At 57.7% G+C, this 55039-nt stretch carries 60 protein-coding genes and 4 pseudogenes (1 of these 64 cut by a window edge); 32 read left to right on the top strand and 32 right to left on the bottom strand.

The features are described from left to right. Positions 1-407, top strand: partial view of a DEAD/DEAH box helicase gene (locus AC1DIJ_RS28405; protein ID WP_477831720.1) — the end only. 2881 nt of this gene lie to the left of the window's left edge; 407 of the gene's 3288 nt are visible here — the last part of the coding sequence; its start codon lies beyond the left edge, outside the window; its stop codon occupies positions 405-407. Positions 408-562: 155 nt separating this feature from the next. On the opposite strand, the gene AC1DIJ_RS28400 is transcribed toward AC1DIJ_RS28405, so the two are convergent. Then, positions 563-1330 carry an SDR family NAD(P)-dependent oxidoreductase gene (locus AC1DIJ_RS28400; RefSeq protein WP_112446097.1) on the bottom strand — a complete coding sequence of 256 codons (768 nt, stop codon included), beginning with the start codon at positions 1328-1330 and terminating at the stop codon, positions 563-565. Positions 1331-1541: 211 nt separating this feature from the next. Here AC1DIJ_RS28400 and AC1DIJ_RS28395 point away from each other — a divergent pair, with 211 nt between their 5' ends. Next, positions 1542-1763 carry a hypothetical protein gene (locus AC1DIJ_RS28395; RefSeq protein WP_112446096.1) on the top strand — a complete coding sequence of 74 codons (222 nt, stop codon included), beginning with the start codon at positions 1542-1544 and terminating at the stop codon, positions 1761-1763. Between the two features lie 447 nt (positions 1764-2210). After that, entirely contained in the window at positions 2211-2360 is a 150-nt protein-coding gene (locus AC1DIJ_RS28390; RefSeq protein WP_162705931.1) for a hypothetical protein, read from the top strand. A 55-nt stretch (positions 2361-2415) separates the two neighbouring features. Here AC1DIJ_RS28390 and AC1DIJ_RS28385 read toward each other — a convergent pair whose 3' ends face one another. The 3 genes from AC1DIJ_RS28385 to AC1DIJ_RS28375 all read right to left on the bottom strand — a co-directional run bounded on the left by AC1DIJ_RS28385 (position 2416) and on the right by AC1DIJ_RS28375 (position 4321). Then, positions 2416-2724 carry a hypothetical protein gene (locus AC1DIJ_RS28385; protein ID WP_112386543.1) on the bottom strand — a complete coding sequence of 103 codons (309 nt, stop codon included), beginning with the start codon at positions 2722-2724 and terminating at the stop codon, positions 2416-2418. Positions 2725-3057: 333 nt separating this feature from the next. After that, positions 3058-3240, bottom strand: coding sequence for a hypothetical protein (locus AC1DIJ_RS28380; protein ID WP_112517581.1), 183 nt, complete (start codon positions 3238-3240; stop codon positions 3058-3060). A 103-nt stretch (positions 3241-3343) separates the two neighbouring features. Next, entirely contained in the window at positions 3344-4321 is a 978-nt protein-coding gene (locus tag AC1DIJ_RS28375; protein ID WP_112386544.1) for a 3'-5' exonuclease, read from the bottom strand. A 285-nt stretch (positions 4322-4606) separates the two neighbouring features. Here AC1DIJ_RS28375 and AC1DIJ_RS28370 point away from each other — a divergent pair, with 285 nt between their 5' ends. From AC1DIJ_RS28370 to AC1DIJ_RS28360, 3 genes are read left to right on the top strand one after another with little or no spacing between them, the layout of a single operon-like run. Then, positions 4607-4969 carry a hypothetical protein gene (locus tag AC1DIJ_RS28370; protein ID WP_112517580.1) on the top strand — a complete coding sequence of 121 codons (363 nt, stop codon included), beginning with the start codon at positions 4607-4609 and terminating at the stop codon, positions 4967-4969. Further along, positions 4969-5181 carry a hypothetical protein gene (locus AC1DIJ_RS28365; RefSeq protein ID WP_112386546.1) on the top strand — a complete coding sequence of 71 codons (213 nt, stop codon included), beginning with the start codon at positions 4969-4971 and terminating at the stop codon, positions 5179-5181. The genes AC1DIJ_RS28370 and AC1DIJ_RS28365 overlap by 1 nt, the downstream gene beginning before the upstream one ends. A 1-nt stretch (position 5182) precedes the next feature. Beyond that, positions 5183-5497, top strand: a complete 315-nt coding sequence (locus AC1DIJ_RS28360; protein WP_112386547.1) for a hypothetical protein — start codon at positions 5183-5185, stop codon at positions 5495-5497. A gap of 553 nt (positions 5498-6050) precedes the next feature. Here the strand turns inward: AC1DIJ_RS28360 and AC1DIJ_RS28355 are convergent. The 5 genes and pseudogenes from AC1DIJ_RS28355 to AC1DIJ_RS28335 form a co-directional block, all read right to left on the bottom strand. Next, positions 6051-6299: pseudogene (locus tag AC1DIJ_RS28355) on the bottom strand (aminoglycoside phosphotransferase); the annotation flags it as partial. A 76-nt stretch (positions 6300-6375) separates the two neighbouring features. Next, positions 6376-9639 carry an error-prone DNA polymerase gene (locus tag AC1DIJ_RS28350; protein WP_112386548.1) on the bottom strand — a complete coding sequence of 1088 codons (3264 nt, stop codon included), beginning with the start codon at positions 9637-9639 and terminating at the stop codon, positions 6376-6378. Continuing rightward, positions 9636-11147 carry a Y-family DNA polymerase gene (locus AC1DIJ_RS28345; protein WP_112386549.1) on the bottom strand — a complete coding sequence of 504 codons (1512 nt, stop codon included), beginning with the start codon at positions 11145-11147 and terminating at the stop codon, positions 9636-9638. Before AC1DIJ_RS28345 ends, AC1DIJ_RS28350 begins: the two co-directional genes overlap by 4 nt. Then, on the bottom strand, positions 11068-11823 hold the full coding sequence (locus AC1DIJ_RS28340; protein WP_112386550.1) for an ImuA family protein: 756 nt from the start codon (positions 11821-11823) through the stop codon (positions 11068-11070). The genes AC1DIJ_RS28345 and AC1DIJ_RS28340 overlap by 80 nt, the downstream gene beginning before the upstream one ends. 144 nt (positions 11824-11967) lie before the next feature. Continuing rightward, a complete protein-coding gene (locus AC1DIJ_RS28335; RefSeq protein WP_112386551.1) occupies positions 11968-12153 on the bottom strand; it encodes a hypothetical protein in 186 nt (61 codons plus the stop codon). Between the two features lie 169 nt (positions 12154-12322). Here AC1DIJ_RS28335 and dinB point away from each other — a divergent pair, with 169 nt between their 5' ends. Then, a complete protein-coding gene (dinB, locus tag AC1DIJ_RS28330) occupies positions 12323-13423 on the top strand; it encodes a DNA polymerase IV (RefSeq protein WP_112386552.1) in 1101 nt (366 codons plus the stop codon). A 157-nt stretch (positions 13424-13580) separates the two neighbouring features. Continuing rightward, on the top strand, positions 13581-14354 hold the full coding sequence (locus AC1DIJ_RS28325) for an SOS response-associated peptidase (protein WP_112386553.1): 774 nt from the start codon (positions 13581-13583) through the stop codon (positions 14352-14354). A 93-nt stretch (positions 14355-14447) separates the two neighbouring features. Here the strand turns inward: AC1DIJ_RS28325 and AC1DIJ_RS28320 are convergent, their stop codons facing one another. Further along, positions 14448-15185 (bottom strand): metallophosphoesterase, encoded by a 738-nt coding sequence (locus tag AC1DIJ_RS28320; RefSeq protein ID WP_477831719.1) that lies wholly within the window; start codon positions 15183-15185, stop codon positions 14448-14450. A 342-nt stretch (positions 15186-15527) separates the two neighbouring features. Beyond that, positions 15528-16727: an FAD-dependent oxidoreductase gene (locus AC1DIJ_RS28315; RefSeq protein ID WP_112386554.1), complete on the bottom strand. Its 1200-nt coding sequence runs from the start codon at positions 16725-16727 to the stop codon at positions 15528-15530. 17 nt (positions 16728-16744) lie between these two features. Between AC1DIJ_RS28315 and AC1DIJ_RS28310 the strand changes: the two genes are divergently transcribed. Both AC1DIJ_RS28310 and AC1DIJ_RS28305 read left to right on the top strand, forming a co-directional pair. Continuing rightward, positions 16745-17440, top strand: a complete 696-nt coding sequence (locus tag AC1DIJ_RS28310; protein WP_112386555.1) for a helix-turn-helix domain-containing protein — start codon at positions 16745-16747, stop codon at positions 17438-17440. Positions 17441-17543: 103 nt separating this feature from the next. Then, the gene (locus AC1DIJ_RS28305; RefSeq protein WP_112386556.1) at positions 17544-18002 is read left to right on the top strand and encodes a hypothetical protein; all 459 of its coding nucleotides are present in this window, start codon (positions 17544-17546) and stop codon (positions 18000-18002) included. Positions 18003-18026: 24 nt separating this feature from the next. Here the strand turns inward: AC1DIJ_RS28305 and AC1DIJ_RS28300 are convergent, their stop codons facing one another. The 5 genes from AC1DIJ_RS28300 to AC1DIJ_RS28280 form a co-directional block, all read right to left on the bottom strand. Beyond that, the gene (locus AC1DIJ_RS28300; protein ID WP_112386557.1) at positions 18027-18341 is read right to left on the bottom strand and encodes a chaperone modulator CbpM; all 315 of its coding nucleotides are present in this window, start codon (positions 18339-18341) and stop codon (positions 18027-18029) included. A 9-nt stretch (positions 18342-18350) separates the two neighbouring features. Next, positions 18351-19253 (bottom strand): DnaJ C-terminal domain-containing protein, encoded by a 903-nt coding sequence (locus AC1DIJ_RS28295; RefSeq protein ID WP_112386558.1) that lies wholly within the window; start codon positions 19251-19253, stop codon positions 18351-18353. 263 nt (positions 19254-19516) lie between these two features. Continuing rightward, entirely contained in the window at positions 19517-19873 is a 357-nt protein-coding gene (locus AC1DIJ_RS28290) for a VOC family protein (RefSeq protein WP_112386559.1), read from the bottom strand. Positions 19874-19967: 94 nt separating this feature from the next. Then, positions 19968-20603 (bottom strand): outer membrane protein assembly factor BamB family protein, encoded by a 636-nt coding sequence (locus AC1DIJ_RS28285; RefSeq protein WP_112386560.1) that lies wholly within the window; start codon positions 20601-20603, stop codon positions 19968-19970. 30 nt (positions 20604-20633) lie between these two features. Further along, a complete protein-coding gene (locus AC1DIJ_RS28280) occupies positions 20634-21854 on the bottom strand; it encodes an HTH domain-containing protein (RefSeq protein WP_112446092.1) in 1221 nt (406 codons plus the stop codon). A 110-nt stretch (positions 21855-21964) separates the two neighbouring features. Here AC1DIJ_RS28280 and AC1DIJ_RS28275 point away from each other — a divergent pair, with 110 nt between their 5' ends. Both AC1DIJ_RS28275 and AC1DIJ_RS28270 read left to right on the top strand, forming a co-directional pair. Further along, positions 21965-22756 (top strand): DUF899 domain-containing protein, encoded by a 792-nt coding sequence (locus tag AC1DIJ_RS28275; RefSeq protein ID WP_112386562.1) that lies wholly within the window; start codon positions 21965-21967, stop codon positions 22754-22756. A 4-nt stretch (positions 22757-22760) separates the two neighbouring features. Further along, the gene (locus AC1DIJ_RS28270; protein ID WP_310295864.1) at positions 22761-23033 is read left to right on the top strand and encodes a hypothetical protein; all 273 of its coding nucleotides are present in this window, start codon (positions 22761-22763) and stop codon (positions 23031-23033) included. Here the strand turns inward: AC1DIJ_RS28270 and AC1DIJ_RS28265 are convergent, their stop codons facing one another. Next, positions 23034-23744: a helix-turn-helix transcriptional regulator gene (locus AC1DIJ_RS28265; RefSeq protein ID WP_112386564.1), complete on the bottom strand. Its 711-nt coding sequence runs from the start codon at positions 23742-23744 to the stop codon at positions 23034-23036. It lies immediately after the preceding gene. 88 nt (positions 23745-23832) lie between these two features. On the opposite strand from AC1DIJ_RS28265, the gene AC1DIJ_RS28260 reads away from it, so the two are divergent. From AC1DIJ_RS28260 to AC1DIJ_RS28245, 4 genes are all read left to right on the top strand, one after another. Next, entirely contained in the window at positions 23833-24231 is a 399-nt protein-coding gene (locus tag AC1DIJ_RS28260; RefSeq protein ID WP_112386565.1) for a VOC family protein, read from the top strand. 350 nt (positions 24232-24581) lie between these two features. Continuing rightward, a complete protein-coding gene (locus tag AC1DIJ_RS28255) occupies positions 24582-26102 on the top strand; it encodes a mechanosensitive ion channel domain-containing protein (protein ID WP_477831718.1) in 1521 nt (506 codons plus the stop codon). Between the two features lie 155 nt (positions 26103-26257). Continuing rightward, positions 26258-27304: a catalase family peroxidase gene (locus AC1DIJ_RS28250; protein WP_112386567.1), complete on the top strand. Its 1047-nt coding sequence runs from the start codon at positions 26258-26260 to the stop codon at positions 27302-27304. After that, positions 27301-27837 (top strand): cytochrome b, encoded by a 537-nt coding sequence (locus AC1DIJ_RS28245; protein ID WP_112386568.1) that lies wholly within the window; start codon positions 27301-27303, stop codon positions 27835-27837. The genes AC1DIJ_RS28250 and AC1DIJ_RS28245 overlap by 4 nt, the downstream gene beginning before the upstream one ends. 136 nt (positions 27838-27973) lie before the next feature. Here the strand turns inward: AC1DIJ_RS28245 and AC1DIJ_RS28240 are convergent, their stop codons facing one another. Then, positions 27974-28276, bottom strand: a complete 303-nt coding sequence (locus tag AC1DIJ_RS28240; protein ID WP_477831722.1) for a BA14K family protein — start codon at positions 28274-28276, stop codon at positions 27974-27976. Positions 28277-28748: 472 nt separating this feature from the next. Between AC1DIJ_RS28240 and AC1DIJ_RS28235 the strand changes: the two are divergent. Continuing rightward, a pseudogene (locus tag AC1DIJ_RS28235) lies at positions 28749-29001 on the top strand (PRC-barrel domain containing protein); the annotation flags it as partial. Between the two features lie 353 nt (positions 29002-29354). Continuing rightward, complete coding sequence (locus AC1DIJ_RS28230) at positions 29355-29753, top strand: ACT domain-containing protein (RefSeq protein WP_112386599.1); 399 nt, start codon at positions 29355-29357, stop codon at positions 29751-29753. A gap of 79 nt (positions 29754-29832) precedes the next feature. Here the strand turns inward: AC1DIJ_RS28230 and AC1DIJ_RS28225 are convergent, their stop codons facing one another. After that, positions 29833-30810 carry a magnesium transporter CorA family protein gene (locus AC1DIJ_RS28225; protein ID WP_477831717.1) on the bottom strand — a complete coding sequence of 326 codons (978 nt, stop codon included), beginning with the start codon at positions 30808-30810 and terminating at the stop codon, positions 29833-29835. Between the two features lie 81 nt (positions 30811-30891). After that, positions 30892-31341: a hypothetical protein gene (locus tag AC1DIJ_RS28220; RefSeq protein WP_477831716.1), complete on the bottom strand. Its 450-nt coding sequence runs from the start codon at positions 31339-31341 to the stop codon at positions 30892-30894. A 483-nt stretch (positions 31342-31824) separates the two neighbouring features. On the opposite strand from AC1DIJ_RS28220, the gene AC1DIJ_RS28215 reads away from it, so the two are divergent. Next, entirely contained in the window at positions 31825-32202 is a 378-nt protein-coding gene (locus AC1DIJ_RS28215) for a hypothetical protein (protein WP_112386569.1), read from the top strand. Between the two features lie 196 nt (positions 32203-32398). Here AC1DIJ_RS28215 and AC1DIJ_RS28210 read toward each other — a convergent pair whose 3' ends face one another. After that, a complete protein-coding gene (locus tag AC1DIJ_RS28210) occupies positions 32399-32794 on the bottom strand; it encodes a nuclear transport factor 2 family protein (protein ID WP_477831715.1) in 396 nt (131 codons plus the stop codon). Positions 32795-32820: 26 nt separating this feature from the next. Continuing rightward, positions 32821-33570: an SDR family NAD(P)-dependent oxidoreductase gene (locus AC1DIJ_RS28205; RefSeq protein ID WP_112386573.1), complete on the bottom strand. Its 750-nt coding sequence runs from the start codon at positions 33568-33570 to the stop codon at positions 32821-32823. A 107-nt stretch (positions 33571-33677) separates the two neighbouring features. Between AC1DIJ_RS28205 and AC1DIJ_RS28200 the strand changes: the two are divergent. The 6 genes and pseudogenes from AC1DIJ_RS28200 to AC1DIJ_RS28175 all read left to right on the top strand — a co-directional run. Further along, positions 33678-34576: pseudogene (locus AC1DIJ_RS28200) on the top strand (LysR family transcriptional regulator). A 719-nt stretch (positions 34577-35295) separates the two neighbouring features. Beyond that, positions 35296-35586 carry a hypothetical protein gene (locus AC1DIJ_RS28195; RefSeq protein ID WP_112386574.1) on the top strand — a complete coding sequence of 97 codons (291 nt, stop codon included), beginning with the start codon at positions 35296-35298 and terminating at the stop codon, positions 35584-35586. A 98-nt stretch (positions 35587-35684) separates the two neighbouring features. Further along, positions 35685-35933: a DUF1488 family protein gene (locus AC1DIJ_RS28190; RefSeq protein WP_112386601.1), complete on the top strand. Its 249-nt coding sequence runs from the start codon at positions 35685-35687 to the stop codon at positions 35931-35933. Between the two features lie 64 nt (positions 35934-35997). Then, a complete protein-coding gene (locus tag AC1DIJ_RS28185) occupies positions 35998-36174 on the top strand; it encodes a hypothetical protein (protein ID WP_162705932.1) in 177 nt (58 codons plus the stop codon). A gap of 606 nt (positions 36175-36780) precedes the next feature. Then, positions 36781-37506: a Crp/Fnr family transcriptional regulator gene (locus AC1DIJ_RS28180; protein WP_112386575.1), complete on the top strand. Its 726-nt coding sequence runs from the start codon at positions 36781-36783 to the stop codon at positions 37504-37506. Positions 37507-38211: 705 nt separating this feature from the next. Further along, positions 38212-38617 (top strand): annotated as a pseudogene (locus AC1DIJ_RS28175) (alpha/beta fold hydrolase); the annotation flags it as partial. An 82-nt stretch (positions 38618-38699) separates the two neighbouring features. On the opposite strand, the gene AC1DIJ_RS28170 reads toward AC1DIJ_RS28175, so the two are convergent. Then, the gene (locus AC1DIJ_RS28170) at positions 38700-39695 is read right to left on the bottom strand and encodes an extracellular catalytic domain type 1 short-chain-length polyhydroxyalkanoate depolymerase (RefSeq protein WP_112386577.1); all 996 of its coding nucleotides are present in this window, start codon (positions 39693-39695) and stop codon (positions 38700-38702) included. Further along, the gene (locus AC1DIJ_RS28165; RefSeq protein ID WP_112386579.1) at positions 39692-40144 is read right to left on the bottom strand and encodes an NUDIX hydrolase; all 453 of its coding nucleotides are present in this window, start codon (positions 40142-40144) and stop codon (positions 39692-39694) included. Before AC1DIJ_RS28165 ends, AC1DIJ_RS28170 begins: the two co-directional genes overlap by 4 nt. A gap of 103 nt (positions 40145-40247) precedes the next feature. Here AC1DIJ_RS28165 and AC1DIJ_RS28160 point away from each other — a divergent pair, with 103 nt between their 5' ends. The 4 genes from AC1DIJ_RS28160 (at position 40248) to AC1DIJ_RS28145 (ending at position 43623) form a co-directional block, all read left to right on the top strand. Beyond that, positions 40248-41699 (top strand): CYTH and CHAD domain-containing protein, encoded by a 1452-nt coding sequence (locus AC1DIJ_RS28160; protein ID WP_477831714.1) that lies wholly within the window; start codon positions 40248-40250, stop codon positions 41697-41699. 556 nt (positions 41700-42255) lie between these two features. Further along, positions 42256-42555, top strand: coding sequence for a hypothetical protein (locus tag AC1DIJ_RS28155; protein WP_148194372.1), 300 nt, complete (start codon positions 42256-42258; stop codon positions 42553-42555). A gap of 101 nt (positions 42556-42656) precedes the next feature. Beyond that, a complete protein-coding gene (locus tag AC1DIJ_RS28150) occupies positions 42657-42956 on the top strand; it encodes a hypothetical protein (RefSeq protein ID WP_112386582.1) in 300 nt (99 codons plus the stop codon). 439 nt (positions 42957-43395) lie between these two features. Further along, entirely contained in the window at positions 43396-43623 is a 228-nt protein-coding gene (locus tag AC1DIJ_RS28145; protein WP_112386583.1) for a hypothetical protein, read from the top strand. Positions 43624-43780: 157 nt separating this feature from the next. Here AC1DIJ_RS28145 and AC1DIJ_RS28140 read toward each other — a convergent pair whose 3' ends face one another. Beyond that, entirely contained in the window at positions 43781-44017 is a 237-nt protein-coding gene (locus tag AC1DIJ_RS28140) for a DUF2934 domain-containing protein (protein ID WP_112386584.1), read from the bottom strand. 479 nt (positions 44018-44496) lie between these two features. Further along, the gene (locus AC1DIJ_RS28135; protein WP_112386586.1) at positions 44497-46185 is read right to left on the bottom strand and encodes an FAD/NAD(P)-binding protein; all 1689 of its coding nucleotides are present in this window, start codon (positions 46183-46185) and stop codon (positions 44497-44499) included. Positions 46186-46457: 272 nt separating this feature from the next. Between AC1DIJ_RS28135 and AC1DIJ_RS28130 the strand changes: the two genes are divergently transcribed. Further along, positions 46458-47006, top strand: coding sequence for a response regulator (locus tag AC1DIJ_RS28130; protein WP_112386587.1), 549 nt, complete (start codon positions 46458-46460; stop codon positions 47004-47006). A 443-nt stretch (positions 47007-47449) separates the two neighbouring features. Here AC1DIJ_RS28130 and AC1DIJ_RS28125 read toward each other — a convergent pair whose 3' ends face one another. Both AC1DIJ_RS28125 and AC1DIJ_RS28120 read right to left on the bottom strand, forming a co-directional pair. After that, a complete protein-coding gene (locus tag AC1DIJ_RS28125; RefSeq protein WP_112386588.1) occupies positions 47450-48061 on the bottom strand; it encodes a general stress protein in 612 nt (203 codons plus the stop codon). A gap of 20 nt (positions 48062-48081) precedes the next feature. Next, the gene (locus AC1DIJ_RS28120; protein ID WP_112386589.1) at positions 48082-48393 is read right to left on the bottom strand and encodes a PepSY domain-containing protein; all 312 of its coding nucleotides are present in this window, start codon (positions 48391-48393) and stop codon (positions 48082-48084) included. Positions 48394-49194: 801 nt separating this feature from the next. On the opposite strand from AC1DIJ_RS28120, the gene AC1DIJ_RS28115 reads away from it, so the two are divergent. After that, positions 49195-49386 carry a CsbD family protein gene (locus AC1DIJ_RS28115; protein WP_112386590.1) on the top strand — a complete coding sequence of 64 codons (192 nt, stop codon included), beginning with the start codon at positions 49195-49197 and terminating at the stop codon, positions 49384-49386. 158 nt (positions 49387-49544) lie between these two features. Here the strand turns inward: AC1DIJ_RS28115 and ligD are convergent, their stop codons facing one another. The 3 genes from ligD to AC1DIJ_RS28100 form a co-directional block, all read right to left on the bottom strand. Beyond that, entirely contained in the window at positions 49545-52199 is a 2655-nt protein-coding gene (gene ligD, locus AC1DIJ_RS28110) for a DNA ligase D (RefSeq protein ID WP_112386591.1), read from the bottom strand. A 754-nt stretch (positions 52200-52953) separates the two neighbouring features. Then, on the bottom strand, positions 52954-53337 hold the full coding sequence (locus AC1DIJ_RS28105; RefSeq protein ID WP_112386592.1) for a response regulator: 384 nt from the start codon (positions 53335-53337) through the stop codon (positions 52954-52956). A gap of 17 nt (positions 53338-53354) precedes the next feature. Continuing rightward, positions 53355-53588 (bottom strand): hypothetical protein, encoded by a 234-nt coding sequence (locus AC1DIJ_RS28100; RefSeq protein WP_112386593.1) that lies wholly within the window; start codon positions 53586-53588, stop codon positions 53355-53357. A 320-nt stretch (positions 53589-53908) separates the two neighbouring features. On the opposite strand from AC1DIJ_RS28100, the gene AC1DIJ_RS28095 reads away from it, so the two are divergent. Further along, positions 53909-54433 carry a sigma-70 family RNA polymerase sigma factor gene (locus AC1DIJ_RS28095; RefSeq protein WP_112386594.1) on the top strand — a complete coding sequence of 175 codons (525 nt, stop codon included), beginning with the start codon at positions 53909-53911 and terminating at the stop codon, positions 54431-54433. 21 nt (positions 54434-54454) lie between these two features. Here AC1DIJ_RS28095 and AC1DIJ_RS28090 read toward each other — a convergent pair. Further along, the coding region (locus AC1DIJ_RS28090) for a Crp/Fnr family transcriptional regulator (protein WP_477831713.1) at positions 54455-55039 on the bottom strand (585 nt) is incomplete at its 5' end.

The following is a 55039-nucleotide window of genomic DNA, read 5'->3' as shown; positions in this document are numbered from 1 at the left end:
TCAACCTAGGAAACGTCGGGACAATCCCGTCGGACTATGTGTCGGATCCAGCAGTCAGACTTAACCTCTACGCCAAACTGCTGCGGGCATCCGCGGTCAGTGAATTGAACGATCTCGCAGACGAATTCGAAGATAGGTTTGGCCAACCGCCGCACGACGTACTGCTTCTCTTGAGGACGGCAAGACTGCAGCTTATCGCGGGACGGTTGGGTGTTGCCAAGCTTGAGGCCGGGCCAAAAGCGCTTGCAATGACCTTGACAGAGAAGACGTCGGCGAAGCTTGTGGCAGCGTCGACGAAAGCCGGGGCGGTTCGGCGACAGGAGCGGCTGATATTCGACGCCTCAAGCCTGGCCGGCGAGGACCCCTCCCATTTCTTCGACCGGGTTCTATCGGCAGTAACAGGATAGGGGTTGCAAGAAACATCGAAACAGAAAGACTCAGAAGAGCGGACCGCTCTTGACGGGAGGCGAACCGGCCGCCCCGCTATCAAGCTACTTTTGCGCGCGCGGTGGAGGCCATTCGTCCTCGCCTCTAAGCAAATATCGTGCGTAGTCAGCGCTCGTCAGCCAAGACTGACACCAGTGATCTCGGCAAGCCTCATTATCAGGCGATCTTGATAACCGACGTCGCCAACGGCGGCCGAGGGCGGTTGCAGTTGGCGATGGTACCAATATTGACCGCTCACCTTGGCCCTTGCGTCGTCGCTGACGGACAGCCATACCTGCGTGCGATGGCCGTCCTCGAGATCGCCAGGCGCGCCTGCTCCGCCCATCTTCGTCGGAACCCAGCCTGGATCAACCGCGCTGCTGACGACGCCAGGCTGATATCTCGCGACTGCTGCAGCGAGGGTTGCAACATGAAGCTTGCTCTCGGAATAAGCGGTGACTGGGCTCCATGCGCGCCTCTTCCAATCGATATCGTCCAGCGAGGTCCCGGCGTTTCTGTGCATGCCGCTGCTAAGGTAGATCAGCCGCGTAGGGCGGCCGATCAGTGCTGTCAGGATGTACGGCGCAAGTACGTTGACTGCGAGCATCGTCGGGTGGCCTTCGGAAGTCGGATTGCGGCTCGCTTGGTGATAGACGCCCGCATTGTGAATCACCGCATCAGCACCGCCGATAGCATTGACCTGATCGGCGATTGAACGGGTCTGGCCAGCGCTCGAAAGGTCACCAATGACGATGTCCGCCAAGTTTCCAGTTATTGAGGCCAATACGGCCGCGCGTTCTTTCGAGCGGGCATGCAGGATTACGCGGTGCCCGGCGTCCATCAAGGTTTCAGCTGCGGCACGCCCCAGCCCATCAGTGGATCCGGTGACAAAAATGCAACTCATACGGTTTCCATGTTTACGTCATCCTAGTCGGCCGACCGGGTGTCTGAAGCCATTGGACAGCGCTTTCGAGTTGCGATGTCAAGCAGTCGTGACATCCCAGCCAGAAGCACAACGGCAAAGCAGCAATATGCGCCTGGGGATGATGCTAAGCGAGGGATACTCATTTTTGAAAATCCTGATATGATCCGGGGCAGTTGTGGGAGTAGGTGGTATGAAGAGTCTAGTACCTGAGGCTTTCTATTGGGCTCGTTCCGACAGGCACACCGATGGCAAGACGACCATCGTTCAAGTGTCCTCGGTCTTCGGCGAGGATCCGGATTATTGGACCATCGCAGTTCCGGGTTCCGACCAACATTGCATGATAAGCGACTTTGAGATCATCGCTCTTGTCGAACCGTTGGACGGTTATCCACTTCAACATGCGGCTGAATAATTCCGCTCTTGAAGGGCGAAAAAAGGCACACAACTTCCTCTCCTCTTTCAGGTTGAAGTGCTCAACATTATGTCGCGGACAAGGTTCCGTCTAATTTCTGACCGTAATTGTCCGCTCCAGTGCTGCCCCCGAGCATAGGCTACCTTGGTTGGACAAAGCCTTGTCAAACTCATGGAACCGCAGGCCCCGCGAAGCTTCAGAAGTATGCATGATGACTGTAAAGTCCGCGCGCGCTCCGTGCAGGTTGACATCGAACTTGGCCGGCGGATCAGGGAAGGCGCAAGCTCATCGGAGTGTCTAAGAACACTCTTGAAGCGCAGCTGGGTCACATTCCAGCACATTTAAAAATTTGAGAAGTGCCAAAATCGCGTTAGGTCAAGCCGCGTATGGGCAATCGCCCTGATTTTGGGACCGTCGCCCCTGCCCTTTTCGGACATTTCGGCCAAGATGCAGCCATCCTTCGAAGTCCATGCCATCGAACAGTTGGACGGGTGGCCTGACCGGCTGAACCTGAAAAAAAGGGTTCTCGCGAAGATCCGCGATGAAACGGTCCATGGATCGATCATCGCGCTCGTGACGGCGCTCTCAGAAGGCTAAGTGTCTGAGTGTTGAGCGCCGCTAGAATTTTTCAGATGTCGCGATACAGCGTTTGCTATTTGCCGAGCCAGTGGTACTCGGCGATCGAGGCTTTACCGGTCTTCTTGTCGTAAAGGCAGATGAGACTGACGTTCACCTTCGACTTGCCCTTGCCTGTCTGCCCTCGCATGAGCAGAGCAATCTTGCCAGCTGCATCATCGAAGACAACAGGGGCAGATGCCTCTGGTGTGTTCAGGCCCGACTGACCAATGCATGTCCCGTTTGCCTTGGCAAAAAGCGCGTTCCAGGCCGCATCGCTGGACGCATATGCTGCCTGTGATAGGCAAAGCGCGAAGCCTGCCGCGGCAAGCGTTAGTCTAGTCAAAGTAAGGTCCTTTCTGCGAATTTGAATCAGGTGTTTGCAATGCTTCGTCGCTGGTCAACGAGGCCAAACCAAGGCGGTCCCCGGACCGTCAGCCGTCGGGATGTCAGATCGAAACTCTGTGATGCATCTGCGGCTGTTGGCGAGCCCCTAACCGGCGGGTCCGAGCTCAGGAGATCGGTGCGTCTGCAGGCCGGGTGTGATCCTCAATCGATCGGATCCTGCGCATGGATCAATTTTCTGGTCTCTCCATCCGAGGCAATGTGCAGGGTTCTGACCGTTTCTGCTGCGGTCAACAACGCTGTGGACCACCCAAGCAACTGAGAATAATCCACATTAGCTGATGCGTTGAATAGCGCGGTGATCTGATCGTTTCGTGTGCCGGGCCGGCAATTCCGAGCGCTCCGCGCAGGCCACTAATTTCGACAATTGCACGAGTGAGCTGCTGACTTCTAGGTGCAGCAGTTTCTCGATCTCGTTAGCTGCCTTTGCCAACCGGGCAATGAAGCTTGTGGTCATGTGATGCCGGTCACCCTGATGCCCGGTCGCTGCCGACGTCTTCCTGGTCGTCGATCATGTGGTGCCAGTAAGCTCACCTACCGTCGCAATCGTCTCCCAAGCGTCAGCTTTTGAACCGTTCGAAAGCAGTCATATATCTCACCGGCGGGTCGGCTTCTTCCCATCCATAGATTTCAGCGCGTAGGTAGTTGATCTCATCCTGGACCCTGTGCTCCTCGATTTCGATCCACCAGGATTTCGGCCCGCCGTCGCTTCCATCTGACCACCGGTAGCCGCGCATCTTCAATTGATCCTTCATCTCGAAGAGACTGTGTTCGGCATAAATGCGCGCACGGTTCTGCTGGCTCGACAGATAAAGTTCCGAGAACGGCGAGCTGGCGCCATCGCCATGACCGCGATCGAGGATTTCCAGTAGCGCGAAACAGTCATCGACCGCGCGATGCGCCTCATGAAAGTAGCCAGCCTGGCCGATCAGATATCCAAGCTTGTTGCCTTCGAATCCGCGTGCGGCCCAATCGATTTCCGAAACCGAGCAGGCCCAGGCTTTGCGATCGAACACAGGTGAAAATGCTTCGAAAAACGGCCGGTCGAACCTGGCGTAGTGGGCGATGACCAGATCCGCAGGTTCGACCAGAGCTCGCAATTGCTGCGGGTCGATCATATGGCCGGCCACCATTTCGTCAGTAATCCCCGTCAGCCGCGTGATTTCCGCCGGAATCGGCCTGGTCGGCTCGTGTAGCGCGCTGTAGACGCCAGTCACGTCGCCAATCGCCCCCTGCTCGTCAAAGGAAAAGGCGACAATACCGATCTCGATGATTTCGTCTTCTCGATTGTTTAATCCGGTCGTCTCTGCATCGACGAGGACGCCTCTCCGGAAAAAGCCGGGACGTGGAAACGGCACGATTGGCCGGGGCTCAAGCCTTTTGAGGACGCGATAGCGGCCGGTTGCCTCCAGCTGCCGAACAAGGCCGCCTTCGCTATCAGCGGTGACCACTTGCTTGACGCTACGCCGTCGCCGTGGGCCAAGTGCCGGTGCCTCAACCTCATCATCATCTGTAAAGAAATCGAACTGCTGCGTCACGTGCCCGTCTCGGATTGATTTCCGGTCAGTCAGCTTTAGTCGATTCCCTTGCGCAGATCAGGTGAAATTGCGCCTAGGGGCCAAATTCGAAATCAACTGGCGCAAAGGTGCCCCAAGCAGACCATCATGACGGGTGACGAGGGAGGCGCCTGCTTTGGCTCGCCCAATAGTCCGGATTGGTAATGTTGACTCCGTAAAAAAACAGAACATAATAGGAACATATACGGCGAGTGCGGCCGCCAATCCGACAGTGAGCAATGGAGAGCGAGGATGTTTGCGCGAAGGATGAACCGTGGCAGCAACGATAATAATAGCGCTGATGGCTTCGACATGTATATGACGCCTGCTGAGGAGGCTTCTGGGCTCGAAATGCATCCTGAGTTGATCCGGATGGTCAGCCTGGGGGTCGCCGGCAGTGTGCGCTTTGCTGTGGCCTGCGCCTTTTGCGTTCCCGACGCCGGCCCCTTTGGCGAGATCGAAATTGCAATAGACGAAGACACAGGACGGGCTTGCGGCTTGCATCGTCTACGCAATCCCGATCGGATCGTCAAAGCACTCTGGTTTGACTGCAGCGGGACGGTCGATGATGCTGTTGGTGGTGTCTACGATCGCATCATCGCGCATTACCGCCATCAGGAGATGCTCTAATGCCGGAGGCGACCGCTGCACCTATCCTGCTCGTCTCCGCAAGCGAAGACGTTCGCGCAGCGCTTTCATGGCACGACGGTGACGCCTTGGCGACGATCGCTACCCTGATTGAGGATTGCCGCCATCTGAGGGAGCAACTGGCGCATGCCGAAGCTTCGATGAGCGTCGGCTTTGCCCGGGGATGGACGCCCGTATATGAGCGGAGCACCTGACATGCTCGACAAGGTAGCGCCGCGCAAGGCGCTTTTTCGCGCTGCGTTTCGCGACTGGTGGGATGCCCAGCTCCCGGCGTTTCGCGAGCGGACCGACTATAGCAGTGCAAGGTTGATCTTTCGCGCAGGCTATGCGTCAGGCCGCAACCGTGATCTCTCGAGATATACTTTCAAAACGGGCCGATTTCGTATCACGGTCTGGGCGGACGGACCTGCCGAGGCCAAGCAGAAAGCCAGAGAAGAGGCTGATTTTCGCGCCACCCGCAAAGGATGGAGTGCTCCGAAGGGCGGCTGGAACCTGGAGGAATTAAAGTGAGCGATATCGATAGACCGGTCCTGCAGCGCGCGCCTGTCCTTGTGGCACGACGCTGCCATTGCGGCGACTGGGCGGGTTTTCCCTTCGGCAAAGGTGAGAACCAGGGGTGCTGGAAACATTATCCCTACAAGACATCTTAGCGCCTTGAGGCCGCGAAAGTGGCAGCGATGCTTGAGCGACACGTAGCGTGATGTGTTGTATCGCCTTCAAGGCAATTGAAGCCGAAGGGACGAGCAACGATGATTGTCGTGCCCGCCGAAACATTGCTCGACGCGGCGATGGGGCAAGGACTGGGGCTCGCCAAAAAGATTGCGTTGAAGACGGCCGATGCAGATCAGGTGAAAAAACTCTCTGGGCCAGAGGCTCTACTGCTCTTTGCGGAAGCCATTCAGCTACATGAACGGGCCATGCATCCGAAAAGTAAGGTGAAAAGAATGGCAGCCGTTTCGGCTTGCTTCTCGCCATCGCGGTCCCCTTCAGATGAGTGGGGTGCCTCGACATGGCGATCCGGGTCGGCGTCCTGTCCGTCGCGATCCACAGCGCTCTGGATCGATCAGGTTTCTCGAACTTCGGCAAGCCTCTTGACTGCGTAGTCGTCGCGCCAGCAGACGGCGGCTTCCCAGGCAGCTGCTGCCTGAGCGGCAATATCATACGCGCCGTCGTCGAGGGCGGCGGCGTTTTCGGGCAGCGCCAGATCAAGATCTGCGGCATCGACATGCGCTTCATCCCAGTCGATCAGCGCGACATTGTTTCCGAAAACGCGGATGTTGCGGCGATTGTTCGGGTTGCCGTGAACAACACATGCGTTGATCAGTGACGGAACAGATAATGGAGATTTGAGTCCCCAAACTGTCAGTTCCTATGCGTGGCTGCCCTTGTCAATGGAAGTTCCGACTTTTCACTTTGAGCGTGTCGATATGCAAGTCTGGAATGTAGATATCCCTGACTTTGGGTATAGGCGCCCGATCGCGTGAATCCGGACTACCAGGCGATCCATGAGCGAACTCGTCGCCCCTGCCCGTCGGCAATTTGAAATCGACATGGCGATCGGCCAAACCCGTTAGATCGCTGGAAAGGTCAAACAGCTGCTGGGCGACTAGGTGAACCACGTCGCCTTCCCGCTGTATCCTGCCGTTGATCGCCATCATCGATGACCCCAATACCACCTGACGCCTCTTCTCAAATAGCGACGGCCAGACGACCACATTCGCTGGCCCGGTCTCGTCTTCGATCGTGATGAACATGACGCCCTTGGCGCTCCCAGGCTTCTGCCGGACGAGCACAAGCCCTGCCGTCATCAGCCAGCGACCGTCGCAGGCATTCATGGCATCCGAACAAGTCACGATGTTCCGTTTTTCGAGGTCGTGTCTCAGGAAGCTGATCGGGTGGCCACGGAGTGTCAGCCCGACATGGCCGTAGTCCTGGATGACGTTGTGGCCGTCGGTCATTTGCCGTAGGTGGACCTCCGGCTCCTGTTGCTCGGCGATGACTGCAGCTTCGCGCTCAGCGGCCGCCGCAAACAACGGCAAGGGTTCATCGCGTAGCGCCTTGATCGCCCACAGCGCGTCACGCCGCTCCAGTTCAAGGGAGGACAGGAAGGCGTCGGCCTCGGCCAACTGGACGAGCGCCTCCGTTGGGACGTTGGATCGCCGCCAGGCGTCGTCGACGCTTTCAAACACGCGGTTCATGCGCGCCGCAATAATGCGCGCGGCGTCGGCGACGGCCAACCCTTTCACCATTCGCATCCCAAGCCGGACGGCATGCCGCCCGGTGTCGCCGATCTCCTCGAGAGTGCAGTCCCACCGGGATCGGTTGATGCAGACGGGCCGGACTTCCACGCAGTGGTTTCGGGCGTCTCCGACGATCTGGGCAGGCGCGTAGAAACCCATCGGCTGGGAGTTCAAAAGCGCAGCGCAGAAGACGTCCGGGAAGTGACACTTCACGTAGTTGGACGCGTAGGCAATAAGGGCGAAAGAGGCGGCGTGGCTTTCCGGGAAACCGTAACTTCCGAAGCCCTCCAGCTGACTGAATGTTTTCTCAGCGAATTCAGCGGAATATCCGTTTGTGATCATACCGGACACGAGCTTGTCCTTGAACCGGGAGACGCCACCTGTGAACTTGAACGTCGCCATCGACTTGCGGAGTTGATCCGCCTCACCCCCACTGAAGCCGGCGCAGACCATGGCAACTTTCATGGCGCTTTCCTGGAACAGCGGGACGCCAAGCGTTTTGCCGAGGACGGCCTCTAGTTCCGGCGTCGGATACTCGATCTTCTCTTTCCCCTCTCGCCTGCGCAGATAAGGATGCACCATATCCCCCTGAATGGGACCCGGGCGGACAATCGCCACCTGGATGACGAGGTCGTAGAATGTCTGCGGCTTCAGTCGTGGCAACATCGCCATTTGTGCGCGGCTTTCGACCTGGAAGGTTCCAAGTGTGTCGGCTTTGCGGATCATCGCGTAGGTCGCAGGGTCTTCCTGCGGTATCGAGGCAAGATCGAGCGGCTCATGTTTGTGGTCGCGGATAAGATCGAACGCCTTCTGCATGCAGGTCAGCATGCCAAGTGCCAAGACGTCCACCTTCATGAACTTGAGAGCTTCGACGTCATCCTTGTCCCACTCGATGATCTGGCGATCGGCCATGCTCGCGGGTTCGATGGGGACGAGGTCATCGAGGCGGTCATGTGTCAGGACGAAACCGCCCGGGTGCTGGCCGAGGTGGCGCGGCGCTCCCATCAGCTGCTGGGCCAGCTTCAACGTCAGTGCCAGACGACGGTCTGCGGGGTTCAAACCTTGTGTCTTCAGTCGGTCATCGCTGATCAGTTCCTCGGACCAGTGCCACATCCCCGACGACAAGGCTTTGATGATGTCCTCCGGTAGACCCAGAGCCTTGCCGACATCCCGGATCGCGCCCCGGGCGCGGTATCGGGTGACCGTCGAGCAGAGGGCGGCCTTCTCCTTGCCGTAGGTTTTGTAAATCCACTGGATGACCTGCTCGCGCCGTTCGTGCTCGAAGTCGACATCGATGTCAGGCGGCTCGTCGCGCTCCTTTGAAACGAAGCGCTCAAAGAGGAGATCATTGGTTTCCGGGTCGATGCTGGTGATCCCGAGGATATAGCAGATAGCCGAGTTTGCCGCCGATCCGCGCCCCTGACACAGGATACCTTGGCTTCTGGCGAACTTGACGATGCTGAACACGGTCAGGAAGTACGGCGCGTAGCGCATCTCCTTGATGAGATCGAGCTCGTGCCGGATAGAACGCAAAACCTTCCGTGGGAGGCCTTCGGGATATCGCTGCGGGATGTATTCCCGTACGTAATGCTCAAGGGATTGCTGGGCATCCATGCCGGGCACAATCGCCTCCTCAGGATACTGGTATGTCAGCTCCTCCAGCGAGAATTTGCAGCGCTCGACGATATCCATCGTGCGTTCAAGTGCATCTGGATAGCGCTGGAACAGCCGCTCCATTTCTTGCGGTGGCTTGAGGTAGCGGTCAGCATGCCGTTCGCGCTCGAAGCCGACCTCATCGATCGTGGTGTTGTTGCGAATGCAGGTGACGATATCCTGCAATTGTCGTCGTCCCGGTTCGTGGAAGAGGACGTCGTTGGTGACAACAGTGCGCACACGATGCCTGGCCGCCAGATTGGAAATCTCATGTAGCCGCAGCTGGTCGTTCGGCCGCCGGCGCAGCGCGAGCGAGACATAGGCACGATTACCGAAGATCTCGGCCATCTTCCGGAGTTGGACGGCACAGGTTTCATCCGGGAGATCGGGGACGAGGACCGCGATGAGACCCTCTGCGTAGGCCCCGACGTCATCGAGGTGGAGAATGCAGTTGTCCTTCCCTCCCCGGCTCTTTCCAAGCGTGATCAGCCTCGTCAGGCGGGAGTACGCAGCTCTGTCCATTGGGTAAACGAGCATCGACATGCCGTCGTGAAGATCGAGGCGGCAACCGACGACAAGTCTGATGCCGGTGGCACGGGACGCTTCAAGCGCGCGGACGATGCCAGCAAGTGAGTTCCGGTCCACGACGCCCAAGGCTTCGATGCCCAATTGCTTGGCGGTGGCAAACAGCTCGTCTGCCGAGGATGCCCCCCGTAAGAAACTGAAGTGGGTCGTGACCTGAAGCTCGGCGTAGCTCATGCGAATATCCCGTGCACGAACCACTCGCGCGAGCCGGTGGCAGGGTCAACGCCGTCGCCGCGCCGGAAAATCCATAGGCGCTCGCCGCCCTCGCCTTCGATGACGAAGTAATCCCGAACGGCGTAGAATTCACCGTCGCGCCGCCACCACTCTCCAAATACCCGTTCAGGACCGTCAGCGCGGATGACCTTCATCTTTCGTCCGCGCCATGTGATGCTCGCAGGCGGATAGTCCGGCATGAGCGCAATCGCTTCGATCCGGTCGGGTTGTGCCAGCAGTCGGACCGGCCGAGGCCAGTGATGCACCCAGGTCTCGTCCGAGATTGCGGCTGCCGCCGCGATCCGCGCCACACTTCGCTCGGGAACGTCGGAGGCAACAGGAGCGACGCGATAGACCCGCTGGCCGCGATTGCCGAAGATGTCAATCAGCGGCGTGATATCGGGCGTCTCCTCCTCGACCAGTGCGGAGACCTTTTGAAACTCTTCGAAAGGTTCTGCCCTGACGGCCACCAGGGTCAGCTTCTCAATTCCGAAACCCGGCTCGATTGTCTCAGTGCGGTCGCGAAAGAGCTTCTTCAGCCAAACGACATCACGCGACGGCTTTGCCGTTCCGGAACGAACGGCTTGGCGAGTGCCGTCGATCTTTTCGATAATCAGGTCGGCGCGGCGAACACCAAGGCCATGGCGCTGAAGTTCAGCCACCAGGCGGATGATCAAATAGCCGACGTATTTGTCGATCGTCTCGGCGGCCCCGATGGGCTCGGCAAACACACGGCTGACCTCGATCAGCTCAGCGGCTCGGATAGGCTCGATTGGCTCTGCGATGCGTCCGAACATCTGGTCGAGCCGGCGGCCGATCTCAGGACCGAAACGAAGGGCGAGCGGCGCACGAGGTGTTGCCGACAGCTCTCCGATCGTCTTGAAGCCAAGCGTGTGAAGGTCGCCGATGACCTTGGACGAGAGCCGCAGCATTGAGAGCGGCAGCTTCTCGACGGCACGTACGGTCTCGCCCACTGGTACGATCACGCTCTCCTGCCGAGTTGCCCGGGCGCAGGCGTGTGCCGCCCCCCACGTGTCGGCAATAGCAACGCGGGCCGACAGCTTTTTGGCGCGGAAACGGTTGGCGATCCCGGAGACCATCAACGGCTCCCCGCCCTGAAGATGATCGGCCCCCTCGGTGTCCATGATGATCCCGTCAGGGGCATCGACAGCGACGAGCGGCGAATACTGGCCCAAGGCCCAGAGGGTGATCCGTTCGAGTGCCGCTGCATCGGCCACCGGATCGGCGTCGACCAGCATCAACCCATGAAAGATCGCCTGGGCCTTGGCAGCAGGCATACCGACACGGACGCCCGATTTCCTGGCTGCAGCATCGGCGCCCGATACCCACCTTTTCGACCCACTGCGGGCGATCACGGCGATGGCCTGCTCAACGGGAATAGAAGGATCGGATCGCCTGATCCTGTCCGTCGCCAGCTCCGGAAGATAGATTGATACGACCCTTGGCATCACACGCTCCTACGAAATACTCAGCGCACTCGCCCGCTTTCACTCTTATAAGCTCTAACCGCCACTGTGCTCGACCGACGCCTTGCACAGGAAGCTCCTCGCTCGGAGTGACACTCACCCGCCACCGCGTGGCCGAAGCCGTCGGCTGGCCGAAGTCCCTGGCTTCTGTCTGTCGCCGCCAGCGCCTGACGATCAGCCCCATGGTTCCAGACTTCTCCGCGGCAAGCTGAAGGCGACGCGACTTGGTCATCGGCAACCGCACCAGCTCGCCGACCACGGCACCCAGACCGCCATAGCCCAGGGCCTCCTCCATGTTGGCGATGACGTCGTCCTCGCTGGCGGACTCGACAAAAACGACCCGCTTCGGATGGAGGCCCGCCTGCGCCAGCGCAGGGAAAAACAGGTCCGGTCTTGCAAGGCACCAGACAATCTGGCCCGTGGTGCGGGCAGCAATGCCAGCTACGAAAAGTGCCGCCGCTGCGCCGTCGACAGTTCCCGCGCCGCCGCCGGCAAATTCATGCAGAGCGCCATAGGCCAAGCCTCCGCCTGGCAGGCGATCATCGATGTCGGGTATGTCGAAGGGTAGGACCCGCTTCGGACGCGAAGATGGACCTTCGAGATGCTGAATGCGTTCCCGAAGCTCGGAGATCACGAGATTTGCGGCACCGTGCGCCAAAATTGACCTCTGTCAAAAGCGGGTTTCCATTCTGCACAAAAGCAAGTATGTTCCTTGTTTGTTCCTGATCGGCATTTGAGTCAATCGTCATGTTTGGGCAGATACTCGTGGTCCAACATTCGTCCACAGCGGCTCGACGCGCGATCAGGAAGCAAAATCAATGCGGTAGAAAGAGCTCGTCCACAGATAGGCAAAATGACAAAGATAAGAAAAAATTCCTTTAAAGATGGGATTATTCTCCGGCAGGTTCGATGCAAGGTTCTCATTGTCGCATGCCGGGCATGTGGTCGCAGCGACGAGATGAATCGCAAGGCAGTTGTGCAGCGGCATGGCGCGGCAATCCCGATACGTAACTTGCGTCGCCGGCTGGCATTGGGATGCGAGAGAATGAATGCCGCCGACGGGATAGACCGGTGCCAGCTCGATGTGGCGGCGAAGCCGGAAACCAGGGAGGCTTGATGCGAGCCGGTGGTGGATGGCGCATGATGTGGAATGAGTGATGAGTGCCGAACCGGACAGCCCCGCACCAGAGCGAGTGCGCAAGATCATTCACGTTGACATGGATGCCTTCTATGCATCTGTAGAACAGCGCGACAATCCCGAACTTCGCGGAAAGCCGATCGCCGTTGGTGGCGCTGAGGCCCGCGGCGTCGTCGCAGCCGCAAGCTATGAGGCACGCGCGTTCGGCGTGCGTTCGGCAATGCCATCCGTGACGGCCAAGCGAAAATGCCCGGATCTGATTTTCGTCAAGCCGCGATTTGACGTCTACAAGTCGGTCTCCCTCGATATCAGGGCGATCTTTTCCGAGTACACGCCGCTGGTCGAGCCACTGTCACTGGATGAGGCTTATCTCGACGTCACCGAAAATTTCAAGGGAATAGAGATCGCAACCGAGATCGCGCTCGAAATCCGTGAAAAGATCAAGGCGGTGACAGGGCTCAATGCGTCAGCCGGCATTTCCTACAACAAATTCCTGGCTAAGATGGCGAGCGACCTCAACAAGCCAAACGGACAGGCAGTTATCACGCCGAAGAATGGTCCGGGATTTGTGGCAGCGCTGCCAGTGAAGAAGTTCCACGGCGTCGGACCGGCGACAGCCGAGAAAATGCTGCGCCTCGGCATTGAGACCGGTGCAGATCTTAGAGGCAAGGATCTTGCGTTTCTCGTCAGTCATTTCGGAAAATCAGGACCCTACTACTACGGGATTGCCCGCGGCATCGACGACCGCCAGGTCAAGCCTGATCGGGTTCGCAAATCTGTGGGCGCCGAGGACACGTTCGCGTCCGATATTCATGCCTATGGCCCGGCGATGGATGGCATGATGCCGCTCATTGCCAAAGTCTGGCGCTATTGCGAAGCAAACAGCATTGCCGCAAAGACCGTAACGCTCAAGGTCAAATATTCCGACTTCGCGCAGATCACGCGCTCCCGAACGCTGGCAAAAGGATTAAGTTCGGAAGGCGCGATCGAAGACGGCATCCGCCTTCTGCTCGAAGGAGTCTTTCCGGTGTCAAAAGGCATCCGGCTTCTCGGCGTGACGCTCTCGTCCCTGGAGCCTAGGACGCAGCCGTGCACCGAACAACTCTCGCTGACCTGGTAGATCCTTGCATAGTAAGCCACAAGTCTCATTCGGCGACAGATGGCGCGGCCTTGCGGACTTGCTGCTTCGAAGGAGTTCCGTGCTTGACTGAGGTAACGATTTTATTGGCAGGTGCAGCCGCATCGGCTACCGTCTAGGAAATCGGAGGCGGGGATCGATGTGTACGCTCTATCGCATGGAAGACAAGGACTGGGTTACGAAATGGGCTCAGGACGCCGAGAGCCTGATTAACCCGATGCCCGCCTACCAGATCTATACCGACCAGCTTGCGCCAGTCATCAGGAACGTGGCTGACGGTCGCAGGCAGGTCGCAAATTGCCGTTGGGGCCTTCCAGCGCCTTTCTACGTGCAAAAAGCAGCGGCGGAGGCGCGTGCTGCAAAAGCCAGGGCAAAGGGTCTAACTGTCGACATGGAGGAGTTGATCCGCATGGAGCCAGACCGCGGGACACCAAACGTGCGCAAATTGAATCTGCCGCATTGGAAGCGATGGTTCGGTATCGAACACCGGTGCCTGGTGCCGGTAACGTCATTTGCCGAACCCGATCCAAAAAGCAAGACTGGCAAAGAGGCGACACCCAACGCATGGTTTTCTGCCGCTCCCGAAAAGCCGCTGATGTTTTTTGCTGGACTGTGGGTGGCGCAATGGAAAAGTGTCAGAAAGGTCAAAGACGGTCTGACAACTGATGATCTTTTTGGCTTCCTGACCACGGATCCCAATAACGCCGTCCGGCCCGTGCACGAGAAAGCGATGCCTGTGCTCCTGCGCACACGCGAGGAAACTGAACTGTGGATGACGGCACCCTGGGACGAAGCAAAGGTGCTCGCCCGCCCACTGCCGGACGATGCCATCATGATCACTTCGCGTGAGCCCTACCAATACAGCATCGTCTCGAAAACGGGTGAGCGACTTGCCGAGCCAGCTCTACCGTAAAAATCGTGGCCCAGTCGCACGCGAAATCCGGCATCGGGGAAATTCGGACCTGACACTTTGGCGGGCAAGCGTGCAGTGTATCGCTGGCCCCGCTTACGACATCCATTCCTCCACGCTGATCCCGCCATTAGCGGCAATGCCGGTGCAGAGGAAATGAGAAAGCCTGTCATGGCGAATGACGGCGGCGCTGAGCCTGCCCGTCCGGTAGGCGGCGGTGTCGAGCGCAATGCGATTTTGGTAGATTTCGGGCCACAGAGAGTTCGTGATGGTGTGGCCATGCACGACGATATGGTCGAACTGCTCGACGTGATCGAGAAATCCCGCACGGATCCATCGCAAGTCGTAATCGGTCTGTGCGGCGAGAGGGACGCCGGGGCGCACACCTGCATGCACAAAGCAGAAGCTGCCGGCAACCTCATGGGTCACCGCGCCGTTCAGGAGGCCGATATGATGTGGAAAGCGCTCGCGTATCTCGGTTGCAATCCCAGTAAAATTAGGTACCGGCTGGCGTGAATAAGCGCTGACGGTCGCAACGCCGCCCCAATCCATCCAATTGGTTGCATCGTCCTCAGCGAGCTCGTCGCGTAGCAGCGAGCGCAGGTAATGATCATGGTTTCCCAATACGAGCCGCGAGCCGGGATAGCGATCAAGAGCGGAAGAAACGAGATCAAGAACCTCTGGGCTGCGCGGACCCCGGTCGATGAGATCGCCAAGAAACATGATGACGGGCTGCGAGCTACCAGCGCGCTGAATGGCGGCGATATGGCCGAGGAGCGCCTCAAGAAGATCGGCGCGTCCGTGAATGTCGCCGATTGCGTAAATATCGGACAATGAAGACTGGCTCCTGATTGTGATTTTCTGGCGGTAGGTCGCGCTCGATTGGGATGGATAAGAATTTTTCACCGGAGCCGACCTGCTCCGGTTACCTTGCGGGTGGGCGTCAGCGCAAGCACTTCTTGGGGCGATGACCCTTGCAGCCGATGGATTGGTGTCTGCTGCATTTTACCGCGTTCGGTGGGCGATGATCCCGACGCCAATTGCAATCTCTGATCGGTCGGCTATCGAGATCATCGACTTTCCCGGTGTATAGAGGTCACGGTACCCCATCGTGGCACTCTTGCAAGGTCCCGGCGATCCTCTCCGCCGAGGGTTTTTCCGGAGCCGGCCCACGGATCAGGCCTTGGTTGCCGCCTTAGGCTTGCCGAGCAGATCCTGCGCAAATGCCTCAACAAGGCCGTAGGGCGCGTCTTCGGCAAACATCAGCTGGACCAGTTCTGCGGCTTCGATCGCAGCCGAATGGCTGCGCGGGAAGAGTTGCTGTTCGTAGCAAGCAAGTGCCGTCTCGATATCGCCAGGGCTGGCTGCAATGCTTTTGCCAAGCTCGGCGCCATCGAGCATGGCGAGATTGGCCCCTTCACCGGACGGGATCATCAGATGGGCCGCATCACCAAGCAAGGTGACGCCTGAAACCCGTTCCCATCGGTGGTCTTGCGGAAGCGTATGAAGGACGCGCGCGACCAGGTTACGCTCGCAATCGGTGATCAGGGCGGTCAGTTCTGGCGCCCAGCCTTTAAACTCCGCTGCGATCCTGGTCTTCGCGCTGGGGGGATCGGAGAAGTCAATGGCATCGATCCAATGCTTCGGCCGATTTAACGCGACATAGGCATGGAGCACGGCATTGGGTTCCCGGTGTGCCATGATTCCCTTGCCGGGCGCGAGACCAAACATCGAGCCGCCGCCAACGGCCGCTGCAGTTGCGGGGTGGCGAGTGTCTGCGTCGTGAAGCCAGGTTTCAACAAACGTCGTTCCCGAATACGCGGGCTTGGCGCCCGAGACGAGGGAGCGAACTTTCGACCACGCGCCGTCGGCGCCAACCAGCAGGTCGGCCACGGCAGTCGAACCGTTCTCAAACGAAAGAAAATGCCTTCCTCTCCCGAGACGTTCGGCGGTCCTCAGTTTATGTCCCCATAATACCGTGCCGGGCGGAAGAGAATCCAGAAGGATCCGCCGCAGTTCGCCACGCTGAACTTCAGGACGGCCGCCAGTGCCATCGTCAGGATTGTCCATCAGGACGTTGCCGTGCATGTCGAGCGCGCGCGACTGCTGCCCTCCAGGATGCACAAGGGCCAGAAACTGTTTATAGAGGTCGGCGTCGCGCAACGCCAGCTGGCCGTTGAAATCGTGGATGTCGAGCATCCCGCCCTGAGGCCGGGCATCGCGATCGGCATCCGCTTCATAGACGGTTGCGGCAATGCCGTGGATATGGAGGACGCGGGCAAGCGTGAGGCCGCCTAGCCCTGCGCCGATAATTGAAACGTTCACGAACAATCTCCTTGAATGGAATGTCATTCCATAGTTGGAATGCCATTCCATTCGTGTCAATATCAACTATGAAAAAAGACAGCAGACGACGGTCCGATTCGCTGACGAGGCAACGCATTATCGAGGCGGCGATAGAGCTGCTTGACATCGCCGGCACACGCGGCCTGACCTTCCCGGCGCTGGCCGCACACCTCAACACCGGGGCCGGAGCGATATATTATCATGTTGCCCACAAGGCCGATCTCCTGATCGCGGCCTGCGACGCAGCTGTCGAAGCCGTCTTGGCGCCGACCTGCGGAGCATCGCCGTTTTTGGAAATCCGTGAAGTTTCGCTCGCTCTCTTCGATGAGGTCGATAAAAGGCCCTGGATAGCTACGGCCCTTGCCCAGGCACCAGGATCGATGCCATCGATCCGGATCCTCGAACGGTTCGGGCAGCAGATCCGAAAGATGGGGATTGATCCGGCGGTTGAGTGGTCGGTCGTGGCCGCCCTATTGAACTATGTTCTGGGTGTTGGGGGGCAGAATGCTGCCAATGCCGAGATGGCCCGCGACCTCGGCCTCGATCGAGAATTATTCCTCCGCGCAATGGCAAAGGACTGGTCTAACCTCAATGCCGCTGCGTTTCCGTTCACCCGCAGTATGGCGGCTCATCTGCCGGCACACGATGATAGGGCAGATTTCCTGACCGGGCTCGATCTCATCCTGGCGGGTATTAGTGAGCTTGCGACATGGCAGGGACCAGACGGCAGATCACACCTTTAACAACGGCTCATCGGCGTTGGGCCCTCCTCCAAATCTGTGCCTGCCCTAGTTCTTGATTGCACGACCACTTTCGCGCCACCAAATGCCAGACCGGAGTTTGCAGATGGAATTGAACCGCGTTGAATGGAGCCATCCGAAGACAGCGACTGCCTACAGCCTGGAACACCACAATTTCGAGTTCTCGCTACGCCGGAACAAGGGCGGCAAGAATCTGGAGACGCTGCAGTTCGGCACAGACGACAATTTCGAAAGCGCTCCCTTCCCTATCAACGAGAAGTCGGTGTTGGATTACTTCCATGCCCACGAAGAACGGCTGAAGGCACTGTTCACCTTTTCCTTCAAAACCGACGAGGCGTTCCAAGATCGGGCAAATGACTGGGGAAGCGAATTTCCCGAAGCCGAGATTTTCGTCATCTGGGCCGATTCAAATATGGCCGCGTCTCGCTGGGTGGCGGTCGGTTTCGAAAAGGCCGAAGACGCGGAGGTCTTCAAGCACAAATATGTCGACCACCCAGCCAATGCCGAGTTCGAATACAAGAGCACGATGAGCAAGAATGAATGACCTGGCAGGCGTTCTCTGCGGGCATCAGCCCCGATTGAGTGCGCGGCCGAGTGCATTCTGGACCGCGATGTCCTGCGTCGCGATGGCATCCATCAACAAACGCATCCGTTCGCGCAGACTGTGGAGCTGGTCGACAAGATCAATGACCACGTCGATGCCTGCATCATTGACCCCCATGCTTCCGATCAGGTCTAGAATCAAGCGACCCCTTGCCACGTCGGCATCCTCGTAGGAAAAAGCGTCGGGAGATCCAACCGGGATGATCCATCGCTCCTCGACCCACATCTGAAGGGTTGACGTTTCAATCCTCAGGGTACGGCAATATTCAAGCTCGTCCATCGCCTCCTCCTATGTACGCCGCGGATCATGTGACTTGCCCGCTTCCCAGTTGGTCATGAATTCGTTCAACTCTGCGTCCGGCGTGCCCTGCAACACGATCTTCAGGACGACGTATTGATCGCCATGGCCACCATGCTTGTTTGGAAAACCCTTGCCCTTGAGACGAAGCGTCTTGCCGGTGCTGGAATTTGGTGGAACCGAAAGGAACACCGCGCCGGACAGGGTCGGGACCTCCACCTTTGCGCCGAGAACCGCCTCGCGGATTGAAATAGGGACTTCGGTCCTGACGTCATCGCCCTCAAGGGAGAACTGCCTGTCAGGCAGAACGTGGATTTCGATGAGGGCGTCGCCGGCCGGTCCGTCATTATGGCCCGGTGCGCCTTTTCCACGAAGGCGCAGGATCTGGCCGTCCCGGACACCAGCCGGGATCTTGAGCTCCAGGGTCCCGCCTTCGGGAAGCGAAACCGTCCTCTTGCCACCGTTCGCCGCCTCGCGAAGACTGACCTCCAGTCGATACTGCAGGTCGCCACCTTGGTAAGACGCATTGCCCCTGCTCCTTGCTCCGGAAAAGAAGCTCGAAAAGATGTCGTCTCTGTCACCGAAATCGGCAAAACCGCCTGCATTATGATAACGGGCGCCGCTGGCCTGATCCGCAGCATAGTCACGATAGTAGCTCCGCTGTTGCTGCCCTGCGCCCGTCTCGTCGATCTCACCCCTGTCAAATTTGGCGCGCTTGTCTTCGTCACCCAAGATTGCGTAGGCGGCTGACGCTGCCTTGAATTTCTCCTCCGATGCAGCGTCTCCAGGATTGAGGTCTGGATGCAGTTTCTTGGCAAGCTTGCGGTATGCGGTCTGAATTTCCTTCTGCGATGCGCCTTTTGCCACACCCAGTGTTTCGTAGGGGTTCGCCATGAGTATCCCGCCATGCACCTTTGTTACATAAGAGATAGTGCTGGCGACTTTGCCTGCAAGAACCTTGCGGCGTAACACCAGGGGGCTGTCAGGGCGTGCATGAAACGGCTTACATAACGACGGGTGCGCGACCATCGCAGTTGATCTGCACATGGATCGCCAGGTTTCCCGCACCTCTTGCCCGGTTGGCGCTCAATTGCTGTTGGCTGTCCGGATTACCTTGATCCGGTTGGCCGTGTGAAAGCCGTGCCGGCGACGCGAGCCTAACGAGTGAACGCTCTTGAGGGCGGTTCAGCAAGCGTGATGCGGTTGCCGTCTGGATCGGAAATCTGTGCAATCCGGCCATAGTCACCCTGGGCTTCACCCACAAGCTGCACACCGATCTTCCGAAGGGCATTTCTGGCATCGGCCATATCAGGCACGACTATCGTCAATCGGCCGGAACCGGCCGTATCACGATCCTCGAATACCTGAATGTTCGCTCCGGCAACATCGCGCCATTGGATCAATCGCGCCATCGGGCGATCRTCGGCTTCCCGACCGAATAGATAGCTGTAAAATTCTTCTGCCTTCTTGATGTCGGTGGTCGCGAGTGCGGCGTAGACCCCTTGGATTTGCATCTGCCTAGCTCCGCTCGAATCCATTCACTCCTGAAATGATCGAACGCCGCGAAGCGTTCCATTTGCCATGAGAGGGCAGCGTTGCGCCTTGATTTCACGGTCGCGGTCTCCTGATTGCCCGAACCACGGATTGCGTTCCGCCACCGGCAAAGAAGCGATCCTTCCCGTCAGATTCCAAGCCGGAAACGCCGATCCCTTCGGGCATCTCGAGGCGTACCAGAACCTCGCCTGTCCCCGGATCAATACGGCGTACATCGCTGACGTCGCCTTCCCACGTCCCATGCCACAGTTCACCGTCGACCCAGGTGACGCCGGTCACGACCCGATCGGATTCGATGGTCCGCTTGATGGCGCCGGTATCCGGATCGATCTCATGGATTTTGCGGCCGCGATGCTGGCCGACCCAAAGGCTGCCCTCACACCAGGCGAGCCCGGAATCGCCACCGTTTCCGGGCGCCGGAATGGTCGACAGGACCGTGCCGGTCTGAGGATCGATTTTGACGATCCGATCCTCGGCGATCTGGTAGAGAGAGCGGCCGTCGAATGCGGTCCCTGCATGCGATGCAACATGGATCGTGCTTACCTCGCTACCCGTTTCCGGATCCAGCGCATGGAGCTTCTCGCCGGAAGCGAACCAGATATGCTGCCCGTCGAAGGTCACGCCGTTGACCCTTTGGGCACTATCGAAAGGACCGTATTCACGGATGATCTCGGCTGCGGATCGCTTCATGCCTATTCCTCCATCATTATTTTCGCGACGCTAGCCGCTCGGGAGCGGTCCCGGGAGTAACAATGTTGTCGGGAAACCGATTGCCGGCGTGCTGATCCAGCGCCGCGCCGGTCCATTGCCTACGCTTTCGACCTTGCCCGACGCAGCAAGTGTTTCAAGTGCGCGCTGGACCGTGCGCGTGCTGATCCCGAGCGCGATCGATAAAGCCGAACTCGACCAGCTTTCACCGTCGGCAAGGAGGGCGAGCACAGTACCGTTCTCATTATCGATCGGCGGTGCCAGCACCGCGACATCGGCGCCGTTGGCAGGCAGGAGAACGAAGCCGTCCTGTGTGGCCTCGATGGTCACAAGCCCTTCTAGCGCGGCGCGCAGCCGCCCGACTTCGACCCGCAGACGGGCACGATGGGATTCGTCTACATGGCGCGCACCGAAGGCACGGGCGAGCAGAACGCCGCGCGGCAAGTCATCCGGTGCAGCCTCGGCCAACGCGCGCGCCAGTGAAAACAACACTGGCCTTCCAGCCAAGGAAACGATTCGGGAGCCACGACGGATGGTGAAGCGGCAGGCATCGATGATAAGGCCATCAGAGGAAAGGAGTGCCTCGACCTCATCGAGGTAAAGGGTGCGTTCGTCGCCGTGGACAATTCTTCGGCCCGCGGGCTCATCGAGAACATGAGCTGCGTTTTGCACTTCCGCAACAAGAGCCGGAATATCGGCGTCCCTTGCCGCAGATGCCGCGCGCGCAAAAGCCGCGCGGGCGATCTGGATCTTTAGCCGGCGGACTGCAATGCCGGCGACGGTCAGCTCCAGGCTTGCTCTTGCGGCGGGCGGCAATGGCGATGGATCGAGCATCGCAAGCAGCGTCTCCGCTTCTTCGAGGCGGCCGACAAGCAGCAGGCGGCGAATCTGCAGATTTCGGGCATGGGCTGCATTCGGCCTGTCGCCGTGCCGCTCGAGCGTCTGGCGCGCCATCTCCAGAGCCTTTTCAGGCCAGCTGAGGTCGCGGCTCACAAGGGCGATCTCACCTTCCGCCAGCTTGCAGCGGGCGCGAGCCAGCTCTTCGCGGGAGGTGAAGGCGCGGTGAGCGTTTTTCAGGAGCGCCTTGGCCCGCTCGAAATCACCGAGCTGGGCAAGTGCAATTCCTCTGAGAGCGAGCGCCGGAGCATCGCCACGCAGCGCGACGCGTTTCATAGCGCCGAGCACATCGCCGGCCGCGAGCGCTTGCGCCGCAGCCGTGATCATCGAGTCCATTGAAATCCCGTCACACTTGTAACTCCCACCCTCCGGTCAATCAGACCTAGGGTAACGCCGATCTGCCGGCTACGTGAAGCGCCTGCAGAATTTTGATGAGGAGAAAGATGATGACGACCACTGTGACTGGCACGCGCGAGGCATGGCTTTCAGCCCGGCTTGCCCTTCTTGAAGAAGAAAAAGAGCTGACAAGGCGCAGCGACGAAATCGCGGAGCACCGCCGCCAGCTCCCCTGGGTGAAGATCGACAAACAATATCAGTTGCAGACAGATGCGGGCATCGTGCCTCTTTCGGCGCTCTTCCGGGGGCGCTCGCAGCTCCTCGTCTACCACTTCATGTTCGGCACGGACTATACAGCGGGCTGCCCCTCCTGTTCATCGATAGCTGACGGGTTCAACGGCATTTTCGTACATCTGGAAAACCATGACGTCGCCTTCTGGGCCGTTTCGCGCGGACCACTCGTCAAACTGCAGCAATTCAAGAAGCGTATGGGATGGACCTTCGACTGGGCGTCTTCAGCGGAAAGTGATTTCAATCACGACTTCAATGTCTGGTTCACGCCGGAGGAGCAGGTGAACGGTGGCATCGAGTACAACTATCGCCGTGAGCCACCGATGCCCGAACCGCTCGCCGAGACGGTGCAACAATGGGAGCTCAAGGGCAGCGAGGGGCCCGTCGCGCAGATCGCTTCGATGACGGGCACTGATGTCGCAACCTATACACGCGACCGGCCAGGTGTGAGCTCCTTTGCCTTGCATGGCGGCGAGATTTATCACACCTATTCATCCTACGCCCGCGGGCTGGATGGCCTCTGGGGCATGTATCAATGGCTCGACCGGGCACCACTCGGGCGCAATGAGGAAGGCGTCTGGTGGCGCCATCACGATCGCTACGGAGTCTAGCGCCGTGCGCAGATCGTTCATTCACAACGGCATGGCCGGCGCTTCCGCCGGCCGATATCGGACCACGGCGATCAGCCGCTTTCTACACCTTGCCGCCGCTCCTGTCTTTGGCGTCATGGCTTTCCTGAATGCTGGCGATCGATCAACAATGACGATCTGTGCCAGCGACGGCGGCTCGATGCTAAGCGGGATGGTGCTGATGTATGTGCTGATGGCGATTGCCCATCTTGTCCCGTGGGTGCATCTGCTCGGCAAGCGGCACAACCGTGACACCTGATCAGGTGTTGAATGGGAATGCTGAAGGATCCCGGGCGTTTCGCCACCTTTCCCAACGACGCCGCAGTTCGCCTTTTCGCAAGCCGATAGGCTCTTCAAGAACTTCGGCGGCAATCATCCTATCGGTACGAAAATGGCGGAAATCGCTTCGGGTCTCACACCATGCGATCAGCATCCGATAGGCTTCAGCATAACCGAGAATGACTGGCCAAACGATCCGCTCCGTGTGCTCCCCACGCTCGCTGTGATAGCGGAGCCTGATCTTCATACCGGTGCGGATGGCGCTGCGAAGCTGCCTTGCGTCGACGATCTCTGCGGCATCGCCGGCTTTCGGCTTGGTGCCAATGCTCGGTTCAGCAATGTGGGGGCGCAGTCTTTCCGGTATGGCATCAGCGATTTTGGCAATCAGATCGCGGGCAGCAGCTGCAAGCGATGGGTCGGAATGCTGTGCAACCCACTGGGCGCCAAGCACGGCCGCCTCGATCTCATCAGGTGTGAGCATGAGGGGCGGCATGTCGTAGTCTGAATCGAGAATATAGCCCAAGCCCGCTTCGCCAGCGATCGGGACACGTTGACCAATCAAATCGGCCATGTCCCGATAGACTGTGCGGATCGAGATCTCCAGCTCGCCGGCAAGCATGGTTGCCGTTACCGGACGCGACGAGCGACGAAGGATCTGGATGATTTGGAAAAGACGGTCGGCACGACGCATGGCTCACTCCTGCTGCCACCATGCTGTCAGGAGGCTTCGCTTACAAGGTCTCAATGCCGACCAAGCGGCGTTATTGGAGAGATAGATCATGAGACTTGCATCCACCCGCCTTATCGTCAGCGACATCACCGCCGCCGTTTCGTTTTACGAACTGGTGACGGATACCGCCGCTGACTGGCTGGCGCCGGTCTTTGCCGAGATAGTGACGCCTGGCGCGACATTGGCGATCGGCGCAGCCGAGACCGTGGGTCTCTTCATGGCCGGAACCGCCACGCCGGGCGCCAACCGGTCCGCGATACTCGAATTTTTGGTCGATGATATCGATGCGGAGTTCTCACGCCTTAAGAGCAATGTCGAAGTGGTGCACGAGCCAAAACTGCTACCTTGGGGCAATCGCACCTTCCAGTTCAGAGACCCTGAGGGCACGCTAGTATCGTTCTTCATGCCCGCGACGGAAGAAGCAAGAGCTCGGTTTGGCAGCCGCTGATGGCGCTCCAGACGCGAGCATTGTCAACGTTCGTGAAGCAAGAAGCGGTGCCGGATGCATATGTACGGCCAGGAAAATGCTTCACACGAAGAAGTTCTCATTTGGAAGGGAGCTGCGTCTTTTCATCGAAAAGATCTATGAAAACAATATCTATCCTAGACGCCGCGATATCGGTCGCCGAGCCTTGCTCGGGAAGGTCGACCGGATGGCCCGGTAAAAACTATCGCTGCGCGAAGGTAGGTCTTGAATGGTTCAGAATAGGCAGAATGGTGCGAAGATTCCTGTTGACCGTCGATTGCCACCATGCGGCGCTGGGGTAAGGTTGGTTCGGGCATCATCCAGGAGACGCCATGTCAGACCCATTTTCTACGCTGATAGGCCGTGTTCTCGGTGACCCGATCTCTCAGTTCGTGACCCTTGTGGTCTTGATTCTTACAGCGAGAGTCTTTGCAAGAGGACGGCCCGCGCTGCGGTTTTCCGCTCACGTCGTGTTTTTCGTGATGCTGACGGTCCTGCTGATCGCCAACGGTGTCGCGCCATGGTCGACCGATATGACGGCCGAGGATCTGACACACCGTTTGTTTCTCGGCCTTGCGAAAACGACGTGGTGGATCGGCACTGCAATGGTCCTTGTCGCTTCGGTTCGGCTGTTTCTGATTTTCGAGCGAAATCCGAGAGAGGGCCGACTGATACAGGATCTGCTTGTAGGCATCATCTACGTCGGCGCGGCTCTCTCCATTATTGCCTTCGTCTTCAGTCTGCCGGTCGGTACCCTGATCGCCACATCCGGCGTTTTTGCAATCGTCCTTGGTCTGGCACTGCAAAGTACCCTCAACGACGTTTTTTCCGGCATCGCACTGAATCTCGGCCGGCCCTATAATGTCGGCGACTGGATTGTGCTTGACGACAATGTTCAGGGCCGGGTGGTGGAGACGAACTGGCGCTCCACTCACCTGCTGAGCGGCACCAATGATCTGATCATCGTGCCGAACAGCGCGCTTGCGAAGGCTCGTCTGACGAACCTCACCGCTCCCGATGAGGTCCATGGCGCTACCGTGACAGTTCGAATGCTTCCAACCCGCAGCCCGGCAACGATTGAACAGGCAATGCAGGCGGTCTTGCTCAGCGCCAATTCCATTCTCAAATCTCCGCCTCCATCCGTTTCGATTGTCGGCATGGATTCATCAGGCGTCGATGTTGAGCTCTCCTTCCGCGTGTCGGGGATCTCGAAGATCGCAGCGGCACGAAATGAGATCTACGACCTTGCCTACAGGCATGCCAAAGCGGCTGGAATTCAGCTCGGTCCACCGGTAAACGCATCGGCCGGCATAGTTCAGGTTCAGGACGCGACATCCAAACACCCGGGAACTCCCTGGAGGCTCCTGAGCTCGATAGGGTTGTTCTCCACTCTGACAGAGGACGAAAGGGAGAACCTTGCGCAGGAGATGAAGCGGCTGACCTTCAAACAGGATGTCGTCATCGCTCCCCAGGACGCTGCTTTGACGTCCCTGATGATCGTGCGAAGCGGGGTGGTCGTCGTCGAGCGTGAGATTGAAGGGGTCATGAGCGAGATCACGAGATTGGCGCCTGGCGACCTGTTTGGCGAACGTGGGGTCCTCATGGGTGCGGTCGAACCGGCCAGAATGCGCGCGCTCACCTTTGTCGTCGTCTACGAAATCTCCAAAGAGGTCCTGGCAGGCGTCATGCGAGACCGTCCTGGACTTGCAGAAGAGCTCGGACTGCTATTGACGCGACGCGTCGAAAGCGAGATTCACCTTTCAAACGACTTGAGGCAATCAGCAGATCAGCACCCGACCTCGATTACAGCAAGGATCCGTCATCTCTTTCAGGTCCCACATTCGGGGCATTGAGGCCGCCTCCACCGCGACCTCCGATTTGACCGCGATGGACAACAATGCCATTCTTCAAAACCTGAAAGCAGGTGAAGCATCCCCAGCACCACTTGTCGTCGCATCGCAATCGATTTCCAGCATCACAGAAAAACTGAAACGACGGAGAGTTTTTCATGCCGGGTTCGCAGCATTCCGCTCTCGGATCCCTCGTGCTGATCAGTGCAGTCGTGGGCTTCAGCGTCGGCGCCTTTGCATACACTGCCGGATGGCTCACACCCGGACGCCTAACATCTATGGAGCTTGTGGCCGCTCTGGCGCCTCCTGGCGGACCCGCGCTGGGGCATCGGAGAAATCATGCGAAGGGGGTGTGCTTCACGGGCAACTTCGAAGCCAATGGCAACGCTGTCGCGCTTTCGAAGGCACCGTTGTTCATCGCGGGACGATATCCGGTTCTCGGACGTTTCAACCTCGCAACGCCTGATCCCAACGCAGCAGATCCTACCGTGCGCGTGCGCGGCATCGGTATGCAAATTTCAGCTCCGGACGGTAACGTCTGGCGCATGGCGCTGATTGACCCGCCTGTCTTCGCGGTTTCGACGCCGCAGGGATTTTATGACCTGCTCGAGGCTTCAAAGAGCAAGAACCCTGATGCCATGAAGGGCTTTGTGGCAGCACATCCCGAATTTGCCGCATTCGGCGAGTGGGCAAGCAAGGCCCCTTGGACAGCCAGCTATGCCGAGGTGACCTTCAATAGCCTGAATGCATTCATCTTTACGAATGGTGACGGGGCCAAGAACGCGGTGCGTTGGTCACTGCGGCCCGAAACTCAGCCTGTGACGATCGCAGTTGAGGATTTCGCAAAGTTGGGCCCCAATCATCTTGAAGAGGACATCATCGACCGTGTATCCAAGTCGCCCCAGCGCTGGACCCTTGTTCTGACAGTCGCCGACCCTTCAGATCCAACATCCGATCCGACAAAGGCCTGGCCGCCTGAACGAAGGACGGTGGAAGCTGGAACGCTTGTGGTGGAAAAAATCGAGCAAGAGGCGGACGGCCTGTGCCGGGATATCAATTTCGACCCGACAGTTCTGCCGGACGGCATCGAGGTTTCCGATGATCCATTTCCTGCAGCACGATCGGCTGCCTATGCCAGATCCTATGATCTTCGAACCAGTGAAGCGAGCCAGTACCCCCGAACAGCAGCGAGCGCGAAACCATGACCGGCATCACAACACGTTTCTCTGCCGCCCAGCGTCTTTTGCACTGGCTGATGGCTGTCGGAATTCTGGCCATGCTATTCATCGGCGTCGGGATGGTCACGACGATCGGTCAGCGGTACGTTGCGCTGCTGGTGACACACAAGACTCTGGGAATCCTCATCCTCGTTCTCGCCCTGGTTCGTCTTGTGGTCCGTTTCATATCGGGTGCCCCGGCTCTGCCACCAGATCTACCGCTGCCGATGAAACTCGCTGCCCATCTGTCGCATCTTGCATTATACCTGCTGATGATCGCCATGCCGCTCATTGGTTGGGCGATGATGTCGGCAGCGGCCTATCCGATTGTGCTCTATGGCGGTGTCCGTCTTCCCCCGATCCTGCCGCAGAGCGCGAGCCTGCACGCTATGCTCTGGAGCGCACATTTCTATCTGGCCTTCGCGTTTTTCGCACTCGTCGTGATGCATCTCGCGGCCGCACTGTTTCACGGTTTGGTTCGCCGCGACGGGGTTCTTCAGGCAATGTTGCCAGGCAAATAGTGCCTTTGCTTGGACGGCGGTATCTCACGAGATGTGAATAAGAACGCGTACGTGTCTCGGAGAAACGCCAATCGGACGATGCCGTTTCATTCGCGGTCAGCCGCTAACGTTTCGCAAGGTATCCGGTGTGCTCGGGCTATCTTGATGCCACCTCGCTAGACGCACGCGGACCCTCGCAAGCCCTTCGCGGGCCGTCATAGGGCTGGTAGGTGTTGTCCTCGACACGGTATGACTGGTAACGGGCAGAGCACCATGAGGCGGCCGCGGCCGTCACGGACGTAGGCTGGACACTTTCAGTAGCCGTAACGGTGGTCGAAGGACCGCTTTCATAAGGCGAGTAGCAGGCACGAGTCTGGCCGCTGAACGAGCGGTAAGTATTGGTCTTCGCATCGAAGGAGCGATAGCGGTCAATGCACCAGCTCAAATGCTGGCTCGACATTGCCGTGTTCACGACTGGTGCGGCGACTGTGGCCGGGCCTTTGGCAAGACCCGTCTTTGCAGATGGTTGCGCGAGGGCGTATGTCGAAAACTGAGCCGGAACCCTTTCGAACGACTGAGCCGACCGATCAATCCTGACTGGCGCTGTAGTCCACAGGTCCGATGCGGTTTCACTTGCGAATGTATGGCGTTCGGGCGCTGCCATAATTATAGACGCGATCGAGGCTGCCGCAATGCAGGAGCCGACCGCGCAGGTGATTCCAGAACCCAACAATGCGATGGTCTTCATGACGTCCCCGAGGCAAAATAATCTTGTTGGATCAGAGAACGCGAGACGCTGAAAATCGTTCACTGTCGGGAGAGATAATCGTTGACGATCGAGACCGACAGTAGGTGCTGCGATGCGATTGTCAGTTTCAGAACAGTCGGCGGACCTGCAGATTTTCCATCCTCCAACAATGAAGGAACTGTCCATAGACCACACGAGCCACATTCGTCTGCCATGCTCTGAACTGACGCCGGCGGCGCTCCGGGCGCCACGATCTATGGTGCTGACGACCATAGGTCGGCAAGATTGACCACATTCACGGCTGCAATGTTGGCGGCTCAGCGGTTTTTGGCGTCGAGCCCGTTGCCGTCCCGACTTCGGACCTCGAGTTCGACGAAGACGGCGACATCTATGTGGTCACGAGCTGGACTAAAGATCGGCTCAAGACGATGCCCGAGCAGACAAGGTTGCTTCCTCTCCGGCGCGTTGAGGTTTACAATGTCTGGGATACATTTTGCGAAAGTCTTCTGAAAACCGCCAATGACGGAACCAGCGCCTGTGAACTGATGGCGGGCTCCTCCGTGTGCGTTGCCTCAACTCTCTGGTGGCGCAGACGAGCATTGTCTTGGCTCGCGCTTCTACCCAGTCTTTTCTCACATCTGGAAGGGACACATTCATGGTTGCCATTCGAGTGTCCATTGCAGGAGCGGATACCGCTGATGGGGTCGAAAAATGGCTGCCGGATTGGCTTATGCGTGTGCTAAGAACGACGACATTGACGTGTGAAAATAGATCTGCCCGGAAAATCTGCATGCCTACAATCAAGATTGCTGAACTCGATGGCGAATACGCGATAGTTCAATTGGACGCCACTGCAGAGTTGCCCGGATGGTGGTCCGGACCAGGTTTTGGATCTGTAAGCCGCGGGGACGACGAACTATCGATCGTATGCTTGGCTGACCGTGTGCCTGGCGGCGTTTCCAAAGACGGCGGGTGGACGGCTTTCAAGTTCATTGGCCCGTTCGCGTTCGGGGAGACGGGCATCGTCCTGTCGGTCATACGCCCACTTTCGGAAAATGGTGTCGGTATATTCTTGGTATCCACCTTCAATGGCGACTACCTGTTGCTGAAGCAGCAGGACGTTGAGCGGTCGCGAGGTCTGTTGTTGGAAGCAGGACACGAGCTCGTCTCGCTGGCACCCGCTTTCTAAAGTCTCACCCGCGGCCGCCGGCGGGGCCAAGCATCCCGGTCGATGGTTCACAGCCTCCGATTCCCCAAACTGGGGATTCTCAAAACCATCCCCGCCGCCAGAACCAGACGAGAGGCGCGATGGCGCTCAGGATGATGACCGTCCAGGCAAACGGGTAACCCCACTCCCAGCCCAACTCCGGCATGAACTTGAAATTCATGCCCCATATGCCGGCCATCAGGGTCGGTGGCACACCGACCACCGAGGCGATCGTCAGCACTTTGAAGATGTCGTTCTGCTCGATGGTGATGAAACCGAGGACTGCGTCCAGGAGAAATTGGGTCTTGTCCGAAAGATGCGTTTCGTAATCGCTCAATGAGGAGACGTCCTTGGTCACAGCGTGCAGCTGGTCGCGGAATTCGTCCGACAGCATCTCGTGACACACATCCAAAGTAAATGAAGCCATCCTGCCAACGCCGAGCAGGACATCGCGGGCCTTCGAGGATCGATCGCCGAGCGCGCCGACTTTGGAAAGCGCGCGGCGCAGCGTAAAGTTGGCACTGCGGGGAGAGGCCGAACCTTTGAGATTTCCTTTGAAGACCGTCCGGGACACCTGGTCTACTGCGGCGGCCAGATGCTCAAGAACATCAGCACCACGGTCGACGATGGCCTCCAGCAGCGCCACGAAAACACCCATGCCGCTGGCAAGCGTTTCATCGTGTTTTATCCGTTCCGCAACAGCATCGAAAGCCGGCAAGTCGTCGAAGCGGATGGTCACCAGAAAGTCAGGGCCGACGATAAAGCCTGCCGGCGAGAGCTCGGCGTGCTCGGTTGTAGCATGACCAACGACGGGTGCGCTGAGGTAAAGCCGGTCTCCCTCTTTGGAAAGCCTGCTCGATACTTCAATTTCGCTCAGGGCATCGCGTGTTGGAACTCTTACCCTTGCACGCCGCTCGACGAATGCGATCTCCTCTTCGTCGGGATCGAGGAGGTCCATCCAGATGACGTGACCAGGCAATGAGTCATCGGCTGCACCTGCCCTGACGGCTCCGTCAATGTCGCGATAGATTTTCAGCAAAGTCGGCTCCTGAGGGCGGCGATTGCAGGAATAGATACGATGTCGTTGCCTCAGCCGCGAGGTGCCAAAAGGTCGCCGGGTCTATTTTGGGGGCCGCCAGTCAGCGTCGTCGGTTGCCTTCGGAAACAGCTGGGTCACGTTGGAACCGGTCGTCTTGTTGACCTGACGCGCCGTCCGTGTGCTTTGCCGGCTTTCCCCCGAGCTTTGCAGGACGCGGACAAAGCCCTCCCTCTGCCGATAATAATCAGGCTTGTCGGGCATACGAAGCTCGTACTCGCTGACCAGACGGTCGATCAGGTCCATCGCTTGCGCCGCAAGGACTGCGTAGCCTTCCCGCCGGCGCTCGAAGAAGCCATCAAAATTTCGAGCCGAGAGATCGAGCGCATCAAGGGCACGTCCCAAGTTAAGGACGCGATTGCCAAGCCACATGATTTCATCGGCAATTTCCTCATCAAGGAGCTCCAAGCGATCCGGCGACGGCAACGCCAGGACCGGATCGGGAATGTGGAAGACGAACTCGTCCTCGTTCATCGGATTGATTCCGGGGTGTCGTGAACGGCTGAATAGCTCGACCCCACGAAGTCGTCCAAAGCCAGAACCGCCTGCATGGCCGCGCTTCGTTCATCAGAGGCTGAGCGCCTGCGGGAAAGGACGGACGTAAAAGTGGGAATCAGCGCCCCAAGTGTGACGCGACCTGCCCCAAGGATCGCTCCAATTGCCAGCAGGCCCTGTGAAGTCTCGAAAAATTGCTGCAATGATCACCTCGTTACTCAAGGAGCTTAGCGGCAGAGATTCAAAATCGAATCGTCTCCAGTCTGCCCATCGTGCGCCGCGATCGTTGTGGCACAAAGCCAAAGGTGAGATCCCACAAGCGGCCGGACCACCGCGACCGTGTTTGCCTCCAGCCGGAGACACACTGAAGGTCATATGGCACTCCGTTCGCGACTTTCTGCGGGAGGGCATTGACCAACCCGTTGCCGAGCACGATTTATTCGGCACTAGGAGCCCGTCGTCATGCTTGTCACCGTCTTTATCTTTATTTTTACAGTACTCGGCGTGCTGGCCGCTCGCTACCTCGTCGTCAAAACGAAACTGACGGAAAAGTCTATCGACGATGCGATTTCGCGAAGAATGCGGACTTCACCGGCGATGTTGGAAATGCGCAATCTCCACGAAATGAATGGCGTCATGCGCAATCTCCTGATCGATCTTGTTGAAACCGATGAGCTCGCATCCCGGGCCGGCGGCACAGATGTGACGCCTGGTGACAAGAGGCGGCTGTTGTCGCTTCGAGATGCTCGCAGGCGCGAGGTCTGCGCTGAAACCATTGTGTTCTTGAAGCAGACGGGAGGTCTTCCGGCTTCAACGAAAACAAGCCAGACCAAGGGTTGATCGCGTCGCCGGAGGCGATGCGTGCCAACGTTTTGGCCACAGATCGTGGGCCATACGACGGTCGAGCTCTTCTGCCGATCCCCGACCGTCGCATATCGATTACGCCGCGACCTGTTTTTTGATTATCAAGAAGTGACGGACGGCAGGGGTATCATGCCCGTTTACTAGGCGAGAACTTGTCTTGGAGATCCGCCGGTCATTGACCATCGTTCACAGCCGGACTGGTCGGATCAGGCGCACCATCAAAGAACAGGTAAACGGCGGCGATCCGGCCATCACTTACGACGATGAAGTCGGTGCCCGCATAGGCAGGCGGTTCACCCGGCACCCCCGACACCCAGCGCAAGCGTCCCGCCTTATCATGCAGCACGTCAGCACGCCCGAGCGTCGAGTATCGGAATGTCGGATGCAAGGCTCGGATGATCCCAGCTATCCGGACGATTTCGTCTCGTCCGCGATAGATCCCGTGTGGTTCGACGAACACGGCATCGTCATGAAAGATTTCTTCGGCGACCTTTCGGCGCAGGGTATCGTCCCCCTCCCCGAAAATGCCCTGAAGGTTGCGCTCAAGAAGCGTGGCGATATCAGCCATGATGGTTCTCCCTTGCGGCGGTGAGCCTAGATCTGTGCCTGGCCGCCGTCGACGAACAGCTCGACACCGTTGATGAAGGAAGCGTCGTCCGAGGCCAGGAACAGCACGGCCTTAGCGATCTCTTCGGGCTGACCAACGCGGCCTGCCGGAATGAGGCCGGCAAGGTAGTTCTTGGTGTTCTCGGCGCTTTGGCCGTTGCCGAACAACTCGTTGAGGCCAGCCGTATCGGTCACGCCCGGGGAGATCGCATTGACGCGGATATGGCGATCTTTCAGATCGAGGATCCAATTGCGCGCGAAATTGCGCACCGCCGCCTTTGTCGCGGAGTAGACGCTGAAGGCCGGCGTGCCGGAAATGCTGGTCGTCGATGAGGTGAGGATGATCGAGGCCCCGTCGCGCAGAAGCGGCAGTGCCTTCTGAACAGTGAACAACGTGCCCTTCACGTTGGTATCGAAGGTTTTCTGATAGTGCTCCTCGCTGATTGCGCCGAGCGGCGCCATCTCGCCGCCTCCGGCATTGGCGAAGACGACGTCGATATGGCCATGCTTCTGCTGGACGGCGTCGTAGAGGCGGTCGATATCGACGAGCTTGCTCATGTCGGCCTGCACGCCGGTGACGCGGCCGCCTATCGTCTTGACGGCTGCATCAAGCGCATCTTTGCGCCGGCCGGTGATGAAAACCGATGCGCCTGCCTGCGAAAATGCCTGTGCTGTCGCAAGTCCGATGCCGCTTGTGCCGCCCGTGACGATTACAACCTTGTTTTCAAAAGTTCTCATTGTGTTGCTCCTTGTGGACGGCCTAGTGCCGTTGAAAAGAACATGACAGCGGAACGATTATGCAAATAGCCGTCAAATCTGTTACCCATCGTTCCAAACGGAGAACGATGATGCGGTACGATCTGAATGACCTTGTCTATTTTGCGGAAGTGGTCGCCCACGGCGGGTTCGCGGCGGCGGGCCGCGCACTGCGCGAACCCAAGTCGAAACTCAGTCGGCGGGTGGCAGGACTGGAGGCTCGCCTTGGTATCCGTCTTATCGAACGCTCAAGCCGGCGTTTCCGCGTAACCGATGTTGGCAAGTCCTTCTACGAGCGTTGCAGGGCCATGATGACGGAAGCCGAACGTGCTGAGGCGCTCGTTGCCGAAGCGCAATCGGAGCCGCATGGGATGATCCGCATGAGTTGTCCGACCGGGCTCGTCGAGGCGATCTCTCCGCTCGTCACGCGCTTCCTTGTTCAATACCCAAAAGTTCGCTTGCAGCTGGTGGCTATCGACCGGTGGATCTCATCGAGGAGCGGATCGACGTGGCCTTGCGCGTGCGCACCTCACTGGAAGGCGATGCCTCGTTGACGATGCGCTCACTTGGAAACTCGACCCGAATCCTCGTGGCCAGCCCGCAGATCGCAAGCCGCATTGGCTCGGTCGAGGACCTTGCTGCTCAACCAACGCTATCGACCACCGACGATCAGGGCGAAGTAAACTGGTTCCTGGAGACCGAGGAGGGTCGGACGCATACGTTGCGACACGAACCGAGGATTGGCTGCGCCGACTTCACTGCCGTCCGCACGGCAGCCCTTGCCGGCCTCGGCGTGGCACTACTTCCAGATCATAGCTGCAGACAGGCACTGGGCGAAGGCAAGCTGGTGCGTGTTCTTCCCGCTTGGCGCGGCATGAAAGGGCTTGTCCATCTGGTTTTCACGACAAGGCGCGGCCTGCCGCCAGCGGTGCGCAAATTTATCGATGGGCTTGCGGCGGGATTCCCGAAAGACGCCCTGGCTGAGTGACGATCGAGATGCGTTTTTAGCTCTGCGCCGCTAACAACTCGGAAGCTTGCGTCCGAGCGCGAGGAAGCTCGCATCGGCCCATTGAGACCGACCGACTGAGCGCCTTCATATAGATCTCTGTGCTCCTAAAACTCGCTTCTCATTGGAGACTGGCCAGGAAACTAGAAAAGCAGCATTGCCGATATTGTGCTGTAGCGTCTGCTCATATTTCCGAACCTTCGAGGGTCTTTCATCGTCAGGATTTTCCATGCAATGTAAGATAGTCTTCCCGTCGTGGTCCTCGCATCAAACGGACGGCAAGACAGCGCGGGTCAATGTGCGACATGTTGCGATTTCCCTTTGCACTTGGTTGAAGCGAAATCTGCCAGCTGCCTCTCGCTCCTGGAGGGATGCGTCCCTTCCGGATTGAGCGCCAGGAAAAGTCACAATACACGATCGTTCGATATCACTCCTCGTCATCGCCCGCGAAACGCCGGATGGGGCTTCTGTGTTTCCGCAACCGGTTCTGTCCAGAGCCTTTTCGTTGGGGCTGGACGATGAGGCCCACGGCCATCAACTTCGCTTTACGGACAGCGATTATTCCTCCGGTTTCGATGAAGGCCCGTATTCGTTTGCTTTCTTCGCTCTAGAAGCGCAAGGTTCTTCCTTCAGTAAGCCATGTTCAGGGCGCTGCTGCTTTAGGGTCATCACGCCCTAGCCCCGACTGAAAGGAGGACGCAATGTCTTCCGCACTCTCGCCTCACCTTCTAACAGTCGCCGATATCAACTTTCTTCAAAATGTGCTGAAAGATGCGGGCTACTCAAGCCACGAGCTGACAGGCACGCGCGTGACACCCGCAGGGAAACTACTGATCAAATCGTTTCAGGCAGGGATGGAACATCCGGTGGATCTTCAAACCGAGCTCGAAAATCACTTTGGTCGTTACGAAATGAAACCCCGCGTATCGAGTAAAGCGCTACATCCGTTCGCAATCCCAGGCTTACCGCATCGCGACACGACTGCCACGTAACAACGCCGCTCGCCAGCAAACTGCGGAAGCCAGTTGATCGCTTGATTGGCGTCATTGGTTTGCGCCCTAAAACTGCGAAAATTAAAGGTCGGACCAAGATGTCGCTAGTGTTTCCCAACCGAAGCCGAAGTTTCGACGAAATAAAGAACGGCGTACGCTTCACCGGATACGACGGCATGTTTGAAGTCAAATTCCTGGTTGAGGCGTCAGCGTTGAAGCAGACGACGGCGGCGCGGTGCCTCAGCGCATTCGACAGCGACCGGGCATCGGTGCTGGAAGCGGCAGCCAAACTCTATGAGCGACGCCGAAGCAATAACCTGACACTGAGTCTCCAGGATATGGCTTGAACTGCCTGATAACGCAACCGCCGGCATTGGCAGATTTCAACGGCAGCCTTTCACGGAGAACAACATGATCAGGTTCAGATCGTCAGACGGCAATGAAGCGAGATCGATGGAAATCGCACTCGAGCTGAAAAAACTGGATGCCGAGATGGCGTCCCCCAATATCAAGGAATCCAGACATACGGAGCTTACTGCCCTCTATCGAAAGTTGAGCGCAGAGCGAGATGTGCTGACGACACGGTGAGTGTGTGCCGTCATGTATTCCGGAAACGTGCGCTACGTCACCACCGAACAGTTGAGCTTGATCGCAGAACTTCTGGGGGATGCTGGCCACAGCACAAATGTATGGGCCAATGCGCCTCCCAATGTCGCTGCAAGATTGCTGATCAGACTTGTCCAGGGAGGTATGACCGACCCAATCGATCTTGCTTGCGAGCTTGAATTGAAGGTGGGAGGGAGGCGAGAGCCCGTTGCACTCCTCAGATCAATCCGGCAACTGACAGACCGTGGTTTCTCGATTCACTTCGGCCCCGAACAACCGTAGCTCTCGCGGTTCTTTCTTATGTTGGCCCTCAACCTCTTGTTTAAAGGCCTTCTGGCAGCGGGTCGTAGCGCCGGGGCCCGATAGAAATGGACGATACCGGACAGACTATAGAGCGTTTTCGCTGAACGTCAGGCCTACACGCGAAGTTTCCAACGTCCGATAAAGTGCACAGGGCTGCCGGCCAATTGTCGGTCAAGATAATCCGACATAAACGAATTGTCGGAGACTAGGCTCTGATCATCGGTTGCAATCAATCTGACGCACCGACTTTGAGACCCGATTGCTCTTGCCTCACGAGGACGAGCAATGCCGGAGATTGCAAAATTACTTTTCCGAAATAATCTCTTAGCCAAGTTGGCGAGGAGCGATCTCGATAGAGTTCGCCCGTTCTTGGAGAAGGTTGATCTCCCGCGTAATGCAAGTCTAGCCGAGCCTGGTACCATCAGCGACTACACCTATTTTCCAGAAACGGGTATCGGCTCGATCGTTGTGGGTCCTCCTGATGGGCGCAAATCTGAAATCGCGCTGTTCGGACGAGAAGGCTTGGCGCCCACCTCCGGAATCGCGGGGACTTCGTCCTTGCCCTATCATGTCTTTATGCACGTTGACGGTTGGGGCTTCCGAATCGCAAATGTTCATCTCCAGGCGGCGATGGCCGAGAGCGTCTCGCTTCGGAATTTTCTGACAAGATACCTTCAGGCAGCGTCGGTCCAAATTGCCTATACAGCGTACACAAATGCCGCTCATCAGCTCGAAGCACGTTTAGCGCGCTGGCTCCTGATGTGTCACGATCGTTCCAACGGGGACCAGATCCATCTCACCCACAAACTTATGAGCATCATGCTGGCGGTGCGCCGCCAAAGCGTTACAGAAATGCTCCATATTCTTGAGGGAAAGCACCTTATCGCAGCGGCGAGAACCTATGTAACCATACGGGACCGAGCGGGGCTCCTCGCAGTGGCGGGCGACGCCTACGGGGTGCCGGAACGAGAATACATGGCAAATATCGGCGGTCTGGACCCGACAGCCTAGCTTTATTGGTTCAGGTCTTTTTAGACCTTGGGGCGTTCCGTATCGCTTCCGCTTCGTCTGCTGCCGTTTGTCTGGCGAATATTTCAGCGACAATCTCTACAACATCTGATGTTGACGTGCCCTTCGCCATCTCAGCTCGAATTCTTGCCATCACTAGTTTTTTGTTATCTATCAACGCTTACTCGCCTTCGAGGCAGACTTGCTAGGATGGTGCAGACCGGGTTCAGCTGTGAAGACGGCCACGCTCCACCTACGCGCCGGGCATACTGTGTTTCTTGATCGTGCTTCCGACTGCGCGCAAACCGGAACATCGCTGGCCGCTCGCGAAAGTGTAAGTTGCCGACGGACTTTGTCCCAGAAGATTGCTTCAGGGTGGCTGATGCGCCTTACCATCGGCCATCCAATCCGAATCGCAAGGGCCGGCGATCTCGATAAGGACTAGAGCCTCTAAGCAATTGTTGCCAAACGCCTCAAATGCACGTTACCGGACATTTATGCAAGCCAGTGGCAAATCTTTCTCAAAGATGAACAAACCAGAAATACGACTATGTCCAATTATTAATTTGCGCTGAGAATTAACGTGAACATATCATACATATCCACAGAACATACCCAAGGAATTGTTGGTGTGGAACGCACTTACTCGATTAATTCGTTATGAGCAATGCTTGTGGCCGCGTCGCGATAAATGCACGCTTGAAGACATTGTTCGATGGTCCGCGATCAGCACTCGCTGCCAACCGGTCGAAATTCGTCCGTGATTTCCCGGTGGCCCCGTTTTATGGTTTCAACCGTGAACGCGCAGCTGTGCAGGAAGCGGTGATCCAGAACAGGTGGTGGCAGGGCTCGATGGGCGCCGCAAAAGCACACTAGGGCGGCATCAAGGCTTTTCTGAAACGGACCAGACCGAAGATCTCAGTCGATATCGGTCTCCACCCTGGTACTGCACGGTGAAGATGATCAGATAGTCCCACTCGCCGATGCTGCGTGCAAGTCAATCAAGCTTCTAAGGAGTGGCATCACCAAGACCTGTCCGGCCTTTTCGCACGGCATGCTCACCGTCAATGCCGATGTCTTGAATGCTGACTTGCTGGCGTTCCTTCAGATCTAACGGACAATCGCGATGTTGCGCGAGCAGAACTGCGAATAGCTGGCAGCGTCATGGACGCCCACGGGCAACTGCCGTGACCAACTCAGCGTCTAGGCAGCCCCCACAACCGCATCAATTCAAGAGGCGCTGAAACGTTGGTCGCGAGCACGAAGGGGTCTTTGATGCGCTGGGCGCCGCCGCGCGATTTGATGGGAAGACCATGGGCCATGCCTGCGATCGAATACAAAGAAACTGCGGACCCATTGGCAGCCTTCCACGAATGCAGGTGGCCCCAGGTCTTTGTTTGGACGTCACCTGATCGGCGATCGATGTTCATGGCTCCCAGCCATTGGTCGATGCTGGTATCTGCGTTCGCCGGGTTGACGACGCGATCAGCCGTTCCGTGCCAGATGGTAATTGGGGGCCACAACCGCGGTTTAGGCGAGATGGTCGTGATCCTGCGACCCCATCCCTCAGTGGGCGCGGCAGCGCCAGATTTCATCGCACGAAGAGCCGACATCGCGTCGCGAACGGCCCCAACCGGCATTCCGCCGACGATCGCCGCACCCGCAAAAAGATCTGGATAGGTTGCCAACAGGACTGCGGTCATGGCCCCACCGGCTGAAAGCCCGACGATGAAAACGCGGTTCGCGTTGATCTTATGCCGGCTACTGGCATATTCGATCATCTGCTTGATGGAGAGCAACTCGCCGCGGTCGCGGGCGATGGCGCTGGGGCGAAACCAGTTGAAGCATAACTGCGAATTATTTCTTCTCGTCTGCTCTGGATAGAGAATAACAAAGCCCCTGTCCCTTGCCAGCCGCGAGAAGCCGGAAGCGGCATCCAGACTTTCGGGTGTCTGCCCGCATCCGTGCAACACGACCACCAGCGCCGGTTTTTTCGGCAGGTTGGCAGGGATAAATGATTTCATGACGAGCCGCCCGGGATTGGTGCCGAACCCTACCGTTGTCACGAGCCGCGGCGAGACGCTTCGTCTCCGCTTGCGCGCCGGCGGCTGCAAAACGGCTTCTAAGATTCTGGCGACTTTCTTTTGCGAGCGGATTGCCGTCGACAGCGATTTTGCGAAGCTGAACGTCATTGGCCCATGGCGTCCAGCTTTTCGAGCAAGGCCTGCAGGCCCGGCTGGGCGGCGTCACGAACTGCGGCCTTCAGTGTAAACCACTTCTGTTTTCGTACCGCTTTCTCGGGGAAGTCTGCCGCCAGTGTGGAAACCTCAAGGAGATGGACGGCAACCTGGTAGCGATGTGGTGAGCTATCCTTTGTATAGCTGAAAGTGCCGAAAACATCTCTCTCGACCGCGCCAACCACTCCGGCCTCTTCGAAAGATTCCCGTCCCGCGGCGAGATGACTGGTCTCACCGGGATCGAGATGCCCTTTTGGAATGCCCCAGCGACCGCTCCTGCGACTGCCAACGAGGAGGATACTGAGCACTCCATTTTCATTGCGACGATAGCAGATCGCTCCGGCCTGCTGGATGTCACGAGGTGACGTCGGGGTCGAAGAGAATGAGAGGTCATCCGAGAGCATATTGCTTTTCGATTTCTTCCTAACTTTCATCAAAGCGCTGTACCACTGAACTATGACAGCTAGGTCGGCGTTTGAGAACGTCCACCACGAACTGGAGTCGATCGTGTCATCCGAGACCGAAATTAAGCTCGACCTTTCAGATGAAGCGACAGAGAGCCTTCTCGGTTCCCACCTGCTTGGCGAACCTGCGACGATTTTGAAGCAACGATCGACCTACTTCGATACGAGGGATCGAGCGCTTTGGCAGGAAGGGTACACGCTGCGCATACGAAAGGTTGGTGATGCGCGCGTGCAGACTGTGAAAGCCACCGGCCCAGCCCGGTCGCTTTTTGCGCGATCGGAATGGGAAGCGCCGATCGGGGGGGATGAACCCGTCCTCGACCACACTAGCCCACTTATCGGCAAGTTTGGCACCAACCTGAAGCTGGAGCCGGTCTTTGACGTTTTGATCGAACGATGCCAATGGGACCTTGAGGAAAACGGCTCGCGCATCGAAGTTGTCATCGACCGGGGTGAAATCATATCGGGCGACCGTCGTTTCCCCATACGCGAAGCCGAAATCGAACTGAAGGATGGAAAGATCAGCGACCTTTTCGTTTGCGCGAGAAAGATCGACGGCGTCGCAGGCTTTCGGTTCGGCATGCGCTCCAAAGCTGAACGGGGCTTCGCGCTGATTGAGGCGCAAAAACAGGCTTTCAAGGCCGAGCGCGTCGATCTCGAACCGGACATGAATGCGGCCAGCGCGTTCCAGGCGATTGCCTTATCCTGCGTCCGGCAATTTCGGCTAAACGAGGACATACTTCTCCAGAAGCGGAACCCAGAGGCTCTGCATCAGGCGCGCGTCGCTCTTCGCCGGCTGAGGTCTGCCTTCTCGCTGTTCAAGATGTTCATCCCAGGCAGCGAACCGGAGCGGCTGAAAGAGGAGCTTCGATGGATTGCCGCGGTCCTGGGCGAGGCTCGGAACGTCGATGTGCTCCTTGTAAAAGCCACCAATGCCGATATCGTCTCCAGGCTGAAAGCGGCCAAAGAGGCCGCTTATCGTGACGCGATTGAAGCCTTGGGTTCATCGAGAGCGAGAGCGCTGATGCTCGACCTCTTCGAATGGCTCGAATGTGGCGAATACCTCTCGGGAATGGGAAGCGCAATGGCGGATATACCGAGTGCTCAGGAGTTTGCGGTGCGTGTGTTGGACAAACAGCGCAAGCGGATAAAGAAGGCCGGGCACAATCTGATGAAGGTCGATGACGAGCATCGCCATGAGGTTCGCAAGGACGCAAAGAAGCTTCGCTATACCACCGAATTCTTCGTTTCGCTGTTCGAGAACAAGCGCGCAGCGCGCCGGCACAGGAAATTTCTTGCCGCGATGGAAGCGCTCCAGGATGACCTCGGCGCCTTGAACGATCTGGCTACCGGGCATGAAGTGCTTGAGAAGCATGGCCTCGCTGAGCATCCCGCAAGAGCGTCCGTGGTTTCGCATGCCGACAAGGAGGCGCTGATCGAAAAGGCGCAAGCATCGCTCGACGATCTTCTCGACGCGAAGCGGTTCTGGCTGTAACTGGCGAGCGTCATTTCATTTGCCACCGGGAGAGCGCACTGTCTAACGAGGCGGCACCAGCTATCGACCTATAATCCAGGGTGGTCGGTTCCTGTCAATCAAGCCGAAATCCAGTATGAGATACTCTCGCTCTGCAATCAGCGTAAAGCGGCGAAACTTGCTCATCTCACGCCACCATGGCCCGAGAGATAGCTCTCGATAACGGGAGAGGAGAGTTGCCCTTTAACGGATCGCTTCCGCCAAGCTGGCGCCAGAGGGTTCGCCCACCCGCTCGTGTATGGGCGAACCCTATCCCCTACGCGCCGTCGGGGCGGGCATTGCGATATGCCCGTGTCGCTTAGATCAGCCGGACAGGCCTCAGGATACTGACCCAATAGAGCTACTGCACGGTATCGGCCCCCCCGATCAGCAGTCTGGGGCTTGGCGGTGACTGTCACCGCCAAGAATTCGTTTGCTATTGTCTGTCGTTGAGAGCAGGTTGACTGCCTTGGCAGCCATTGAACGGGCGCTGCCGATTGAGGCTGTCAAGCTTCGCCCCGACCGAAAGGAGGACTTGATGTCTTCCAAAATCAGCACTTCCCATCTGGAAACAGAAGACCTGACGATGCTTCAGGGCATCCTTGTAAGCTGCGGCTATACAGGAAATATCTCGGTACACTCAGACGGCCATATGAACGCTGCAGCCAAGCTTTTAATTAAGCTCTTCCGTGAAGGTGTGAAAGATCCGGCTCAGCTTGCTAACGCGCTGCACCGAAATTTCGACATGACCGATACGGGATCCAAAATCCTGCCGTTTTCGGGCCTGCATCGGTATGCCGTATACGGCGTAACGCCTCAAGGGCGTCGCGTTCACTAACAAGGCTACATAGCTGCTTTTTCGAAACGAGTACGCGCGCGACTGAACTACGGTATTCGCATTGGCAGGTCGTGCGTCCTTCAGAAATAGAGGACTTGAGAATGAGCCACATATCTGAAGGTCAGAGACTGCTGAGGCTCATCTTGAAACGAGCGAATTACGCGACGTCCGATATCCGAGCCGACCCCGGTGAACCGCATTTGGCAGAAATCGCGATCATCCGCCGAATTGAAGGCGCGACCATAGCTGCTGAGAATTATCCGGCGTCTCGACGGCAGCGCTTGAACTCTGATCCTGCTGCCCTGGCCGCCTGGGAGAACGAGGGGGGTGCGGTGCGTTCCAAGCAAAGCCGGCCCAGGCGATTTCATCATTTCGCCCCTCAGAACCATCCCATCGATTGAAGCATCGATCCGTCAAGTTCTGCGCGCGGATCAAAAGGATATTGGCTGAGAGAGAATGGCATAGCCAGCCAAGGGGGATGCGTCCATTATAGTCCAGTGGTTTTGTCTATTGATCAAAACTGTTGTTTGAAAGTGGCAACACCTCGGCGCGTAGTATCGCATTTACAAAGTTTTCCGGATCCACGCGGTAGCAGTGAATGTCCAATCGATTTTCAGTTGAAGTGTTAGGAAAAGGCATAGTCGAGGACGAGCGCCACATCGCCGGAGGTCATCGTCCTTACAGCCAACAGCAGCAAACAATGAAAGACATCACTGGGCCCCCAATTGCGATAGCTGTGCCTTCAAGAGCACTCGTTTCGCGCTAGTAACGTCCCGAGATGCCGCCTACCTCACGATCGGGCTCGACACGAGCCCGATCCCAAGGAAACGGATCAATGTCATGAAGACAACTGTTAAAAGCATTTCCATCACTCGGCCCTTCCAACTAGCTGGGATGGCCAAGCCACACCCGGCGGGGACCTTTGACCTGCGAATTGATGAAGAGCCGATTGACGTGATGTGGGAAGCCTATCATCGGAGGATGACGCTTATTTTGAAATCGAATGGTCTCATCGAGGCTTGGCCTATATCCGAAGAAGATCTGGAAAAGGTGCTGGCCGTTAGTTGACGGCATTGATCCGATTTCTTTGACGGCCGCGGCGTCGAGAAAGCAATCAGCAAATTGCAGCCGGGACGAGGTCCACACTGTGCTAGTGGCCCACACAAAGGTGGGCCAACTTGATTTCTGGCAGTGGCCCAAGCCGGCTTGGGTATTGTTGACGAAATCAATCCGGAGCGACACTGGATGGCGGCCTGTCGATCGGCGACGCCTTTTTTCTATTTTTGCGGTTGAATTCATCGGAGGCGTGTTGGTTGGCTTCAGTGACCGCGGCTGCCTCCTCTTCGGTCTTCTCATGCTGCTCTTCCGCCCGACGCCAGTGGTCGTCATGCTGGCCGTCTGGGCGGCCTTCTTCCTCCCAGATCTTGTAGGCGCGCTCACGTTGGTCTTGATCTTTATCCATCGACGTTCTCCTGTTGGCGACTGATAATCGCGAAGTCCGTCCAATGTTCCTGGAAGCGCGTCGAAGATTTTCCGATAAAACGAAACTCTCCGTGAAGGGCGGCATTTGCCGGAAACACGAGCTGGCCACCCCAAGAGGATCGAATGACGAAACACACTGACGACTACCACCAGGTGGGGGCTGATTTCGGTGATGCCGTGAACATGGCGCGATCGGAACAGGACCAGTGACTACACACCGACGGAAGCCGTGAGAGGGGCTAGATAAAAAGATGGTGGCGCTGGAACGTTCGGTCACCCGGAAGCCGGCTCTTACAGCGGAACGGTCATCGAGATGGCCAAACGCTGCGCCATCACCATGCTTGCAATCAGGAATGAAGACCCCGACTTGTTGCGTGCCATAGCCAGAGGGCGCGGCCGTCGGTTCGAAATCTATGGAGGCGTTATCCGCGAGGGAGTAGTTTCGGTCACTGTAGTGGTCTACGTGGCTTCCCTGGAGCCCTCGAACTGAAACAGCCGCTCGTCCCTGCTGATTGAGGCTAGGATGGCGCGCGCCACCCGCTTCCCGAGTTCATGCGAGCTGGTAATTCCCTGGACGAAGGGAAGCTTGTGAAGGAGAAACGGTACGGAGACGCAGTAGAGATGATTGGTCAGGTCGGGTCCGACGCGCGGCCGAAAGTCTTCATCGATGTCGATGCCCCCGGTCCTACGGAAAGAAGTGTTGGCCTTGTCCAATTCCCGAATTGTGGTCTGTGCGTCCTTCAAGACGTCGGCGCGCCGCAGGCTCGGGAACGGAAGGTCCGATGCCGACAGTGCATGCTGGCCGGTGGCGTCAATGAACGCCGAAAAGCTCATACTCTGGGTGTCCGTGCTGACGATGGTACCAGGTTCGTCGTCGGTGCGTTGGATATCGTAATCGTCGCCTAAGGCGCGCACATGAAGTTTGCCGACATTGTGCAGGGCCAGTAGGCGTTCGACGGATTGGTGGGGGACGGTAGCATAGTCGTCAACGAACACCGTTTTGAAGTGCTCGTGGAAACGCTTTAGGTCGCTGTCATTAAAGTGGGGCACAGCGAGGGCGACGACCTCATGCATGCGCAGGATCGCGTAGCGCCATTCTACTGTCGAGCGAGTTGCCTTGTTAGCTTTTGCCTCAGAGAGATTTCTCGCCGCCCACACGAACGGGTCTGCCTCTTCACGGACCCGGAAATACCTGTCGGCGATATCCTCGACCGTCGACAGTCCCAGTCCTATCCTTGCGGCATAGTCCGGATCGTTCAGGACAATCTCCTGTTTGAAGAGTTCGAAGACCTCGTCCAGGAGACGATCGGGAACGTCGGAAATCAGTCTTTCGACAGCGCTCTTCGTGCACACGTCTAGAGGCCTGTAGGGAATTGGACAGTAGAAATCCGCTTCCGGAAGCAATCCCTTGCGTGACATCATGGTGAGGTGAAAACCCTCGCTGTCGGGCTCTGGTTGATAGTGGAGCGTATCATCCTCGTCACGAAGGAACATGCCATGGGCTGTGGCCACGGAAACGACGGCGTCGATTCCGCTCAGCGAGGTCCCGAGGACACCCACCTCGACTGGCCCAATCCGCCGGATCGCGTCGGCGGGCCATGGAGACGAGAAATAGCCTGGTGCGACCTCGGTGTTTTCCGGCCAGTCATGACCTGTGGCCATTATGACGTGACCGAATTGGGCTTCGCCAGCCTCGCCGCCGCGACGTGCGAATGACAGGGAGATATCGTCTCTCCCGAGCTTGATATCGAGGATTTTGTGACCGGCTTTCACGTCGATGGCGTGACGCGCCGCAATCCCGCGCTTCACAAGCATCCAAAACTGGTCTGCAAAATAGTCCCCAAGCACGACGCGGGGATAGAACTCACGGTCACCAATCGCTCGTCGTTCTATGCCCAGTACGCGCAGCTCATCGTCAGTTCTGGAGCTAAGCCAATCGACAAGGCTCTCGCAGATCGGCGGGATCTCGATACTAGCGATGTTGGCCAGCATCGCGCGGTCGTTTACGGCCGGATGGTACGGCGTGCCCTTCCCGGCATCTGGCGTCTCCTCGAAGATCGTAATGGAAAGCGGCCTCTCCGACGCGATGAGGCCCTTCAACGCATAAATGCCAGTTGGACCCGATCCGATAATAGCTATCCGTGTCATAAAGTCTTTCGATAATCGCGCCAGAATGGGCGGAGGAAGTTGGGGAGTAAGGAACGTGGGCTGATCCACATGGTTCCGATGTCTCCTGATCCGACTGTGAACACGTTCTCTCACAGACCCCCGGAATCGCGTCAAGTTCTCGGAAATTCGCGGAACCAAATCAAGGCTTCCGCATTTTTCTCCGCCTGTGCAAACGGGGGCAGCAGCAGTCCTCGCTGACCGCTTTTGGATTTCCGGCACACATGCCCACTTCACGCTTGCGAGACCTAGCTATGGATCAAAATAGAAACGATTGGACCGCCGCACGTGCCTATGCTCTTTGGGAGCAAGCTGGACGTCCCTTTGGGCAGGACGATAAACACTGGGCACAGGCCGTGCTCGAACGTGATCTGCTTGAGCTGACACGCGCCTCGAAGGATGGTGCAGAGGTAATCTCACGCGCACGCCCAAACACGCCGGACCGTTTCGCAATGAGCCACAGCGTCCTTATCGTTGAGGACGAGCCCCAGCTCCGCTACAACTTTGTCGATTTCCTTGATGAGGCAGGACATAGTACGTTTGAAGCAGCGAACGCCGACGAAGCCCTTATTCACCTCAGAAATAACAAGATCGATATTCTCTTCACGGACGTCGATATGCCCGGAAGTGTGGACGGCCTAGGTCTGGCTGCGACGGTTCGCACTCGCTGGCCTCAAATCAGAATCATCGTCACGTCCGGATTGATCACGCTTGCCCATCACGATGACGAACTTGGCATTTCGTTTCTCGCAAAGCCGGCATCGGGATTTGAACTGCTCGGACTGATTGCTTCCGGCGGTTAGCCAGCGCGGAAACTTCCCTAGAAGTTGCTCAACGATCGATCCCGAGCCGTCGGAGTGACGCCACTCGACCAACGGCAAAACCATCCCACGATGGAAGCTTGATAGACGCGGCCGCTTGGTCGGAAGTTCTGCGCCTCAATTGAGAGGAGCTGCCGTGACCTCTGTCGCGTCCCAAGCCATTCTATCGGCGAACCTGACGCCAGTGGTTGTAGTCGTTCGGTCGTCCTCGACGCTATAGGACAACAATGGTGGGGTCTGGTTAGGTCGCTCGGTGGCGGACAGGTTCGTGCGTCCACTTCACGAGCGAAGGCATGCGGCGATCGGGAACTCGTTCTGATTGACCAGTCGACACGAGAGCAGCTGAGGAAACGAGGGCGCTACGACGTTCCTGTAAGAAAAGCCCCGCATAGGCTGCGAGGCTTCCCCTTTTTGTGTTGATGTGGTTACAGACGATTGTCACGATACCGGTCGCGTTCAGCGGCGATCTGCGCCGGCGTGTAGGGATCCGCAGCTTCGTCGAAGCGTGTCCAACCCTGCTCGGTGTAGCTCGCACGGCGAGCGGCGACATCGACGCGCGACGAGTTGAGGATCGCCTCGGCAGGTGCGCGTTGGTCATCTTCGACACGGGCTGTCACGACGGAGCCGCCACGACGAACACTCTCTGCGTAGAAGTTCGCGTCCTCCTCCGGCACGCCGGAATCAATCATTGCGCCGACAATACCGCCAACTGCGCCGCCCGCAACCGCACCAGCAACCGCACCGGCTGCAGCCGCAGCAAGCCAGCCAGCAGCAACGACCGGGCCGACGCCGGGAATCGCAAGCATGCCGAGGCCTGTCAGGAGGCCACCTGCGCCCCCCGCGACTGCGCCGATACCGGCGCCGGTGCCTGCACCTTCGCCCGCTCGGTTGCCCTGCCCCTGGATATCGGGGTCGCCATTGGCCTTATTGGTGACAATGCTGATATCGTCCGAGGGGACGCCGGCATCTTCGAGCGCCTTCACGGCTGCCTTGGCGTCGTCGTAATGGTCGTAAAGTCCTGTGATCGTGGTTTTCATGGGAATTTCTCCGTTATGTTTTATTTGGCGAGCGTGACGTTGCCCTGGAAGTCCAAAGAGACCATTGCTGGCTTGCCATCCTTGGAAGCGGTCGCGCGCCAGACGCCCTGGTCGTCCAGCTTCAGGCCGGATACATCCTTGTAACCGGCTTCCTCGATCCGCGATTTTGCCTGATCTTCGGTGAAGCTGTTTTTGCCAGCGACTGGGGCGCCAGGGTTCTGCTCGGTGTTGACCGCAGGCGTCGTCTGCGAGGTGGTTGGCGTCTGGCTCTGTGCGAAAGCGGCAGATGCTACAAGCACAAGGCTCGCGGTGAGAAGGGTGATTTTCTTCATTGGTGTTACCTCCTGTTGGGTGGAACGGAAACACGTTGAAAACCTAGAAGTTCCAATGATTTATTTGTTCGCGAGGCTGTTGCAACTCGTTTCTTGAACACTATGCGAGATGGACGCGCTTTCAAGCAGTTCGAAACCGTCGCGCTTGACGTGAACAGCGTTCCGAGCGGAGTTGCCCAAGGCCGGGCGTGGACGGCTCGCAGAGGTGGCTCGCCGCAGGGCGACATGCGACATGGGTCTCTGCAGATTTTTGAGCGAACTTCGGCGCCCCCTGCCCTTCTCGACGTAGGCTACCGGGTTTATTTCGCCGACAGTCGAAAGTGTGGGCCCGATCCCTGCAAAGCGCGTGGCGCACCATGCCACGTCGCCGGTTAGCACGCCCCGAACTTTGACTAGCGATACTTCCGGCAGAGACTGTCGTCCCCGTCACCCCGTGGGACCTATGAATCGCTCACTGTCGCATTGAGTCATCGAGGCTCCTCCTCACCAGAGACGAAGAGCTCACGGGTGGCCGGCCGATGCCCTCGACGTTGACGACCTGATCGTACTCTGCAGAGTGCCGTTTCTGAGCGAAACCTCTACACCGTAGTCGGTCGCGGCGACGGTGCCGGAATCGTCGAAGCTTAACGTCACACTTCAGCCCCCTTCCTGACGAGTTTTGTTGAAGATCAAACCGGCTGTGCATGCAGCGTGGTCAGATCCATCAGCCGGAGCATCAAAGGAGTGCCTGATGGAACAATCTCTTGAGACTGCCGTTGACATCCCACTGATACAATTCAGTTTCTGAAAAGGAGAAATTCGATGGGCAGCACAGCTGACAAGGTTTCCGGTAAGGCGAACGAACTCGCAGGCAAAGCCCGTCAGGGTGTCGGCAAAGCCACTGGCGACCGCGAGATGCAAGCCAACGGTATTGCGCAGGAAGCCAAGGGCGACGCGCAGCAGGCCAAAGGCGAAGCTAAGGATGCAGTCAAGAAGGTTGTCGACAAAGCGTAAGCTTCTGTTGGCGTGAAGAAGGCCCACCAGAGGTGCTACCCGGTGGGCCTTTTTTGTTACCGTCCGCGTGCGAGACTGTCGGCATAGTGGTTGCCTGCGTTGCTGCCAACGGTCCTCCTTCCAGCGATGGACACTCGAATGACCTGACGTTCGATATGCTATACGGCTATCGTCTTTCCTCTACTTAGTCTCTTCATCGCCTGTTCGAGGGAGCGCTGACTATCACAGTAACCCTCCCACGCGCTGCTGTTCGATAAATGCCCCGGCACGGTACGGATGGTATATCGCTTTGGGTCGAGACCTGCCTTCACCTGTGTCCAGTTCAGCGGCATCGACACGGTCGCACCAGGACGAGCGCGCGGCGAAAGCGGTGCGACTGCGGTCGAAGTTCGATCATTGCGCAGGTAGTCCAGGAAGATGCGGCCATTCCTCTGAGCCTTGGACATCTTAATGAGGTAAAGGTCCGGACTATCCCTTGCCATCTCCTGGCAGACATCATGTGCAAACGCCTTACCTTCATCCCATGACAGCTTCTTGCCCTTCGGCACCAATAGCGGCGTCACCACATGGAGGCCCTTTCCTCCAGTCGTCTTGCAAAAACTGACGAGGCCCAGTTCCTCCAACCGGTCCCGAATTTCCCGTGCCCCTTCAACGACGGTCGAGAAATCGACGTCAGGACCGGGATCGAGGTCGAACACCAGGCGACCCGGTACTTCCGGCTGGCCTGGCTCACAGTTCCATGGATGAAGCTCGGTGCCACCAATCTGCGCGATTGCTGCCAACCCTTCAACGCGGTCGATCTGCAGGTAGGGTGCCTTGTCGCCCTTGACCTTCACTTGTTCGATGAGGTTGGAGGTCCCCTGCATGGCATGGCGCTGGAAGAATTGCTCTCCGCCAATCCCATCCGGCGTCCGGATGATCGAGCATGGCCGTCCCTCGATGTGTTCGATGAGCCATGGGCCAACGGCTTCGTAATACTTCGCCAGATCGACCTTCGTAACCGGGTCGTCATCGAGAGCGTCAGGCCACAGGGCTTTGTCTGGGCTAGAGATCAAAACGCCCATGACGTCGACTTTCGCGCCCTTCCGATATTTTGATGGCTTCGGTGTCGTCGGCTTGTCGGTTGTCGGGTCCGGGACATCGGTCGCCGCCGGTTTTGCTGGCTTCTCAGCCTCCACCTCGCGTGCTGGCTTGTCCTCACGCAGCCCTTTGAACGCTGCTTGCCTGACCTGTCCATCAGCGGTCCAGCCGGCAAACTCAATTTCCGCGACCAGTTCTGGCTTAAGCCACACAATATCCGGGGTCTTCTTCGGTGCGCCAATCCCGGTGAACGGTGACCTTGATGCTTCCATTTTCTTGAGGCGCGACAGCAGCTCGGCGACGACGCTGGCCTTGTAGCCCGTTCCTACCCGACCCACGTAGACGAAATGACTACCGCGATTGACACCGACGAGCAGCGACCGGAACTTACCGCTCGTGGTCGCGTATGCTCCGATGACGACCTCGTGCCCTGCCCGGCATTTGGACTTAGCCCAGGTTTTCGTCCTCCCTGATTCATAGGCGGCGTCGGCCTTCTTCGAGACGATCCCTTCAAGAGAAAGCTTGCATGCTGACCGCAAAACAGCGTCTCCGCCGGTCTCGAAGTGTTCGACGAACCTCAGGCGCGGATCATCACCAGCGTCGGACAACAATGTCGCCAACCTCTCCTTGCGCCCTGACAACGGAAGCTCGCGGAGGTCTTCGGCACCTTCAAACATCAGATCGAAAGCGAAGTAGACAAGGTCATCGGTCTTGCCTTCCGAAAGGGCGGCCTGCAGCGCCGCAAAATCCGGGGCGCCATGCTCATCAAGGGCGCAAATCTCTCCGTCAATGATCGCGTCGGGCAGATTTGATCCCGAATGAGCGATAGCAGGATACTTGGATGTCCAGTCCAATCCCTTCCGAGTCTTCAGAGCCACCTCGCCGTCCTGAATGCGCATCTGTATGCGGTATCCGTCGAACTTGATCTCGTGAATCCAGCCGGAGGACGTTGGCGGCCGCTCCAATGTTTCACACAGCTGCGGCTCCACAAACTCAGGCATGTCAGAGACAGCAGCTTTGCGATCTGCTTTAGCCTTGGTGTTCGTTCCGGCTTTCCGACCTTCATTGGCAAGTCCTTCGCTGCTATCCCAGACGGCGTCTGCCCCAACGGCACTTCCTGTTGTCATGAACGTTTTCGGCTTTCGGCCCTTTCCCAAAGCAATCGCTTCCATCGTCCTCCCCGACGCTACCGACGTATCATTATCGTCGAGCACTGCTGCGCCATCTTCCTCGACCGAATAATCGTCATGGTGCTTGATCAGCAGCCAGTTGGTACGTTTTTCACCTTCCTTGCCACGCATTCGAACGAGAACAAAGCTACCGTGAAGGCGGTCGCCATCGAGGGTGAACTTGAAATCGCCTTTCGCCAAGGCTTGTTCTGGGCTCTTGTTTCCTTCTGGTTCCCAGTATCCACGGTCCCATAGCATGACAGTGCCGCCACCATATTGTCCCTTTGGAATGGTGCCTTCAAAATCACCGTAGTCGAGGGGATGATCCTCGACCTCGACGGCCAATCGTTTGTCCTGGGGATTGAGCGACGGTCCTTTGGTGATAGCCCAAGATTTGAAAACGCCGTCGAGTTCGAGGCGTAGGTCATAGTGGAGACGGGTCGCATCATGCTTTTGAATGACGAAACGCAGGCGGTTTGACGACTTAATGGTAGTCTCCCCGCTGGGCTCAGCGGTCTTATTGAAATCTCGCTTGGCGCGGTACTTGGAAAGATTGTCAGCCATGGCGTCTTTTCCGTGTTGATGAACAGTCGAAATGTCCCAACCTTAATCAAGGTTCCCCACCGGGGGTGCGGGCGATTTGCATTCACCATTCGGCCAGGGGGAACGAGTCAGCCTTGCACTTGAGAAAATTATTACTGGCGGGGTACGGCACGCTACGACTACGATTCTAAGCTTAAGACGGGCTGGCCGGGCAGCCGCAGGCCGAGGCGCACGCTTTATCCTGACACCCAGGAAAGTGCAAAGTGAATGCCTGTAAAATCCTGCTCGGTCACCCGAACGACGAATCGCTCTCCTCGAAGGATAAGATCAACAGCCGACTGTTTCATTCTTCGTCCCATAATCGGTGGAAATTCGTTGGGTGCGTCGGAACCGTAGGAGACACTGAGATTTGCGCGCTTTGCCCAATACAGTGAGCAACTCGGTTTTGCTCGTATATCCGGCCTGCTAGGTCGAAGAGGCGCGACGCCAGGGAGCATCCCTCCATGCTGTCCGGAGTGACGCGGTGTGTTGCGCAGTACTCTGCCATGGCCTCGAATGCCGGGGTCACGTCATCCTTGAACGAAATCGCGGAATAGCTCCGACATAGATCGCCCTCCCTGTTAGAGGGGCGAGAGCTCGTATCAACTCCCAAGCGGTCGCTGCCACTGCATTCCGACCGACGATCCAACATACGCCCATCGGTGGATGCTGGGGGTGACGCCGTGAGGTAGTACGGCGAATGTTCTGCATTTCCAAGTTCACTTATGAACGAGCGTCAATGGCGGGTCGCTGACTGGGCCACCGCGACGGCCAATGCGATCACCATTTGCTCCTGCTTGAGAGGCTCTTTCAAAACCGGCACCTTGCCAAAACGCTGTAGCAGCTGCGGTTCGTCGTTTTCTGTTATGAAGACGAAGGGGATCCGATGGGCGAGCAGTCGATCAGCTAGGGAGACCACGCCTGCGAGTTGGACCCGAACACTGACAACGGCGGCATCGACGACCGCGTGATTGATAACCTCGATTGCTTCCGGCACATTCGGATAAGGACCTACGATTTCGCTTCCTTGATCTTCTAGGGAAAGCACTGTTTCGCTGGCCCGGTGATAGTCGTCGTCGACGACAAGGACGTGTTTGCCTATTAGGTCGCTAAAGGTCATCAACAATCCTCTCAAGACTATGACTGGATGTTATCGTTTGATGCAGAGGAGATGACTTCCATCGACCGATGCAGGTCGGCGCTGAGCGCCTCGCGAGTGGCGGCTCCGAAGGCGATCAGATTGAGGGCAATTGAAGCCGCCTGTTTGGCCAGCTGTGTTTCGAGCGAGTTACCCGTAGCCTCGGCCCACTCGGTGAAAACATCTTGAAAAAGCTGAAGTTGTTCTGCATCTGTGAGGTCATCGATTAACATGGTGTCGCTTTCTGTTGCCGAGCGCGCGTGTTCTCTCCCAATCGGCCGGCCTGTAGCAGCGGCCGATGTTCCGGATACACCGAATTACCAGTTATTTGGCATGAATTGTCCGTTTCCGGACATGTTATTCGCTTCGAGAAAGAGCCCCTTGCATAGAGAAGCCTGCTATATCACTCCATAAGTTATTACAATTAAAGCGTAATTGACCAATTCAAATTCGTAAAACTGAGGCGAGACAAAGTAAATGCGTTCGCTATCGTACGTAAATCGGCGGGAACGTCCACGTGGGCACTGCGTTGTGGCTCTTTGGGAGATCGTCAATGCTACACTTACCAGCAAGCGCAGCGCATAGCCGCGAAATCGTCGAACTGATGCCGGCTCTACGGAAATTTGCTTACCGCTTTACATCCAACGAAAACGACGCCGACGACCTCGTTCAAGAAGTGCTAAAGCGGGCCATTGAACATCTGGATCAGTACTCTGCCGGAACGAGCATGAAATCCTGGATGTTCACCATTATGCGCAACCTTTACGCCACCCGATACAAGGCTGCTAAACGCGAAAGCTGCGGTCTGATTTCCGACGTGGCATTGCAAGATGTGCCGGTGGCAGCCAGTCAGGACTGGAAAATGCGTGCAATTGACGTGAATACAGCGCTGCTTCGTCTTTCCAGCAACGAGCGTGAGGCACTGATGCTTGTCTCCGCCGGTGTGTCTTATATTGAAGCTGCACACTCCGGCGGTTGCGAAATCGGGACGATAAAAAGCCGGGTTTCTCGGGCTCGCCACCACTTGGCCGACCTTTTGGGAGATGCCAGTGTGGGGGAGGCGACTGCAGCTTCGTGACAAGCAAGCGTCAAAGGAACCTTACCAGCTTCGTTGCCCCAGGGTCTGCCCAGTCAGTCTCAGGTATTCTCGTTCGGCTGGACCATATGTGCTCCCTGCAAAGAGAATGAGAGCCTCGCGATTTTTAATTGTGATCATAGAGCGGCTTGTGCCGATGAGACCGTGCTTTTCGAGGACGTGAAGCGCGTCGGTCACGCTCGGACGCCTCACCCCCAGCATGACAGATAGGAACTCATGCGTCAGAGGAAATGCGCTTGACAGCATGCGGTCGTGGACCATGAGCAGCCAACGCGCCAACCTCTGGTCGATATGGGTCTTGCCATTGCAAAGCGTTGTGTAGGCAAGCTGAATGGTGGCGGACCGCGCATAGCGCAAGAGCGACCGTCTCAGTTGATGAGACTGGAAGACGGCGGCTGCAAAAATCGGCGTCGCTATTCTAACCCCTTCGCCAGGCACCTGTGTGTTTCGGCGTGGAATGTTGACCCCCCTGGCGGGGTGACCGGCGTCCAATTTTGACCCCCCACCTGTTTCGTCTGACCATCCGTCTTTTGCTGACGGATGGAGGGGGAGTTGAAGCGAGTGGATACGATTGCGCGTGTTCGTCGA

The organism is Rhizobium sp. 10N427 (assembly GCF_056394605.1).
Note: the sequence above shows the minus strand (reverse complement) of the source record. Positions and strands in the feature narration are given on the sequence as shown.

Bases quoted from the DNA above. Each gene is read 5' to 3' on its own strand.
- AC1DIJ_RS28350 (WP_112386548.1), bottom strand. From the start codon at position 9,639: ATGAGCTACGCCGAGCTTCAGGTCACGACCCACTTCAGTTTCTTACGG.
- AC1DIJ_RS28180 (WP_112386575.1), top strand. From the start codon at position 36,781: ATGCCGGAGATTGCAAAATTACTTTTCCGAAATAATCTCTTAGCCAAG.
- AC1DIJ_RS28335 (WP_112386551.1), bottom strand. From the start codon at position 12,153: ATGCCGCTGCACAACTGCCTTGCGATTCATCTCGTCGCTGCGACCACA.
- AC1DIJ_RS28300 (WP_112386557.1), bottom strand. From the start codon at position 18,341: ATGGACGAGCTTGAATATTGCCGTACCCTGAGGATTGAAACGTCAACC.
- AC1DIJ_RS28230 (WP_112386599.1), top strand. From the start codon at position 29,355: ATGCCTACAATCAAGATTGCTGAACTCGATGGCGAATACGCGATAGTT.
- AC1DIJ_RS28165 (WP_112386579.1), bottom strand. From the start codon at position 40,144: ATGCTCTCGGATGACCTCTCATTCTCTTCGACCCCGACGTCACCTCGT.
- AC1DIJ_RS28150 (WP_112386582.1), top strand. From the start codon at position 42,657: ATGAGCCACATATCTGAAGGTCAGAGACTGCTGAGGCTCATCTTGAAA.
- AC1DIJ_RS28250 (WP_112386567.1), top strand. From the start codon at position 26,258: ATGCCGGGTTCGCAGCATTCCGCTCTCGGATCCCTCGTGCTGATCAGT.
- AC1DIJ_RS28315 (WP_112386554.1), bottom strand. From the start codon at position 16,727: ATGGAATGGCATTCCAACTATGGAATGACATTCCATTCAAGGAGATTG.
- AC1DIJ_RS28215 (WP_112386569.1), top strand. From the start codon at position 31,825: ATGCTTGTCACCGTCTTTATCTTTATTTTTACAGTACTCGGCGTGCTG.
- AC1DIJ_RS28185 (WP_162705932.1), top strand. From the start codon at position 35,998: ATGATCAGGTTCAGATCGTCAGACGGCAATGAAGCGAGATCGATGGAA.
- AC1DIJ_RS28155 (WP_148194372.1), top strand. From the start codon at position 42,256: ATGTCTTCCAAAATCAGCACTTCCCATCTGGAAACAGAAGACCTGACG.
- AC1DIJ_RS28280 (WP_112446092.1), bottom strand. From the start codon at position 21,854: ATGGACTCGATGATCACGGCTGCGGCGCAAGCGCTCGCGGCCGGCGAT.
- AC1DIJ_RS28100 (WP_112386593.1), bottom strand. From the start codon at position 53,588: ATGTTAATCGATGACCTCACAGATGCAGAACAACTTCAGCTTTTTCAA.
- AC1DIJ_RS28275 (WP_112386562.1), top strand. From the start codon at position 21,965: ATGACGACCACTGTGACTGGCACGCGCGAGGCATGGCTTTCAGCCCGG.
- AC1DIJ_RS28400 (WP_112446097.1), bottom strand. From the start codon at position 1,330: ATGAGTTGCATTTTTGTCACCGGATCCACTGATGGGCTGGGGCGTGCC.
- AC1DIJ_RS28360 (WP_112386547.1), top strand. From the start codon at position 5,183: ATGCTCGACAAGGTAGCGCCGCGCAAGGCGCTTTTTCGCGCTGCGTTT.
- AC1DIJ_RS28260 (WP_112386565.1), top strand. From the start codon at position 23,833: ATGAGACTTGCATCCACCCGCCTTATCGTCAGCGACATCACCGCCGCC.
- AC1DIJ_RS28115 (WP_112386590.1), top strand. From the start codon at position 49,195: ATGGGCAGCACAGCTGACAAGGTTTCCGGTAAGGCGAACGAACTCGCA.
- AC1DIJ_RS28390 (WP_162705931.1), top strand. From the start codon at position 2,211: ATGCAGCCATCCTTCGAAGTCCATGCCATCGAACAGTTGGACGGGTGG.
- AC1DIJ_RS28140 (WP_112386584.1), bottom strand. From the start codon at position 44,017: ATGGATAAAGATCAAGACCAACGTGAGCGCGCCTACAAGATCTGGGAG.
- AC1DIJ_RS28145 (WP_112386583.1), top strand. From the start codon at position 43,396: ATGAAGACAACTGTTAAAAGCATTTCCATCACTCGGCCCTTCCAACTA.
- ligD (WP_112386591.1), bottom strand. From the start codon at position 52,199: ATGGCTGACAATCTTTCCAAGTACCGCGCCAAGCGAGATTTCAATAAG.
- AC1DIJ_RS28190 (WP_112386601.1), top strand. From the start codon at position 35,685: ATGTCGCTAGTGTTTCCCAACCGAAGCCGAAGTTTCGACGAAATAAAG.
- AC1DIJ_RS28245 (WP_112386568.1), top strand. From the start codon at position 27,301: ATGACCGGCATCACAACACGTTTCTCTGCCGCCCAGCGTCTTTTGCAC.
- AC1DIJ_RS28170 (WP_112386577.1), bottom strand. From the start codon at position 39,695: ATGACGTTCAGCTTCGCAAAATCGCTGTCGACGGCAATCCGCTCGCAA.
- AC1DIJ_RS28220 (WP_477831716.1), bottom strand. From the start codon at position 31,341: ATGAACGAGGACGAGTTCGTCTTCCACATTCCCGATCCGGTCCTGGCG.
- AC1DIJ_RS28380 (WP_112517581.1), bottom strand. From the start codon at position 3,240: ATGACCACAAGCTTCATTGCCCGGTTGGCAAAGGCAGCTAACGAGATC.
- AC1DIJ_RS28255 (WP_477831718.1), top strand. From the start codon at position 24,582: ATGTCAGACCCATTTTCTACGCTGATAGGCCGTGTTCTCGGTGACCCG.
- AC1DIJ_RS28240 (WP_477831722.1), bottom strand. From the start codon at position 28,276: ATGTCGAGCCAGCATTTGAGCTGGTGCATTGACCGCTATCGCTCCTTC.
- AC1DIJ_RS28135 (WP_112386586.1), bottom strand. From the start codon at position 46,185: ATGACACGGATAGCTATTATCGGATCGGGTCCAACTGGCATTTATGCG.
- AC1DIJ_RS28130 (WP_112386587.1), top strand. From the start codon at position 46,458: ATGGATCAAAATAGAAACGATTGGACCGCCGCACGTGCCTATGCTCTT.
- AC1DIJ_RS28195 (WP_112386574.1), top strand. From the start codon at position 35,296: ATGTCTTCCGCACTCTCGCCTCACCTTCTAACAGTCGCCGATATCAAC.
- AC1DIJ_RS28210 (WP_477831715.1), bottom strand. From the start codon at position 32,794: ATGGCTGATATCGCCACGCTTCTTGAGCGCAACCTTCAGGGCATTTTC.
- AC1DIJ_RS28105 (WP_112386592.1), bottom strand. From the start codon at position 53,337: ATGACCTTTAGCGACCTAATAGGCAAACACGTCCTTGTCGTCGACGAC.
- AC1DIJ_RS28095 (WP_112386594.1), top strand. From the start codon at position 53,909: ATGCTACACTTACCAGCAAGCGCAGCGCATAGCCGCGAAATCGTCGAA.
- AC1DIJ_RS28285 (WP_112386560.1), bottom strand. From the start codon at position 20,603: ATGAAGCGATCCGCAGCCGAGATCATCCGTGAATACGGTCCTTTCGAT.
- AC1DIJ_RS28345 (WP_112386549.1), bottom strand. From the start codon at position 11,147: ATGCCAAGGGTCGTATCAATCTATCTTCCGGAGCTGGCGACGGACAGG.
- AC1DIJ_RS28325 (WP_112386553.1), top strand. From the start codon at position 13,581: ATGTGTACGCTCTATCGCATGGAAGACAAGGACTGGGTTACGAAATGG.
- AC1DIJ_RS28370 (WP_112517580.1), top strand. From the start codon at position 4,607: ATGAACCGTGGCAGCAACGATAATAATAGCGCTGATGGCTTCGACATG.
- AC1DIJ_RS28305 (WP_112386556.1), top strand. From the start codon at position 17,544: ATGGAATTGAACCGCGTTGAATGGAGCCATCCGAAGACAGCGACTGCC.
- AC1DIJ_RS28120 (WP_112386589.1), bottom strand. From the start codon at position 48,393: ATGAAGAAAATCACCCTTCTCACCGCGAGCCTTGTGCTTGTAGCATCT.
- AC1DIJ_RS28310 (WP_112386555.1), top strand. From the start codon at position 16,745: ATGAAAAAAGACAGCAGACGACGGTCCGATTCGCTGACGAGGCAACGC.
- AC1DIJ_RS28365 (WP_112386546.1), top strand. From the start codon at position 4,969: ATGCCGGAGGCGACCGCTGCACCTATCCTGCTCGTCTCCGCAAGCGAA.
- AC1DIJ_RS28265 (WP_112386564.1), bottom strand. From the start codon at position 23,744: ATGCGTCGTGCCGACCGTCTTTTCCAAATCATCCAGATCCTTCGTCGC.
- dinB (WP_112386552.1), top strand. From the start codon at position 12,323: ATGAGTGCCGAACCGGACAGCCCCGCACCAGAGCGAGTGCGCAAGATC.
- AC1DIJ_RS28295 (WP_112386558.1), bottom strand. From the start codon at position 19,253: ATGGCGAACCCCTACGAAACACTGGGTGTGGCAAAAGGCGCATCGCAG.
- AC1DIJ_RS28205 (WP_112386573.1), bottom strand. From the start codon at position 33,570: ATGAGAACTTTTGAAAACAAGGTTGTAATCGTCACGGGCGGCACAAGC.
- AC1DIJ_RS28125 (WP_112386588.1), bottom strand. From the start codon at position 48,061: ATGAAAACCACGATCACAGGACTTTACGACCATTACGACGACGCCAAG.
- AC1DIJ_RS28395 (WP_112446096.1), top strand. From the start codon at position 1,542: ATGAAGAGTCTAGTACCTGAGGCTTTCTATTGGGCTCGTTCCGACAGG.